The organism is Micromonospora sp. NPDC005979, assembly GCF_040614415.1.
Lineage (GTDB): Bacteria > Actinomycetota > Actinomycetes > Mycobacteriales > Micromonosporaceae > Micromonospora.
In genome coordinates this window covers 1-41,447 of record NZ_JBEXUR010000029.1, presented here as the reverse complement: position 1 = coordinate 41,447, position 41,447 = coordinate 1, and the positions used below count along the sequence as shown (strand labels likewise).

The window sequence follows — 41,447 nt, the reverse complement described above, 5'->3', positions numbered from 1 at the left end:
GAGCGACAACCGGCTCACCACGCTGCCCGACGCCGTCGCCGCCTGGACCACCCTCGAACAGCTCACCCTGAGCGACAACCGGCTCACCACGCTGCCCGACGCCGTCGCCGCCTGGACCACCCTCGAACAGCTCACCCTGAGCGACAACCGGCTCACCACGCTGCCGGACGCCGTCGCCGCCTGGGCCACCCTCGAACAGCTCGACCTGGACCGCAACCGGCTCACCACGCTGCCCGACGCCGTCGCGGGCTGGACCGCCCTGACGCACCTCAACATGAATCACAACGAACTCGGCGAGCTGCCGGACGCCGTCACCGCCTGGACCACCCTCGAACAGCTCACCCTGAGCGACAACCGGCTCACCACGCTGCCCGACGCCGTCGCCGCCTGGACCACCCTCGAACAGCTCGACCTGGACCGCAACCAGCTCACCACGCTGCCCGACGCCGTCGCGGGCTGGACCGCCCTGACGCACCTCAACATGGATCGGAACGAACTCGGCGAGCTGCCGGACGCCGTGGCGGGCTGGACCGCCCTGGAACGGCTCGACATGGACCACAGCCAGCTCACCACGCTGCCCGACGCCGTTGCCGCCTGGACCCGCCTTGAGATCCTGTTCCTGGACGGCAACCAGCTCTTCGCACTGCCCGACGCCGTCGCGGGCTGGACCGCCCTCACTCAGCTGCACCTGGACAACAACCAGCTCACCGCGCTACCCGACGCCGTCGCCGCCTGGACCCGCCTTGAGATCCTGTACCTGAACGGCAACCAGCTCTTCGCGCTACCCGACGCCGTCGCCGCCTGGACCGCCCTAGCCGACCTGCACATGAGAACCAATCGCCTCATCGCCCTGCCCGACGCCGTCGCGGGCTGGACCGCCCTCGTCAATCTGGACCTGTACGACAACAGGCTCACCGCCCTACCCAACGCCGTTGCCGCCTGGACCGCCCTCGTCGACCTTCACCTGGGCAGAAATCAGCTCACCACCTTGCCCGATGCCGTCCCGGCCTGGACCACCCTCACCGGCCTGTTCCTGCAGGACAATGAGTTCAGCGCCTTACCCGACGCCATCGGTCGGCTCGCAGAGCTCCGGACGCTCGTCGTGGGCGACAACCCACTGCCGCCCGAGGTGCTGGCCGCCGAGGCGGAGGGCATGGAGGCCCTACTGGCGTTTCTCCGGAATGTCGCCACCGACGGGATCCCGATCTCGGAGGCGAAGCTCCTGTTCGTGGGCGCCGGCGAGGCGGGGAAGAGTTCCCTGCTCGGGGCGTTGCGAGGCGAACCCTGGCGGGATCGTCACCAGACGCAGGGCATGGACATCAAGTCGCTGGTGGTGACCCACGCCGGTCGGGAGATCACCCTGAACGGGTGGGACTTCGGCGGCCAGCAGGCCTACCAGCCGGCGCACCAGTTGTTCTTCAGCGCCCCGGCCGTCTACGTCGTCGTCTGGAAACCCCGTCCGGGTGTCGTGGCCGGCATGGTGGAGTCCTGGATCGCCATGATCGCCCACCGGGCCCCGGATGCCCGGGTGCTCGTCGTCGCGTCGCACGGCGGGCCGACCTCGCGGGCGGACGCCATCGACGAACAGCACCTCAAGCAGCGCTTCGGCGATCTGATCATCGGCTTCCACGAGGTCGACAGCGCCGTCCCGGACGACCGGCTGGAGGCGCTGCGGGAGGCGATCTCCGTGGCCGCCGGCACGCTCCCGCACGTACACCGCAACTATCCGGCGAGCTGGCAGCGGACGATCGGGGTGGTCACCGCCGACGGTCAGCAGGTGATCGACTACCGCGACTTCGAGACGGTGGCCGAGGCGCAGGGGCTCACCGCCGCCCAGGCCCGGGCGTTGGCCAGCAACGCCCACCACCTGGGAAAGTGGATCTACTACGCGGACGACGACGCGTTGGCCGCGTTCGTGATCCTCCAACCGGACTGGCTCAACGTCGCGATCGCCGCCGTCCTCGACAGTCGGGACGCCGTCGACGCCCTCGGTCTCGTTCCACACCGCATGCTCGGCAGCCTCTGGGGTGCCGCGCAGGCGCCCGACGGAACGCGCTACACCAGGGAGCAGCAGCGACTGTTCCTGGCGCTCATGGGCCGCTTCGAGCTGACGTACCAGGTCTCACCGGACGCCTCGCGGGAGCCGGTGAGCCTCATCGCGCAGCTCGTCCCCGCCGCGCAGCCGGACCTGCGCGGAGCGTGGGTCGACTTCCGTCCCGGCGACCGCGAGTACCTGGAGGTGTGCCGGATCTCGGAGGGCCCGGCGGGTCCCGTGGTCATTCCCGAATCGCTGATGTACCGGCTCATCGTCCGGCTGCACCACCAGCGCTACACGGAGCCCGACTCGATGCAGGGCGTGCACTGGCAGCAGGGCGTGGTCCTGGAGAGCCGGTACGGCGCCCGCGCGCTGCTCACGGTGCGTGCAGGAGTCGGTGTCCAGGTCCAGGTCCGTGGCCCGGATGCCGTCACCTACCTGCGACAGGTCACCGACGAGATCCGCTACTGCATCGAACGGTTCTGGCCCGGCCTGACCACCGTCGCCCTCGTTGCCTGCCGTGACGGGTGCGGCCTGCCCACACCCGGCGCGGGCTTGTTCGACGTCGACAAGCTCGTCAAGCTGCGCGACGTGCACCGGCAGAGCGTGGCGCAGTGTCCCGTCTCCAGCTGCGACGCCTTCCCGGCCATCGACGCGCTGCTGGGAGGGTCGCACGCCGGCCACGACGCGCTCGCGGTGCTGCAGGACGGCGTGGCCCTGGTAGACCGGCACGTGCGTGGGCTGAGTCAGCGGGTCACCGAACTCAGCGACACCGTCAAGGCCAACCTCGCGGGCGTGAACGCCCGGCTGACGGCCCTGATGTGGCAGCTCAACGACGAGGCCGCGGACGGGCCGCGCCTCTTCACCCTCACTCCCGTCGAGTCCTCCCTACGCAATCCGCAGTGGACCTCCATCCGGATGCGGCTGACGTTGTACTGCGAGCACTCGCTTCAGCCCGTGCACGTCCTGGAGCCCACTCGAGGCGATGCCGGCGTCTACTCCATCGACGTCGCCCGGGAATGGTGGGTCCGGGCCGTCCCGCTCCTGCAGGCCACCACGATGCTCCTGAAGCCCCTGCTCGGCGTTGGCGTGGCCGAGCTCAAACTGGAGTTCAGCGACGAGCAGTGGAAGGCCGTGGAAGAGCAGGTCTCGCTGGCCAACGAGACACTGAACGCTGCGGCGGAGGCCGTCGACCACCTCACCGCCGACGACCACAGCGCAGGCCTGGCGGAGCAGACCCCGGGCGCACCGCCGGCGCCGATCATCGCCGAGGGCGCCACCCTCCGGACGCTGCACGCCGCGCTGCGTGCCCAGGACGTCACCATCGCCGATCTGCGCAAGGTCGTCCGCCCGGACGGCCGCATCCTCTGGGTTCACCGGCAGTTCGAGCACCTGTACCACAGCGGCCTGCCCGTCATCCCCTGACCGGGCCGGCTCAGGGCCGCCGGGGCGCGTCGGCGTCCGGGTGGATCCGGGTGAGGCTGTCGGCGAGCCCGGCGAGCCACCTGTCGACCTCCACCAGGTGCCGTACCGCAGCCGGGTCGGCGTCGCCGAGCAGTGGGCGGAGCCGGTCGACCTCGTCGACGCAGTCGATCGGTACGGGCATCGGCCCGGCCGGCTGCCCCTGCGTCACCTCGCCGGCCAGGTCGTCGTACGCCGACCGCAGGTGCCCGGCCGTGTCCCGCAGCAGTGCCCCGGCCGCCGGCCAGGCGGCCAGGCAGCCGGGCGGATTCCGGCGCAGCAGCGACTCGGCACCGGGTACCACGTGGTGTCCGGCGCTCAGGGCGGCGTCCCAGTTCAGCTGAGCGCGCCGTGGGTCGTGGCGCTCGGAGTGGTACTGGCAGTAGGACGAGTCGACGAGGACCATCCGTCGGCGGACCCGGTCGAAGTCGTGCTCGGGAGGCGGCGCGTCGCCGAGCACCGCCTCGACGGTCCGCTCGACCGCCTCCCCACTGGCCGTCAGGTAGCGGGCGGCGTTGTGCCGTAGGTCGTGGCCGGCGCCGCGCGGCCACATGGCCACACCGGCGAGCACGCCGATCACCGCGCCGAGCCCGACATCGACCAGCCGCGCCTCGGCGAGTCGCCACCCCTCGGGGCTGAGCTGGGTGAACACGACGGTCAGCAGCAGGGTGAACAGCGCCTGCTGCCACACCGGGCCGAGTAGGCGTCCGACACCGAACGCCAGCAGCAACGAGACCGGCAGTACGACGGCGTACACGACCGGCTCCTGCACGACGAGCACCAGCAGGCCGCTCGCGACCACGCCCGCGATGGTGCCGAGCACGGCGGGTCGCAGCGCGGTGCGGGTGTCGGCGGCCGAGGTGCGCAGGACGGTGAGAGTCGCCAGGAGTACCCAGAAGCCGTGGTTGAGGTGCAGCGCCCCGGCCGCCACCCGGGCGATCGCCAGCGCCACCGCCAGTCGTAGCGCGCTGTGCAGGTGCGCGGAGCGGGGCGCGAGGTGGGCGCGGAACTGCCGCCAGTACAGCGTCCACGCGCCGTGTCGCGCGTACTCGAAGAGCCGGGGGTAGGCGTCGACGTCGACGCGCGCCCCGGCGGCGATCCGGGTGCCGACGGCGAAGATCCGTACCTGGTCGGCGAGGGCCAGCGCGGTCGCGTCCCGGCACATCCGGGGTACGTCCGGCGGGCCCGATCCCACCGACGGCTCAGCCGCGTCGATCGCGGCGTCCAGGTCCCGCAGGTCCACCTGGGGCGCGTCGGAGAGCAGGCTACGGCTGGCGGCCCGGATCGCGTCGGCGCACGGGCGCAGCAGCCGCGTCGCCGCCAGGTCCGGAATCGGCGTCGATGGGGCGTCCGTCGCGAGCCGGTCCGCCGTGGCCAGCACCTCCCGCAGCGCCGCCGCGGCGATCCGCAGCGCCCGGTCCTGCGCTCCGGCCGCCGTGGGCGCCGACTCCGGGGAGTTGCGGCCCAGCCCGAGCAGTGCCACGAGGTCGTACGCCCGCTCGCGCCGCCCGTCCGGGGCCCCGTGGCCGGGGGCGGTCAGCACGTCGGCGGTGGCGTCGACGAAGGCCGCGACACTGTCCGCCGCTCGGGCGAGCAGGTGCCGGTAGGAGACGGGCACCGGGTCGGGCCAGAGCACCACCTCCGCCGCGGCGAGCAGCACGATCGCGAGGGTCACCCCGCCGAGGCGCTGCGGCAGGCTGCCCGGCTGGTACGGCGGGAACGACGCCAGGATGTAGAAGAGTTGGAACGCGCTTGCCAGACCCACTAGTCGCGGGTTGCCGACCCCGGCGAACGCCACGACGAACCCGATGACCAGCATCCCGCCGGCCGCCGCCCAGGTGCTCCATGCCAGGAGCGTGCCGGCGGCGATCAACGCCCAGACCGCCGGCAGCGACGTGACCAGGATCCGCGCCCGTTGTGACGCCGGGCCGGGCAGTTGCGCGAACGCCCCGGCGGCGATCGTGCCGAACAGCGCGTACGTGGCGAGCAGCGGGCTGTCCACGCCGTAGCGGCAGGCGTAGAAGAGGACGGACGCGACCAGGGTCAGCCGGGCCGCGCGTCGCAGCACGGCGCCGCTCGGGTCACGGCGACGAAGCCGGCCCAGGAGGCTCGGTCCGCGCACGCCTAACTCCCCCGAGTCGTCGCGGCGCCCCTCCCCGGCATCCCATTCTCCACGCCGCCTCTCTGGGACGGTGAGTTTCGCGTCGAATGAGCGGCGATGATCGACACAAGGTCGGCAATGTGGGGGTATCCCCGCGAGCGAGATGCCCCCACATCGCCGATCCGGAGTGGATCGAGGTCAGGCCGGCACGCTGGCCGTCTGCTCGTCGGACCGCCGCGGCTCGGACTCCTCGTCGTCGTGGTCGTCGAGCATGGTCGCCTCGTCGAACGGGTCGTCGCCGCGCAGGACCTCGGCCGCCCGCTCCCGGTCGAACTCGCCGGTCCAGGTGCCCACCAGCACGGTCGCCACCGCGTTGCCGGCGAAGTTGGTCAGCGCCCGCGCCTCGGACATGAAGCGGTCGATGCCGACGATCAGGCCGACCCCGTCGACGAGGTCCGGGCGGTGCGACTGGAGGCCACCGGCCAGCGTGGCCAGCCCGGCGCCGGTGACGCCGGCCGCGCCCTTGGACGCGATCACCATGAACAGCAGCAGCGAGATCTGCTCCCCGACCGCGAGGGGCTTGCCCAGCGCGTCGGCGATGAACAGCGACGCCATGGTCAGATAGATGGCCGTGCCGTCGAGGTTGAACGAGTAGCCGGTCGGCACGGTGATGCCGACGACCGGCTTGCTGACGCCGAAGTGCTCCATCTTCGCGATCAGCCGGGGCAGCGCCGACTCCGACGACGACGTCGACAGGATCAGCAGGAACTCCCGGCCCAGGTAGCGCAGCAGCGAGAAGATCGAGATCCGGGCGATGAACCAGAGCAGCGCGCCCAGCACCACCAGCACGAAGATCAGGCAGGTGACGTAGAAGCCGACCATGATCGCAGCGAGGCTCTTGAGGGCGTCCACGCCGGTCGCGCCGACCACGGCGGCCATCGCGCCGAACGCGCCGACCGGCGCCAGCCACATGATCATGGCAAGGACCTTGAAGACGACCCGTTGGATGACGGCGATCGCGCCGAGCACGGGCTCGCCGCGCCGGCCCAGCGCCTGCACGGCGAAGCCGACGAGCAGCGCCACCAGGAGCGTCTGGAGCACCTCGCCCTCGGTGAGCGCGGAGAGCAGCGTCGTCGGAATGATCCCGAGGAGGAACTCGGTCGTACCGCCGGCCTCGTCTCCGGCGGCGGCCTTGCCGGCGCCCGCGAGGTCCTGGCCCAGGTTGAGGCCGGAGCCGGGGTGGATGATGTTGCCGACGACCAGGCCGATGGCGAGCGCCACGGTCGACATGGTCAGGAAGTAGCCGAGGGCCAGGCCGCCGACCTTGCCGACCTTCGCGGCCTGCCGGACCGAACCGACGCCGAGCACGATGGTGCAGAAGATGACCGGGCTGATCATCATCTTGATGAGGTTGACGAAGCCCGTGCCGATGGGCTTGAGTTCCTTGCCGAAATCGGGGGCGACCAGGCCGACGACGATGCCGGCGAGCACGGCCACGATGACGGCCAGGTACAGGTAACGGGTACGGTCCCGGCGGGCCGACGGTTCCGCCGTGGTGGTGGATGCGGTGGTGTCCATGTCGACAATGTGAAGCGCGTCTCACCCATTGACAGCCTTGCGGTCATTCTGTTCACCGCTGACCGGAGAAGTCCGAGGAGGTGCCGGAGGTGGCCCGACGGCAGTGGAGCATCGCGGGGCAGCTCTTCGCCCTCCAGGCGGTGGTGGTCACCCTGCTCGTGCTGGCCGGGGCGGCGGGCGCCGTCTGGCTGGCCCGCGTCGACTCCCGCCAGGCCGCGCGGGAGGAGGTGCTCGCGGTCGCCCAGACCGTCGCCGGCTCCCCCGACGTCCGCGCGGCCCTCACGACCGCCGACCCCGCCCGCATCCTCCAGCCGTACGCCGATTCGACCCGCAAGGCCACGGGCACGGACTTCGTGGTCGTGATGGCCCCCGACCGCACCCGCTTCTCCCATCCCACGCTGGACCAGATCGGCGAGCCGTTCGTCGGCGAGATCGGGCCCGCCCTGGCGGGCCACGCGTTCACCACCACCAACGTCGGAACGCTGGGCGAGTCGGTGCGCGCGGTCGTCCCGGTGTACGACCAGCAGGGGCGCATCGTCGGCCTGGTCTCGGTGGGCATCACCACCCGCGCGATCAACCGGAAGCTGCTGCGCCAGCTCCCCGTGCTGCTCGGCGTCGCGGTACCGGCGCTCGCGTTCGCCGCGACCGGTTCGTGGCTGCTCAGCCGCCGCCTGCGTCGCCAGACCCACGGCCTGGGACCGACGCAGATGACCCGGATGTACGAGTACTACGACGCGGTCCTGCACTCGGTGCGCGAGGGTCTCGTGGTGCTGACCACCGACCGACGGGTGGCGTTGATCAACGACGAGGGCCGGCGACTGCTGGGCCTCGACGCCGACGAGCCGGTCACCGACCAGCCGGTGGCCGAGGTCGACCTGCCCCCGGCGGTGGCCGAGCTGCTCGCGGCCGGCCGCGACGCCCTCGACGAGCCTCTGCTGGCCGGTGACCGGGTGCTCGTGGCCAACCAGCGGACCGCCCGCTTCGAGGGGGCGGCGCTCGGCACCGTACTGACCCTGCGCGACCAGACCGAGCTACGGACCCTGGCCAGCGAGCTGGACTCGGTGCGCGCGCTCACCCAGGCGTTGCAGGCGCAGACGCACGAGTCGGCCAACCGGCTGCACACCGTCCTCACGCTGGTGGAGCTGGGCCGCGCCGACGAGGCGGTTCGACTCGGCACCCGGGACCTCGCCCTCGCCCAGCAACTGACCGACCGGGTGGTCGACGCGGTCACCGAGCCGGCCCTGGCCGCCCTGCTGCTCGGCAAGTCCGCGCAGGCCGGAGAGCGCGGCGTGGACCTGGTGATCGAACCGGACTGCCACCTCGACGACAGCCCGCTACCAACCAACGACCTGCTCACCGTCGTCGGCAACCTGGTCGACAACGCCCTGGAGGCCGTCGCCGGTACAGCCCCGCCGCGCAGCGTGCGGGTCTTCGTCGGCACCATCGACGACGAACTCGTAGTTCGGGTCGCCGACAGCGGACCCGGGCTGGCGAAGGAGCGGGTGGCGGACGCCTTCCGGCGCGGCTGGTCCACCAAGAGCACCGGGCGAGGGCTCGGGCTGGCGCTGATCGGGCAGGTGGTCCGCCGTCACGGCGGAAGCGCCGAGGTGACCCGCTCGGACGCCGGCGGCAGCCTGTTCACCGTCCGGCTCCCGGGGACACGGTCGTGAACGACATCCGGGTGCTCGTGGTCGAGGACGAGCCGCTGCTGGCCGAGGCGCACGCCGCGTACACCGAGCGGGTGCCCGGTTTCGCGGTGGTCGGCGTGGCACACACGGCACGGGCGGCGATGGCGGCCCTGCGCGCCAACGACGGCGGCGACGTGGACCTCGTACTCCTGGATTTTGGGCTGCCCGACCTGCACGGCCTGGACGTCTGCCGGGCGCTGCGCGCGGCCGGCAGCAGCGTCGACGTCCTCGCCGTGACGTCCGCGCGGGACCTGGCTGTGGTGCGCACCGCGGTGTCCCTCGGGGTGACGCACTACCTGCTCAAGCCGTTCACGTTCGCGGCGTTCCGCGACAAGCTGGACCGCTACGCGGACTACCGGGCACAGGCGCTCGCCGACGGCGAGGTGGCCGCCCAGCACGACGTGGACCGGATGTTCGCCACGCTGCGCGGCGCGACCGGGCACAGCCTGCCCAAGGGGCTCGACGTGCAGACCCTCACCCGGGTACGCGCCGCGCTGGCCGACGGGTCCACTCCCGGGGCGGGGCTCTCCGCGACCGAGGTGAGCGCGGCGACCGGCATCTCCCGGGTGACCGCCCGCCGCTACCTGGAGTACCTGGTGACGATCGACCGCGCTGTCCGCCACCCCCGCTACGGCACGCCCGGCCGCCCCGAGGTCGAGTACCGCCCCCGCTGAGGTCGCCAGCCTGAGCCTCGGCGATCTTGCACTTTCTGTGGGGATCAATACATGCGAAAGCGGCGTATCGGCAACCGAAAGTGCAAGATCGCGGCTAGTTGGGCGGCGTCGGGGCGGGAACTCCGTGGCGCGGTGGGGATGCGTTGTTAGACTCTCCTCGTTGGGTCAGCGGTACGACCAGGGAGACCAGACATGGCGGGTGACGACGACATCTCCGGGTGAGACCGGACGTGTTCGGCCATCGGTTCGGCGCGTGTGCGCGCGGCCGAGGTGGCCATTCGTCGCTCCACCGGTCCCGGTTCGTCGTCGGGCGGCTTACGCACGCCCAGCCCACCCTTGAGGTCACGCACCATGTCTGACGCTTTCATCGTCTGCTCGAACCTGTCCTTCTCCTGGCCGGACGACACCCCGGTCTTCTCGGATCTGTCCTTCAGCGTGCCCGGCGGTCGCACCGGCCTGGTCGCGCCCAACGGCGCCGGCAAGAGCACCCTGCTACGCCTGATCGCCGGGGAGCTGCGGCCCAGCGGCGGCAGCGTCACCGTCGACGGTCTGCTCGGGTACCTGCCGCAGACCCTGCCGCTGGCCGGGGACCTGGCCGTGGCGCAGGTGCTCGGCGTCGCCGAACGCATCGCGGCGCTGCACGCCATCGAGGCCGGGGACGCCAGCGAGACGCACTTCGCCACCATCGGCGACGACTGGGACATCGAGGAGCGCACCCGCTCCGAGCTGGATCGCCTCGGTCTGGGCGACCTGTCGCTCGACCGGCCGCTGCACACGCTCAGCGGCGGCCAGGTGGTCTCCCTCGGGCTGGCGGCGCAGCTGCTCCGACGCCCGGACGTGCTGCTGCTCGACGAGCCGACCAACAACCTCGACGTGGCGGCCCGGCACAAGCTCTACGACGTGCTCACCGACTGGTCCGGGTGCCTGCTGCTGGTCAGCCACGACCGGGAGCTGCTGGATCGGATGGACCGGATCGCCGAGCTGGAGCGCGGCGACATCCGGTGGTTCGGGGGCAACTTCACCGCGTACACCGAGGCGGTGCAGGCGGCGCGGGAGGTGGCCGAGAGCAACCTGCGCAACGCCGAGCAGGAGGTCAAGCGGGAGAAGCGGGAGATGCAGCAGGCCCGTGAACGCGCCGACCGGCGGGCCAGTAACGCCTCGAAGAACCTGAAGAACGCCGGGCTGGCCCGGATCGTCGCCGGTGGGCTGAAGCGCAGCGCGCAGGAGTCGGCGGGCAAGGCCCAGGACACCCACGCCAGCCGCCTCGGTCAGGCCAAGGCCCGACTGGACGAGGCCGGCCGGGCCGTCCGCGAGGAGGACCGCATCGTCGTCGACCTGCCGGACACCACCGTCCCGGCCGGACGGACGGTTTTCACGGGTACGGGGATGCGGGCCCGGTTCGACGACCGGGAGTTGTTCGGCGGAGACGGCGCCGACCTGGTGATCCGGGGTCCGGAGCGGATCGCGCTCACCGGGGCGAACGGCGTCGGCAAGTCGACCCTGCTGCGCCTCGTCAACGGCGACCTCGAACCGGCCGGCGGCGAGATCCGCCGGGCCGACGGGCGGATCGCGTACCTGTCGCAGCGCCTGGACCTGCTGGACCTCGACCGCACCGTGGCGGAGAACTTCGCCGCGTACGCGCCGAGCCTGCCGGACGCGCGCCGGATGAACCTGCTGGCCCGGTTCCTGTTCCGGGGCGCCCGGGTCAACCTGCCCGTCGGGGTGCTCTCCGGCGGTGAACGGCTGCGCGCGACGCTCGCCTGCGTGCTCTGCGCGGAGCCGGCGCCGCAACTGCTGCTGCTCGACGAGCCGACGAACAACCTGGACCTGGTCAGCGTCGCCCAGTTGGAGAGCGCGCTGACCGCGTACCAGGGGGCGTTCGTGGTGGTCAGCCACGACGAACGGTTCCTGGCCGAGATCGGCGTACAGCGGTGGCTGCGCCTGACCGACGGCCAGCTCCGCGAGATCGCGGCTCCCGACCGGGACTGAGCCCGACGGTCCGGCCGGCGCATGCCGGCCGGACCGCGGCCAGGTCAGCTCACGTTGGCGGGGCCGAGGACGCTCTTGAGGTCACCCATCAGCGCGGTCGTCGCCGCCACCCGGAACGGTCCCAGCCGCAGGGTGGTGGTACGGCCGCCGTTGAGCAGCTTCACGTGTACCTCGGTGTCGCCGGGGTGCAGCACCAGGGTCTCCTTGAGCCGTTCCACGAGCGGCGGCGTGCACCGGTGCACCGGGATGGTGAGGGTGACCGGCTTGTTGGTGGCGCTGGTGCTGACGTCCGGCATGGACATGTCCATCGCCATGATGCGCGGGGTGTCGTCGCGGCGGTCCACCCGGCCCTTGACCACCACGATGGCGTCCTCGGCGATGTACTGCCCGATCACCTCGTAGGTGTTCGGGAAGAACAGCGTCTCCACGCCGCCGGCCAGGTCCTCCAGGGTGGCCGAGGCCCAGGCCCGGCCCTGCTTGGTGACCCGCCGTTGCACCCCGGAGAGGATGCCGGCGAGGGTGACGACCGCCCCGTCGGGCACCGCGCCGTCCTCGGCGAGGGACGCGATCGTGGTGTCGGCCGCCGCGCCCAGGATGTGTTCCAGGCCGAACAGCGGGTGGTCCGAGACGTACAGGCCGAGCATCTCGCGCTCGAAGGCCAGCTTGTCGCGCTTCTCCCACTCGCTGTCGCCGATCACCGGCATCACCGTCGTGCTGCCGGTGTCCGCATCGCCGAAGCCGGCGCCGAACAGGTCGTACTGGCCGACGGCCTCCTTGCGCTTGACGTCGGCGTACGCGTCGATGGCGTCGGCGTGCACCGCGAGCAGACCCTTGCGGGGGTGCTCCATGGAGTCGAACGCGCCCGCCTTGATCAGCGATTCGATGGTCTTCTTGTTGCAGACCACCGCGTCCACCTTGGACAGGAAGTCGTAGAAGTCGGCGTACTCGCCCTTCTCCTCGCGGCACCGCATGATCGAGGCGACCACGTTCGCGCCAACGTTGCGGACCGCCGCCAGGCCGAAGCGGATGTCCTTGCCGACCGGGGTGAACGGCCCCGCCGAGGTGTTCACGTCCGGCGGCAGCACCTGGATGCGCATCCGGCGGCACTCGGACAGGTACAGCGCCATCTTGTCCTTGTCGTCACCGACCGACGTGAGCAGCCCGGCCATGTACTCGGCCGGGTAGTGCGCCTTGAGGTACGCCGTCCAGTAGGAGACCAGGCCGTACGCGGCGGAGTGCGCCTTGTTGAAGGCGTACCCGGCGAACGGCACCAGGACGTCCCACACGGCCTGGATCGCCTCGTCGGAGTAGCCGCGCTCACGGCAGCCGTCCCGGAACGGGATGAACTCCTTGTCGAGGATCTCCTTCTTCTTCTTACCCATCGCCCGGCGCAGCAGGTCCGCCTGGCCGAGCGTGTAGCCGGCGAGGATCTGGGCGGCGCGCTGCACCTGCTCCTGGTAGACGATCAGGCCGTGCGTCGGCGCCAGGATCTCCCGCAGCGGCTCCTCCAGCTCCGGATGGATCGGGGTGATCTCCTGGAGGTTGTTCTTGCGCAGCGCGTAGTTGGTGTGCGAGTCGACGCCCATCGGACCGGGCCGGTACAGCGCCAGGACGGCGGAGATGTCCTCGAAGTTGTCCGGCTTCATCAACCGCAGCAGCGAGCGCATCGGCCCGCCGTCGAGCTGGAACACGCCCAGGGTGTCGCCGCGGGCCAGCAGCTCGTACGCGGCCTTGTCGTCCAGTGGCAGGCCCAGCAGGTCGAGCTTGAGGCCGTGGTTCAGCTCGATGTTCTTGACCGCGTCGTCGATGATCGTCAGGTTGCGCAGGCCGAGGAAGTCCATCTTCAGCAGCCCGAGCGACTCGCAGGTCGGGTAGTCGAACTGCGTGATGATCGCCCCGTCGGCGTCCCGGCGCATCAGCGGGATGTGCTCGATGATGGGCTCGGCGGACATGATGACGCCGGCGGCGTGCACACCGGTCTGCCGGATCAGCCCCTCGATGCCCTTGGCCGTGTCGATCACCTTGCGGACGTCCGGGTCGGAGTCGTACAGGCCCCGGATCTCGCCCGCCTCGGCGTACCGGGGGTGCTTCGGGTCGAAGATGCCGGTGAGCGGAATGTCCTTGCCCATCACGGCCGGCGGCATCGCCTTGGTGATCCGGTCACCAACGGCGTACGGGAAGCCGAGCACCCGCGCCGAGTCCTTGATCGCGGCCTTCGCCTTGATCGTGCCGAACGTGGCGATCTGGGCGACCTTGTCCTCACCCCACTTGTCGGTGACGTACTTGATCACCTCGCCGCGCCGACGCTCGTCGAAGTCGATGTCGACATCCGGCATCGAGACCCGCTCGGGGTTGAGGAACCGCTCGAAGATCAGACCGTGCGGGATCGGGTCCAGGTCGGTGATGCCCAACGCGTACGCGACGAGCGAGCCGGCCGCCGAACCACGGCCCGGGCCCACCGCGATGCCCTGGTTCTTCGCCCACTGGATGAAGTCGGCGACCACGAGGAAGTACGACGGGAAGCCCATCTGGTTGATGACGCCCAGCTCGTACTCGGCCTGGACGACGTGCCCCTCCGGGATGCCGTTCGGGTAGCGGCGGGCCAGCCCGGCGAAGGTCTCCTTGCGGAACCAGGACTCCTCGGTCTCACCCTCGGGCACCGGGAAGCGTGGCATCAGGTTGTGGAACTCGAACATGCCCTTCGGGTCGACCTTCTCGGCGACCAGCAGGGTGTTGCGGCAGCCCTGCTGCCACAACTCGGACGAGTCGACCGCGCGCATCTGGTCGGCGCTCTTGACGAAGTAACCGCCGCCCTCGAAGCGGAACCGGTTGGGGTCGTCGATGTTGCTGCCGGTCTGCACACACAAGAGCACGTCGTGCGCCGTGGCCTGCGCCTCGTGCGTGTAGTGCGAGTCGTTGGTCACCACCGGCGGGATGTCCAGCTTGCGAGCGATCTCGGTGAGCCCCTCGCGGACCCGACTCTCGATGGAGAGGCCGTGATCCATGATCTCCAGGAAGTAGTTCTCCTTGCCGAAGATGTCCTGGTAGCTCGCCGCGACCTTGAGCGCCTCGTCGAACTGCCCCAGCCGCAGCCGGGTCTGCACCGCCCCCGACGGGCAGCCCGTCGTGGCCATGATCCCCTCGGCGTGCTCGGCGATCAGCTCCATGTCCATCCGGGGCCACTTGACGTAGTGCCCCTCCATGGAGGCGCGCGAGTTGAGGGTGAACAGGTTCTTCAGACCCTGCGCGTTCTTCGCCCACATGGTCTTGTGGGTGATCGCGCCGTTACCCGAGACGTCGTCGCTCTTCTGCTCCGGCCGACCCCACTTGACCCGCGCCTTGTGATAGCGCGACTCCGGCGCCACGTACGCCTCGACGCCCAGGATCGGGGTGATCCCGGCCGCCATCGCCTGGTTGTAGAAGTCGTTCGCGCCGTGCATGTTGCCGTGGTCGGTGATCGCCACCGCCGGCATGCCCAGCCGGTTGGCCTCGGCGAACAGGTCCTTCAACCGGGCCGCTCCGTCGAGCATCGAGTACTCGGTGTGCACGTGCAGATGCGCGAACGAATCAGCCATGCGTGGCGCCCCCCGGCGGTGTGGATCTAGGTGGTCGGAGCCGACCGGCACCTACCCTACCGAGGTGATCTCGGCGGCTCCACCGTCCGCGCCGAGGGTGGTGGCCCGCGTCTCGTCAGGTAGCTGATCACGCCCGAGCGACCCACCTGCCCATCAGCAGGAGCGCAATCACAGGGCCACCTGCGAGGCGCGAGGACTCGATATTGACCGTCGACCGGGAAGCCGGCCCTTGCCGTCACCCCTGAAGCCCCGCCAGTCACACTGACGGGGCTTCAGGTCTTCCTACTTAAGCAACACCGCGTGCGGCGGTAATACTCGACTTAGATTTCGGTTATTTCTCCAGCGATGCGGCTAGCCGCATCATCTATTGCCTCCTTCCACACCACCAGCCCTTCCGTGTTGAATCCCTCCTGAAGTGCCCGGCGAACTTCATCGGCCGGCCTGCCTCCGTGGGACCGACGTACAGTCGCAAAGACTCGCTCGAATTTGATTACGTACTCTTGAACGCGCGGCATGTCCGCGTCGTATTCGGCAGGATCACTCAACGCATCACCACCTACAGAAGTCAGAATTTTCGGTCATGGACCTTTTGCAGGAACGGCATTGCGCCAGGGCCAAAAATGTGCTCGACCCTACCGCTCACCTCGTCGGTGACACGGGTGGTGATATGCCCCTCCGCCCGTAGCCGTTCGTAGGTGCATCTACACATTCGGAAAACGAGGATAGCCGGGCGCTCGCCCGGACCTGCACGACTCGCTCCAAACGTTGCCGCTGCGCTCAAGGTATCCGAATCACCAGGCCTCACCTGGTAGGTGAAGAGGTTTCCAGGCTGCCCGACCGAGCCACCATGAGAATTCTGCATAGCCGCGTCACCACTCAGGCCGTTGGTCAGGATGTTGTCAGCATGAGAGGAAGTGGTGCCGTGCACGAAGTCCATTGAGTCATCGCAATTGTGGACCAGAACCGGCCTGGTGCCAGCCAACACGAAGTACGTGTGGACGTTCGCGACCGTGAGGTCACGCATCACCTTGGTGCCGCTGAAGTTGAGCACCTTGGCGACGGTTACGAGGTCGTCCGAGGTGCTCTTGAGCCGCTCCGTCGCCTGGAGGTCTGCGGCGTCGACCCACATCTGGCGGCTCTCGCTCCAGAACGGGTGGTGCTGGGTCGTCTTGAGGGTGGTGAACTTGCCATCCTCGGTCCGAACCGACAGGTCCGTCAGCGCTTCGTCCTGGTTGACGTGCAACGCCTCGACCGGTTCAGCGGAGGTGACCCCGGTTTCCGGGTCGTGGGCAAGAACCTCGTCGCCCTCCGCCACCTCAGCAATAGGCCGAGCGGTCCCGTCGGCCATGACGACCTCGGTCGACGGATCGAAGCTGTGGACGCAGCCTTCCTTATTGGTCGTCGTCCCGGTGCTGTTCTTGGCGGGCTTGCCCTTGGTGCCCGGGTCCGGCTTCTTGCCGGGCGGGGGCGGTGGCTTCGGCGTAGGCGACAGCTCCTTGGCGCGCGCCTCGGCCTTGATCTTGCTCATCTCTTCGGCTTCTTTGGCGGGGTTGATCTTTGGCTCGAAACGACCCTTGGTCGCCCGGCCGATCACCTTCTGCGCTTTGCCGAAGAGCTCCTTCTCCACCTTCTTGCAGATAGCGCGGAGTACTCGACAGACCGGAGGGCCGGGCGCCAGAGTCTCTGCGGCAGAAACATAATCCTTCTCATAAGCGTAGAAGGAGGCGTTCGCTATATCCGCTGCAGTTCCGATTACTGGAACCGCGGCAGTCCAATCCAAAGCCTCGTGAACGACCTCATTGTTGACGAGACCCGCTTCGACACGTGTATTGAGAGGCTTTCCACCATTCTCTATAATGTTTTGACACTTATAGGCGCTGATGCCGCGAGCGCAGTCGTAATCCCATTCCTGAGTAGTTGGGCGGTCGACTCCGGCATATTCCGCGATGACCCGTCCGCTGGGATCGCTGTACGTGGTCGGGTTGTTCGCGGCGTAGGTGTAGGCCGGCATCTGTTGCGGATTACCGGGGTCGTTGACCGGGTCGACGGAGATGAACCGCCCGATTGTCGGGTCGTACTCGCGCGCTCCCAGGTGCGTGAGACCCGTCGGATCCTGATAACCACCCAGGAAGCCCTGCTTGTTCGGCCAGGAGACCGCCGCTCCGCGTGGCGCCCCGTACGGCGTCTGCCGGCGTTGCGTGATCGTCTGGTTGGCGTCCGTTCCGACACTGACTTGCGACGTCCCCTGGTGGTCGCTGGCCAGCCAGGTGATGCCGGTGGTCTTCCGCTGGGCGATCATCTCGCCGTTGAAGGAGTAGTAGCGGGTGGCGTCGACCTGACCGGTGCTGGCGTTGCGACGGATCTCCTGGTCGCCGAGGAAGAGGGTGCTTCCCGTGGCGTCCTTGGCGATCAGGCGGCCGCCACCACTGTCATAGATGTAGGAATTCGCTCCGGCGCTGTCGGTCACCGATGCCAAGTGGCCCTCGACGTCCCAGGTCAACGCCTGCTGGCCGGCGGGTCCGGGCCGCGTCTTGGTGTTGCCGGCCTCGTCGTACGTGTACGACCCGGTGGTGGTTCCCGTGCTGTCGGCCCTGCTCCAGCCGTCCAGGCGGTGCGGCTGGGCGGCCTTGGCGGCGGGGTACGAGTAGTCGGTGGTCACCGTTCCGGTCGGGGTGCCCCGATCGGTCTGCCTCAGCCGGTTACCGATCCGGCCCTTGGAATCGTCCGGCGCTCCGAACGACCACTTCTGCCAGTACGGTGCCGGACCACCCAGTTCCGACTCGGCGGCAGGGGTGGTCTTGCAGTCCGAGGAGGAAGGAGTCCACGCCTCGGTCAGTCGCCGCTGGTGGTCATACGTGAAGCATTGGGTGTCGCGCGGCCGGGCACCCGAGTTGTCGTCGATCTTGAGAAGGTTGCCGCTCTCGTCGTAGTCGTAGAAGGTGTTGGCGATGTATGACGGGGACGTCGACCGCAAGATTGCGCTGCTCGCGACTCGTCCGGTGGCATCGTCGTACCGGTCCGTCGTCTGGACGAACTTGGCCCCGGTCAGTTCGGCCGCCCGGGTCAGGGTGCTCAGCTCGTACAGATTGGTGTACCCCGACTGAATGGCGTAGTAGCTGACGTCGCCGTAGTCCGTCGCCAGCTTGTCGGTCAACGCGTACGTCGAGTCGTACTTGTAGGTCAGGACCTCCTGGTTCAGGCCCCCGGCGGCCGGAAGGGTCACCGTGTTGGGTGACCCGTCGACCCGGTAGCTGGCCTTCGAGGTGAAGCTGCAGGTGGTGGCCCCGATCCCGCAGAAGCCTGCCTGCGAGGTCGGCAGGACGAGCCTGGTCTGCGTCGGTCGGTACAGCGCGTCCACCGTGACGGTTTCGGTGCGGTACTCGTCCGCTCCGACCCAGCGGGATGACGACTTCAGCAGTCCCTTGGCCGGCGAATCGTAGACGTTCTCGACACGCTTCTGGCCCGTCAGACTGGTCTCGCGAACCGTATTTGGGCGGCCCAGCCGGTCGTAGGTGTAATACAGGTCAGGGGTGTCCGGCCGCGAGTCACCGGTCGACTCCAGCTCGCCCAAGCTGTTGTAGCGGAGGGTCGTGGTGCCGGAGTCTGGGTCTGTCGACGACGTCAGTCGCCCCTGGATGTCGTAGGTGTAGGACCACGAGTTGCCGGAGGCGTCCTTCACCGATGCCAGCTGGCCCACCGGGTGGTAGGCGTAGCTGGTTTCGTCGTAGGTGCCGGTGGCGGTTCGGCCGTGGTACTGCCACTGCTTCTCCATCCGACCGTGCACGTCTGTCCAGGCAGTCGTCGCGGACTCACCGGCCGACGGCACGACGGTCGTGTGGTCGCCGTGGTAGGTGGTCGAGGTCCGCGCCTTCTCCACCTGCACGCTCGACTCCGACGCCAACAGCAGCGCGTGCGCCGGCCGTCCCGCCCCATCGAACAACGTTCGGTTCTGACTCGGGACGTCCTGGTCGAGTCCGGAGTAGAGGGTGGTGCCGGGAGCACCACTGTTGTAGTAAGCGGCGTTGGCCTTGTAGACCCGGCCGGCCGCGTCGTAGAACCTGTCGGTCAGAATCCGACCGCCACCGTAGGCGGCTTCCTGCGTCTGTCGCGGTCGGCCGAGTGCGTCCAGCAGCTCGTACCCGGTGTCGTACGTTCCATTGGCGTTCAGCGATTGGGAGGTGACCGACGAGGGTGCCGTCTTGGAGAGGTTGTACGTGAAGCGGGAGGACGGATCCAACGGGAAGGTCGCCCTGTCCCGTCCGGGAATCCATACAGCCGTGGTCCGCCCGATGGCGTCGTAGGCCATCTCAGTGACCCGGTTGTTGGGGTCGGTGGTCTTGATTGTCAGCCCTGATGCCGGATCGAGCTCTGTGGTATCGGTCCAGAGCAGCGGGTTGGTCGAGACCACCTTGGTGACCGGGCCACCAGTGGCCGGCGTGTAGGCCGTCAACGTCTTCTCACCGGCGATGTCGGTGGACTCGACCACACGACCGACTTCGTCGTACTTGGCGGTCGATGTCTGCTGGTAGCTGCGGACGCCGCCGGTAAAGCCGTTGATCGTCTCGATCGCGGTCACCAGGCCGTCGGTCGGCGCGGCACCGTAGGCAAGCGAGTCGAAGCTGAACCGCGTGTCGGCGGTGATCTGGTTCTCCGCCGTCGGCGCGGTGGCACAGGGCCCTGCCCATCCGTGCGTTCGCTTCACCGGCGTCAGCAACCAGTCGCTGGTGTTGCGGGCGTACTCGGTCTGTACGCACCCCTCGTCGCCGGTCGTGGCGTCATCGCCACCGTCCTGCGTACTCGTCGGCATGCCGTAACCGTCGAAGGTCGTGCTGGTGGTCGACCTCCGCATCCCGCTGTCGGTCTTGCCGCGGCTGCGCACCACCGCGACCCGCGCGTAACGGGCCTCTGCCGCGGGCGTGCCGGCGCGGGTGGCGGTCGGCGGGTCGGAGCGCCACATGTCGTTGACCGACGCGGCGAGGACCGTCGAACCGAGCCAAGTAATCTGCTCGCGGGGCGTGCCCGAGTAATGGTCGTAGTCGTTGACCGGGCCGCCTTCCAGACCCTGAACCTGGGTTGTGCGGGTGCCGCCGGCGGCGAGCTTGTCGCCGTACATGCCGCGGAAGTAGAGCGTCTCCGACTTGACCCGCTCCGCACCCTCGCCGACATAGGTGATGACGGTGGGATAGCCCCGCCACTGCGACCACGTCCTGCGGTCGTCGGGGGTGAGCCCGTCATCGTCGTCGTAGTGCCAGAGGGGCTGATTGTCGTTGTTGACGTACTCGTAGGCGGTCCGCAGCGGACGCGCGCCACCGGTGTGGTCGATCTGCTGGACCTCCTCCACCACGTACTTGTGGAAGTAGTCCGTGATCGGATCGACCTTGCCCGGTGGGATCCACCGCACCGGATAGCACCGCAGGTCGTTGCTATCGAGAGCGGCCGGCATCGTGCCGCCCTTGGCGCACTGCCGCGAGCTGTACGTCACGAAGATCTCGGCGCCGGTCTCCAAGCGGATCGAGTTGACCCGCCACCAGTTCATGGCGAGCGCCCAGTCGCTACCGGAGGCGTCGACCCGGTTCTGCATCTGCATGCCGGAGAAGGTGACCTCCGGCGCCGTCACGGTAGCGCCGATCAAGCCGCGGTGGGTGATGCCCTCCAACCAAAGGCCCGCCCGGGTACCGTCGCCAGGGTCAGGGAAGCTGTGCCGCAGCGTCCACGAATCAGCCGGCTGGTACGACGACGTGGCAGCCTTCCACGCCTTGGTGGTGATCACCGTGGTCCGCTTGGCCGACCAGAAGGTCGGCGCGCCGAGCAGGCAGGGGTTCGTCGTTGCGGTGCACTCCTGGTCCCAGGGGGTGTCGGGCCAGGTGGTGGCATTCTTCGTGCCGCAGTTCGACAGGCAGCGGTCGTCGTTCGTGAACTCGACCCGGCCCGGAGCGTTCTGGATGTACGGGCTGGTCGACGAGTACTCGGTGTTGTCCCGGTTGTCGGTGCCGTAGTCGATTCGAGTCAGGTAGCCCGCTCGGTCGTACGCCACCGGCGAGGTCGTGTTCCGGTTCTTGGCGTAGTAGTTGGTCTCCTTCGTCCACCAGAGCGACATGGTGTTGCCGTGCACGTCCTGGACGTAATCCAGGTTCCACCGCCACGCCTGCTTCTTGCCGCCGCAGTCCGACGCCGCGAAGGTCGAGGCGTGGCAGGGCTCACCGGAGTTGTTGCCGTAAACCGGGACGGTCAGGACGGAGTTGGTGACCGGCCGATCGGCGCTCCAGCCCGGCAGTTGGTGCCGTCCGAACCAGTACTGCGTCCCATCGACGGTAGTAACTTTCCAGTATTCGTTGTCGTTGTCGCCGTTGTTGTAGTCGGGCGACGTCCGCAACTCGATCTTGGAGCCGTCCTCCTTGCGAGGATGCCACTCCCCGTCGCTGCCCTTGAGCAGCTCCATCGACGAGCCGCCCAGGGAGAGAACCGCGTTTTCCGGCCCCCAACACAGGTCACCCGTCTCGACGGTGTTGTTGGCGTTATCGTCCATGTCGTCCGCGCAGGCTTTGTAGCGGCGCTCGACGAAGCCCGGGGAATAGTCGAAACCCTCACCGATGGCTCCCGGCTGGTTGTTCGTCGCGGCCTGCCGCCCGTCCACCGACTGCGACGAGTAGGAAAGGCCGAGACTCGGAGACGGACCACCCGGACCTGGTGGAACCCGCATCGGGTAGGACCACTGGAAGCTTCCTGTGGAGCCACTGTGCGTCCAGGACGAGGAGGGGGCGAGACTGGAGGCGGAGTAGTTGCCCGCCCCGCCGGAGCTGCCCGCGACGAGGGCGACCATGGTGCCGGTCATCGCGGCGGTCGCGCGCACGCCCAGCCGCTTCGCGTCCGTGGTCGACACCGCCGGCATGATCGCCGAGGCCGACACCGACGCGGACGTCGTCCGAGCGCCCACGTCGTTGCGCGACTCCAGCGGCGACGGCTCGCAGTCCTTGGCGCCCGGAGTGGTGAGGGCGCACTCCGGCACCTGGACCAGGCGCAGACGCGAGGACCAGTCCGCGCCGTACGCGGAGGCAAAGCCGGAGTAGTCCACGCCGACCTCGACCGGTCCAGCAACGGTCTGACCGTCCGTACGCCCGACGCGCAGCAACAGACCGCCACGGACACCGGCGGCCTCGGCCGTCGACTTCGGCAGGACTTCGACCCGCACCTTGCTCGGGTTGGGCGCGGTAGTCCGGGCGCTGGCCGTCGTCACCGGGCGTACCGTCACCGGGAGCGTTCCGGCCCGGACCGCTGCGCCCGCTCCGGCGGACCGAGCGCTCGTGGCGGCCGCGGGAAGGCTCACCTCGGCGGCGCCCGGGGCAGGCCAGGTGGGCGCCGGACGCGTGACCTTGGCGGCGGACTCTTCCGGCTCAGGGCCGGGCTTGGTGGCCTTGACGGGCTGGACGGGTACAGACTCGTAGCGCTGCGCCTCAAGTGGCTTGGTCTCGGCGGCCTGCTGGGCCTGGGCGGGGACCTGCCCACCGAGCGTGCTGACGAGCACCGCGAAGAGGCCTGCGGCAACGACTCGCCGTGCCCTCGTGTTCGCAGCGCCGAACGTCGACCGACGCCGCCAGGGGCGGTTCGGTCGACCGGGTTTGATGGTTCTCATCGTGTCCTCTCGGAGGGGTGACGACACGCCGCCGGGGGTCGTGCGGCGTGGTGGACGAAGGGTCGGTTCGGGGTGGGGACGACAGGCCGCTCCCCACCCCGAACGACCAGCGGCTACGCCTCCGCGAACACCGCCGCGATGTCGGCGCCGCTGAGGGCGCCCTGCCAGGCGCGCACCCGGTCGATGTCACCCGGGAAGTAGTCCGCCAATACGCCGTACTTCGAGCGCCCAACAGTGAAGGGTCCGTCCGCGCTCCACGGAGTCGGGGCACTGACGGTGCCCGCCAACTGACCGTTGACGTAGAGGCTCTGGCTCTGCGCATTCACGTCCTGAACCGCAGCCAGGTGGACCCACGCGTTGGCGATACAGTCGCTGCCGTAGACCGTCCGGGAGGTACTCGACGTCGCGTCGATGTTGCGGGTCATCAACGACCACTTGGGACGACCGGAGGGGTCGTTTCGGCAGGTCAGGAAGAATCCGGAGATCTGACTACCGTCCTGGGCAATGACCGTACGTGGTCCGGTTCCACCGTTCCAGCGGGCCCAGGCCGCAACGGTGTACGACTGGTCGGTGCGCAAGACCGGTGCATCGGTTGCCGCATTACCAGACAGCCCGTCCAGGGCGAGGCCGCTGGAGAAGTTGTAGCCCGCGTCAGGTGACCAATCGGCGGAAGGAGCGTCGGCGACGTTCAGCGGCCGTTGATATCCGGAACCGTCGGCCTCCTGACGTGGAGCGTCGTAGTCGTAGTCCTCCATCTCCCACTCCCCCACCAGCACAGGCTGTACCAGTGGTTGAAGGTCGATGTCAGGGTCGATGACGCGGTCCCACACCCGGACTTCACTGACAAGCCCGTTGAACCACCCGGTAAGGAACCCGGCACGGCCCGCGCCGAAGAGCAGCGGGCCCGTGGAGGGCCAGACGGGCGAGGTGGAGCCTGTGCCCTTGAGGGTCCCGTTGACATACAGGGCCAGCTGATTAGGGGCGCCGGCGTCGTATACGCCGGTGAGGTGCGTCCAGAGCCCGACCTGGACGGGGTCGGTCGCGCAGGCCGGCGCTGCTGTCGCGGCAGCGTTCGACAGGTCCGCCGCATACGTGACGAAGCACCAGCGTTGTTTCGTGGGGAAGTACTGCAGCTCGAAGGGGCTCTTGTTCGTACCCGGCTGTGAGACGACGACTCCACCGGCGGCATCGGCGCGAACCCAGGCGGAGACCGAGAAGCTGCGCGAGGTGTCGATCAGTGAGGTGGACGTGCTGGCATAGTCCGAAACACCGCGAAACTTGACGGCCCAGTCCTTGCCCTGGTTCTTGTGCGTACCGCGGACGCGGGATTCGGCCCAGGACGGATTGGACGTGAGGGTCGCAGACTGGCCCCCGCTGACGGTGTTCGTCAGCGTGGTGCCGGTCCCCTCATTGATCGCCCAGTGCGCCTTTGCCGCCGATGGGCTGTCGACGAGGAAGACGTAGTCGTACGCGCTGGTCGAGTTGCCGGCCTGGTCCCGGCTCTTGACGCTCAGCACGTTCTCACCGATCGAGTTCGGCGTGACCCACACCGTCGCGGAGCCGCCCAGCGTGGCAGCCTTCACCACCTGTTCCGCCCCACCCGCTACCTGGTAGACGTAGTCGTAGACGTCGGTGGCGCCGTTGGCGGAGAAGGTGAACCTGCCGGAGTAGCCGGCCGAGCCATGCACATCCTGGTTTGTACCCATCGGCGGGGACTCCAGGTAAAGCCCGTCCGCCGGGGTCACCTTCGGCGTCGCCGTGGGTGCGGCGTAGTCGACGTAGAACTCGCACCAAGGCGACCCGCCCGAAATCCCGCCGAGGGTGTCCTTGGCCTGCACCTGCCACCGGTACACGTCCCCGCTGGCGGTCTTGCTGTCCGACTGCATCTCGGCCTTGGCACCGGGTGCGACGCCGAGATCGGTCTTGGGCCAGCCCGCAGGGGTGGCCCAGGCTCCGTTGACGAGCTTCTGCAGCGTGAACACGCCGGAGAGGCTGCCGCCGTTGCTGCCGTCAGGGTCGGTGAGCGTGGCCTTGAACCATGGATAGTCCGAGCGCACCATCGGTCGGCTCGCGCCGGTCACGCACGCCTGTGCGGGACCCGTGTATCCGGCGTGCGTGGACAGCTGCGCCGCGGTTGGGGTGTTCGGGTTGGTGTTGTACTCGACCGTCAGCTTGGTCATCGCTGGGTCGAACTTCTTCCACCAGGTCGACTCCGACTCTGACGTGCCGTCGGACTGCCGGGCCGCCAGCGCGAGGGTGTACCTGTCCTCCCCCCGGTTGGCAGAGATGTCGTTCTTCAGGTTCGAGGCCGCGAACTCCATCGGCAGGTCGGGCTGGGGGTCGTTGTCACAGCTCGGTGTCGCGGGCGGCTTGTGGGCATGGCCCGACCGTTCCTCCAACCAGGTGATCAGGTTCGGGCCGTCCCAGCTCTGCTTGCCGGAGCTACCCAGCTCTTGGGTGCGATAGAGGTTCACGGGCGTGGAGCCGCACGACCAGGAGTGAGTCATCTCGGTCAGGAACTTCGCCGACCGGATCGTCTTACCCGACAGCGACGCGAGGTTGAACCGGAAGAACGAGCGGTAGTTCCCGGAGCCGTCCGGGTTCTTGCCCACCCGGGCCACACCGTCGTCACGGGTGGCGTTCTGCGTGCCGGTGTAACCCCAGATCGACTTGCCGATCGTCGTCCACGGGTCGATCGCCACCGGGTAGGTGGTCTCCTTACCCCGCAGCAACGCCAGGTCCGGACGGATGACGAGATCCCCGTCGCGTACCTCGGTCGTCAACTCCGACTTGCGGGCTCGATCCGGCACCGTGCGCAGCGCCTCCCGCTTCTCCTGCGCCGCGAACGTCGCGAGCGCTCTACTGCGGTTCGCCGTGGTGTTCGTGGTAAGGCCGGACGAGTCCCACATCAGCGCGTTGCCGGCGGCGAGCACCTCGCGGCCCGAGTCGTCGACGACCTGGAAGCCGCCGTCGGGGCGCTGCCGCTTGGACAGCCCTGGGGTGTCGAGGCGGAGCCGCAGGGTCTCCAACGCCGGGTTCATCGCCGCAGTGGCCGACTTGACCACGAGTACCCAGCTGAAGCCGTCGGCCAGGGCACGCATGCGCAGGTCGACGTCGGGCAGCACCGACTCGTAGACCGCGGTGTCGCCCTCGATCCGGGGTCGGGGCAGCGTGCCGGGCCAGGCGAGGGACACCGCACCGCCGCTCTCGATGGGCAGGCGCACGACGGGGACCGTCCCGCCCGCCGAGAACGACACGTCCGCCAACGTTGCCACCGGCGCGACCGAACCGTCGGGCGCCTGTCGCAGCGACGTGTCGATGGTGCGCCAACCCGCGCCGTCGCGACGGTTCACCCAGCGTGGGACCGGATACGACTCCAGGACCAGAGAACCCTTGGGAGAAGCCAGGACGCGCGAGTACTCCGACTTCAACGCCATGACCTCGACGGCATGACCGGACCTCTTCGCGGCGGCGAGAGCCTGGGGTTCGGTCAGTTCGGCGGCCGCCGACGCGCCGTTCGACACGGGCTCGACTGCCTCGGCTCGCACGCCCTGCGGCACTGCGGCGACGCTCGCCACGGCGACGGCCACCGCCACGAAGGCGCGTCCCCAGATTTTGGGGCGGACGCGGATGCGCGGGCCAAGAATTCTCACTACGTTCCCCATTTCATCAAATCTGGATTGACACGAAGGTTTGGCCCGAGGGCCGCAACGAATTTCATTGCGGACCCGGGCCGTATGTGGTCTGAAATTACTTAACCTGGCGGGGCAGGCCGAGAATTCGCCAGGGAACAGTAGCTACGAAGGCGCGGTGACATCAATCGACATGATCAAGAATGAATGCTCACCGCAGCGGTTGTGCGAAACCGGCCACCGCCAGCAGTATGGGTGCCGCCTGGACCACCGCTCCAACCGTCATCGCTCGTTGCGGCGCGATCGCGGCAGCGCGACGCTGCCGTCCTTCAAAGCAGATCTGCCTGGTCGTCGACACACACTTCTTCGCACAACGTGACCGTGCACGCCGCTCCTCCCCCGTGGCTCAAGTGGCATGAAGGTAAGGACCAGCAACCCTGCGTGTCAACATGCCCACCGAGGGCTACGTTGCGTGATCATGGAAAGGTGATGCGACCAGGAGGAATCGGGCCTGACGAGCACTTAACGTCACGACAATCCGAGTCAGGAGATAGGCGTCTCAGCCGACATCGATCGGCACAATCCATCCCCGATCGCTAGGCAACACCACCCATTACCTCAGTGATATCCGCGATAAGACCCATCTAACGCCCATTCCTCATCAGGAAAGTGCCGCGTCCGCTGCCCGACAGTGACAGCGGCTTCGGCCATTGATGCCGGCGGACGTGGACGGGTCGGGCGGCGTCGTGCAGTTATTGGATGAACGCTAGGCTCGACGGGTGGCGAGGTACTACGACGTACACCCGGAAAACCCGCAGCCCCGCGTGATCCGGCAGGTTGCCGACCTGGTCCGCGGCGGCGGCCTGGTCGCCTATCCGACGGACTCCTGCTACGCGCTGGGCTGCCAACTGGGCAACCGGGACGGGTTGGACCGCATCCGCGCGATCCGCCATCTCGACGAGCGGCACCACTTCACCCTGGTCTGCCGGGACTTCGCGCAGCTCGGTCAGTTCGTCCAGATCAACAATGCCGTGTTCCGGCTGGTCAAGGCGTCCACGCCGGGCAGCTACACGTTCATCCTGCCGGCCACCAAGGAGGTGCCCCGCCGGATGCTGCACCCGCGCAAGCGCACCGTCGGTGTCCGCGTACCCCGGCACACGGTGACCCAGGCGCTGCTGGCCGAGTTGGGCGAACCGCTGGTGTCCAGCACGCTGACGCTACCCGGCGAGGACGAGCCGATGACGCAGGGCTGGGAGATCAAGGAACAGCTCGACCACCAGCTCGACGCGGTGCTGGACGCCGGAGAGTGCGGCATGGAGCCGACGACAGTGATCGACCTTTCCGGGCCGGAGCCGGAGATCCTGCGCCGGGGCGCCGGAGACGTGTCCCGCTTCGAGTAGCCCGGGTCGGGTGCCGGACCGGACGGGGACGGACCAACGCCGACGGCCGTACGCTTGGGGATCGGCCACCGGCGAGCATTGGACACCCGGCATGCCCGACCCCGCTGACCTCGACGCCCTGGCCCGTCGCGCTGCGCGGGGCGACCCGGCGGCGCTGGACGCCCTGCTGGTCGCGGTGCGTCCGGAGGCGCTGCGGCTGTGCGCCCGATTCCTGCCCAACCGCCAGGACGCCGAGGAAGCCTGCCAGGACACGCTCCTGGCGCTGGCCGGCGGCATCACCCGGTTCGAGGGTCGCTCCTCGTTCCGTACCTGGCTGCACCGACTGGCCGCCAATCGGGCCCGCTCCACGTACCGCACGTTGCGTCGCCGCTGCCGACTGGAGGCCGGCGGTGTTCCGGTGCCCGATCAGGCCGATCCCCGGCGGACCAGCGTGGTCGCGGGCACCCGCCTCGATCTGCTCGACGCGTTCGACTCGGTCCACCCCGACCACGCCGAGGTGGTGGCCCTGCGTGACGTCCTCGGGCTGAGCTACCCCGAGATCGCCACCCTGCTCGACGTTCCGGTGGGCACGGTGAAGTCCCGGTTGCACCTGGCCCGGAGGCAGGTCCGGCAACGGCTCGGCGGCGGATGATCCCGGCATCGTTCCGCCGGCTCACCGTCGTCCTCGCGGCCACCGTGGCTGTCGCCGCCTGCGGCGCCGACGCCGTCTCGCCGCTGCCCGTCCAGCCGCCCGGCCCGACCCGTTCGACGCCGACACCCCCGGCGACCTCCGCGACCCCCGCGCCCAGCGCATCGCCGTCCCGACCGCCGCCGACCAGCGGGCGCCCGCCCGCACCACCCACACCAAGGGGTACGCCCCGAACGACTCCCCCGCCGACCGCCGCGACCCCGGCCTGTCAGGGCGCGGTCCGCTACGACCTGCCGCTCGCCGAGACCGAGATCGAGCTGCTGCGATCGCTCTGCTTCGCGACCGGTGCGGTGCTGCGGATCCAGGGCATCGGGCCCGGACTCGTCACCGTGGACCGGCCGGACCTGGTCTCCCAGCAGTACGAGGCGGGCGTGGTGGACGTCCGCTTCGTCCGCCCCGGCACCGTCGTCGTGACGATTCCCAAGGACGGCCGGGAGCACACCATCACCGTGGTGGTCCGCTGACCCGCGCCCGGCGACACGGTCTGCCCACGGGCGGGTCAGCGCACCCGTACACCGGCGAGCAGGGTGTCCACGAACTCGGGCCCGCTGCCCACCGGCGGGGCGATCTGCACGTACACCAGGGCGGACCCGCCGGGGTGCAGGCCGGCCGACTCGACGATCCACGGCCGGCCCTGGTCGCAGGCATAGAGCACCACCGTCCACTCCACGCCCGCCTGTCGGGTGGTGCGGGCCGGCGCGGGCGCGCAGTCCCCGTGCGTACGCTCGGCCAGGAATCCGGCCGGCGTGGTGCGGGCCGCCGTGGCGGCCGAGAGGCCGACGAACGCGCCGGGCAGTCGGGGGTCGGCGGCCCAGCGGCGGGGTCGCGGCGACATCACCAGGGCTGGTTCGGGCTCGCCGTCGGCGCCGTACTGGCCGGCCCAGGTCGCCCCCGTGGCGGACCAGCCGGGCGGCAACGACACGGTCAACGGCCCGGTCGTGTACGTGTCGCCGGCCGACCGGCCCGACCCGGTGCCGCCCGGCTCGGCGGCCACCTGGCTCACCGCGACGGCGACCACGACGGCCACCCCGGTCAGCAGTGACCGGCGTGGACGGCGCGGTGGCGGCCCCTGCCGCGCGCTCGTGGCAACCGGACCAGCCGGTCTGCGCGCCGGGCCACTCACGCGGGCCAACGCGGCGTGCAGGGCCGCGGCGTCGGGATAGCGGTCGTCCGGGTGGTATGCGGTGGCCCGGGCGAGCATCGCCGCGACTCCCGGCGGCACGCCGTCGCGGAGTCGGATCTGCGGGGCGGGTCGTGGCGGGTCGGGTCGGTGGGGATGCGCGCCCGTCGGGTCGGCGGCCAGCAGCCGGACGCCGAGCCGGCCGAGCCCGTACACGTCGGCGCGGGTGTCGACCACCGCTCCCGGATGGTCCTGCTCAGGGGCCATGTAACCGGGGGTGCCGGCCCGGGCGGTCAGCCCCGAGGCGGCGGCGAGCGCCTTGGCGAGCCCGAGGTCGGCGATCAGCACCTGCTCGGCGCCCTCGGGCCCGGCGGAGCGGAACAGGACGTTGCCCGGGGTGAGGTCACGGTGCACGACGCCGTTTCGGTGCAGCACGGCTACCCCGGCGCAGACCTCGCCCAGCAGCCGCAGCGCCGCTGTCGCCGGGATTTCGCCCGCGGCGAGGCGGTCCCGCAGGCTCCCCCGGTCCGCCCAGGCCAGGACGGCGTACGGCCTCCCGTCGGGCAACTCACCGACGGTGTGCACCCGGATCAGCCGCTCGTGCTCCAGACGGCGCAGCAGTCGGGCCTCGTCGAGGAAGCGTTCCCGGACCCGCAGGTCGTGGCTCCAGTTCTCGGCCAGCACCTTGATCGCCACCCGCGCGTCGAGCACCGCGTCGTAGCCCAACCAGACCGTCGCGAACGAGCCGACGCCCAGCAGTCGCTCGATGGCGTAGGGCCCGATCAGCTGCGGAGACGTCACCGTGTCACCCCCGGCCAGCACGGTCCCTTCCACAGTAGACCCGGTCCGGTCGGAAACCCGACGAACCGCTGCGGCCGGCGCGGTGACTAACAGGGCAGGAGACCCATCACCGAAGGAGCCCACCATGAACCGTCCGCTGACCCTTCTCACCACTGCCGCGCTCGCGCTCGGCACGCTCGTCCCGATGACCGTCGCCGGCCCGGCGGGGGCAGCGCTCCCGGCCGGCGGCGCCTCGGCGTACGCCCCGCTCGCCGCCGCCGGGCACACCCACCCGCAGGTACTCGGCGTCGGCGGCGCCGGCGCGTACCGGATCGGTGCCAGCCTGGCGGCGCTCACCGCGGCCGGCCGCATCGACTGGACCGCGCCGGGCTGCGGCACGGTGGTCCACGCCGGTGCGACCGGCTCCTGGGCCGGTGTCCTTCTACTGGCCTTCCGCGACGGACTACTGGTGGAGGTCGGTACGGCCACCGCGCCGCCGCAGTCGCCGGCCGGGGCCCGGGTCGGCATGTCCTTCGCGGAGTTGGAGGCGATCTACGGCCCGCGCGGGTCGCTGATCCGTAACGACGCGGGGGACGCCGAGGCGTACCTGGTTCGCGTCGGGTCGCGGGTGGAGCTGTTCACCGGGCACCCGATCCGGCCGGGCGTGGGCTACTTCCAGGTCGGCCCGGCCAACTTCGTCGAGCGGAACTTCCGCCAGGGCGTGTCCTGCTGAGTGTGACCAGGTGGCGGGGCGTCCGGTGCCGACCGGGCGCCCCGCGCGTCACGGCGCCCCGAGCAGGGGTTGGCAAACACGATGATGTCGCAGTGGACAACACTGTGTGGCACACAGTATGGTGTGACACATGGTTAGCGAGGACGTTCTACGGACGCATCTGCAGGAGTTGCGTCGAGGCACCGTCGTGGTGGCCAGCCTGGTCGCGCTCCGGCGACCGGACTACGGCTACGCACTGCTGCAACGGCTCACCGACCACGGCTTCCCGGTGGACGCCAACACGCTCTACCCGCTGCTGCGCCGCCTGGAGGACCAGGGCCTGCTGACCAGCGAGTGGAACACCGAGGAGAGCCGGCCGCGCAAGTTCTACCGGACCAGCGACGAGGGCGAGTCGATGCTGAACCGGCTCCTGGACGACCTCGCCGCCGTGCAGACCTCCATCAACGGCCTGATCCAAGGAGTCGACCGATGAACACCCTGACCGATCGCTACCTCGCCGCCACCCTGCGCTCGGTACCCGCCCCGCGACGTGAAGAGATCGCCACCGAGCTGCGGGCCTCCATCGAGGACATGATCGATGATCGGACGGGGGGCGGCGCGGACGCGGTAGTCGCCGAGCGGGAGGTGCTCACCGAACTGGGCAACCCCGATCGACTGGCCGCCCGTTACGCCGACCGCCGGCTCCAGCTCCTCGGCCCGACCTACTACCTGATCTGGCTGCGGCTGCTGAAGCTGCTGCTCAGCTTCATTCCGGCGCTCGCCGGCACGGTCGTCGCGGTCGTCGCGGCCGTCGAGGGCAAGGGCTTCGGGGCCATCGGGCCGGGCCTCGTCGTCGCCCTGCACGTGGCGGTGCACATCTGCTTCTGGCTCACCCTGGTCTTCGTCCTCATCGAGCGGTCTCAGCCCACCGTCGACCTGCCCGACTGGACGGTCGACCAGCTCCCCGACGTCCCCGCGCACCGGGACATCTCACTCGTCGACACCATCGCGACGGTGACGATGCTGGTGGTGTTCATCGGCTACCTGCCCTTGCAGCACTTCCAGTCCTGGGTACGCGACACCGACGGTGACAACATCCCGCTCCTCGACCCGGCTCTCTGGTCGTTCTGGCTGCCGGCGCTGATCGGCGTGCTGGCCCTCGACGTGGTGTTCGAGATCGTCAAGTACCGGATCGGGCGCTGGAACTGGCGGCTGTTCGCGACCAAGGCGCTGCTCAACCTGGCGTTCACGGTGCCGGTGGTCTGGCTGGCGCTCTCCGACCGACTGCTCAACCCGGCCCTCGGTGAGCGGCTCGACTGGCTGGCGGTCGCGGACAACCGCGAGATCCTCGCGGTCATCATCGCGCTGAGCACCGCCGGGATCGCGGTGTGGGAACTGATCGACACCGCCCTGAAGACCCGCCGCTCGCGCTGAGCGGCGTACGAGACGGCGGCCCGGCGCGGACATCCCGCGCCGGGCCGCCGTGCGTACGGCGCCGGACCGCTCGCCGTTCGGTGGCTCGGACCAGGGCGAAGGGCTTGGTGCATTGCGCGTGATCGACTCGGGTTCACGGAAAGCGGGGTGTCCACACGCGGCGGACACCCCGCTTTTCATGAAGTCGAGTCGATCAAAGGCCGGCCTCAGGCGTCGACGGCGGCCATCACGTCGTCGGAGACGTCGAAGTTGGCGTAGACGTTCTGCACGTCGTCGCAGTCTTCCAGGACGTCGATCAGCTTGAAGATCTTGCGGGCGCCCTCTTCGTCCAGCGGGACGTTCATGCTGGGGATCAGGGAGGATTCGGCCGACTCGTACTCGATGCCGGCGTCCTGCAACGCCGTGCGCACCGGGATCAGGTCGGTCGGCTCGGAGACCACCTCGAACGCCTCACCGAGGTCGTTGACCTCCTCGGCGCCGGCGTCGAGGACGGCCATCATCACGTCGTCCTCGCTGGTGCCCTCCTTGGGCACGATCACCACGCCCTTGCGGGAGAACATGTACGACACCGAGCCGGCGTCGGCGAGCGAGCCGCCGTTGCGGGTCAGCGCGGTGCGCACCTCGGTGGCCGCCCGGTTGCGGTTGTCGGTGAGGCACTCGATCAGCATCGCCACGCCGTTGGGGCCGTACCCCTCGTACATGATGGTCTGCCAGTCGGCGCCGCCGGCTTCCAGGCCCGAGCCGCGCTTGACGGCGCGGTCGATGTTGTCGTTGGGAACCGAGCTCTTCTTCGCCTTCTGGATGGCGTCGAACAGCGTCGGGTTACCGGCCGGGTCGCCGCCGCCGGTCCGGGCGGCCACCTCGACGTTCTTGATCAGCTTGGCGAACATCTTGCCGCGCTTGGCGTCGATGACGGCCTTCTTGTGCTTGGTGGTCGCCCACTTTGAGTGGCCGGACATCTTCTACCTCCGTCTGTCATTGCACGCCTGCGTCGACTGCCGCACCGATTCCGCGCCGCATCCGGCGATCCGGCGGCCGGTCGGCCCCGCGGGAAGTGCCGCGCCGGGCGACGGCCCTGCCGAACCGCGGCAATCTTACCGAGGTCACACCCCGCCATGTCACACCCGGGACCCGCCCGGGGCAGCGGCGCGGCGTCGGGGCCCGCTCAGACCAACGGCGCGGGAGCCCGATCCATGCCCGCGCGGGGGGGCGTCGGCCGCTCAGGCGGTGCGCGCCAGCTCGACGAAGTACGCGTGCAGGCGCAGATCGCCCGTCAGCTCGGGGTGAAAGGAGGTGGCCAGCAGGTTGCCCTGCCGGACGGCCACGATCCGCTCGGCGGCCGGGCCGCCGGTCACCGTGCCGATCACCTCGACGGCCGGGCCGACCCGCTCGACCCACGGCGCGCGGATGAACACGGCGTGAAACGGGTCGCCCGCCACGCCGGTGATCTCCACGGGCGCCTCGAACGAGTCGACCTGCCGCCCGAACGCGTTGCGCCGTACCGTCATGTCGATGCCGGCGAAACCGCGCTGGTCGGCGCGGCCGTCCAGCACCTCGGCGGCCAACATGATCATGCCGGCGCAGGAGCCGTAGACGGGCATGCCGTCGGCGATCCGCTTGTCGATCGGCTCGCGCATCTCGAAGATGTCGACGAGCTTGCTGATGGTGGTGGACTCGCCGCCGGGGATCACCAGCCCGTCGACGGCGTCCAGCTCGGCCGGACGTCGGACCGGACGGGCGTCCGCACCCGCCGCGGTCAGCGCCGCCAGGTGCTCTCGGACGTCCCCCTGCAGCGCGAGCACGCCGATCATTGGTGTCGCCACGTTCGCACCGTTCCTCTCGATCCCGCGCATGGAAGGTGCCCTTCCTATACATCAGGCGTTAATAAGGTGCCCTTCCTTGCGCTCACCAGCCGCGCTCGGCCAGGCGGTGCGGCTGAGGGATCTCGTCGACGTTGATGCCGACCATCGCCTCACCCAGACCACGGGAGACCTTCGCCAGCACGTCCGGGTCGTCGTGGAAGGTGGTGGCCTTGACGATCGCGGCGGCCCGCTGCGCCGGGTTACCGGCCTTGAAGATGCCGGAGCCGACGAACACGCCCTCCGCGCCGAGCTGCATCATCATCGCGGCGTCGGCCGGCGTGGCGATCCCACCGGCGGTGAACAGCACGACCGGCAGCTTGCCGCTCTCGGCGACCTCCTTGACCAGCTCGTACGGGGCCTGCAACTCCTTGGCCGCCACGTACAGCTCGTCGGCCGGCAGCGACGACAGCCGGCGGATCTCCTGGCGGATCTTGCGCATGTGGGTGGTGGCGTTCGAGACGTCACCGGTGCCCGCCTCGCCCTTGGAGCGGATCATGGCCGCGCCCTCGGTGATCCGGCGCAGCGCCTCGCCCAGGTTGGTCGCGCCGCACACGAAGGGCACCGTGAACGCCCACTTGTCGATGTGGTTCGCGTAGTCGGCCGGGGTCAGCACCTCGGACTCGTCGACGTAGTCCACGCCCAGCGACTGGAGGATCTGCGCCTCGACGAAGTGACCGATGCGGGCCTTGGCCATCACCGGGATCGAGACCGCCGAGATGATGCCGTCGATCATGTCGGGGTCGCTCATCCGGGACACCCCGCCCTGCGCACGGATGTCGGCGGGCACCCGCTCCAACGCCATCACCGCGACCGCGCCGGCGTCCTCGGCGATCTTGGCCTGCTCGGCGTTGACGACGTCCATGATCACGCCGCCCTTGAGCATCTCGGCCATGCCCCGCTTCACGCGGGCCGTGCCGACGACGGGGGCGGTACCGGTGGTCGCTGCGGTGGTGTCGGACACGGATCGGCGCTCCTAGAACGTGCGGCGGGCGGTGGCAGCGAAAATGCTACGCACGGCGCAACGCCGCTTCGACAGCCAATCAGGCCCCCGGTGGCCTGCTCTGTGGCCTCGCTCACGGTCCGCCGGCACCGCTTTCGACCTGGTCAGCCCGCCGGTACGTCCGCCGGCACGACGAGGGTCGGGTCGTCGATGTCGAAGTAGCGCGGCCACTGGCGACCCCGCCCCATCCGCAACAACCGCACCAGCGGACGACTACGCGCCGACCGGGCGTCCCGGACCAGGTCGGTGTGCACCTGCCGGGACAACGCGAGCCGCCGGCTCGCCGCGATGACCGCCGTGCAGTCCGCGTCGGCCGGGTCCAACCGCACCGTGCGGAGCTGCCGGGTCAGGTCGTTCTCCGCCGCCTCCCGCTCGTCCGGCGCGGCGTCGAGCGCGATCCGGGCCGCCGCGTACAGCTCGACGCCGAACCGCCGCTCCGCCAGCACCGCGGCGGCCGCCGCCCGGCGCAACAGGTGGGCGTCGAGGGCCCGCGCCGCAAGCTCCGCGCGGGACTGCAGCCGCTCGACCCGGCCGGCCGTCCAGATGAGGTACGCCGCAAGCACCCCCACGAGCACGCTCGCGGCCACCACCCACCACATGTGCGGCATCGTAGTGCTGCTCCGTTTCTCCTCCATCGCGCACGTCGCCGCTCGTCACCGGCGTCACCAGGCGCACCATCGGTCACTCCGGCTCAGCCCAGCCCCACCCATTCCTGGTCGATGACCCGTCCGTCGGTCGCCTCGATCGCCGCTGCGTATACCTCCAGAACACGGCGGGCAACCATGGGCCAGTCGAAATTCGCCACCACCTGATCACCGCAGGCCGTCAGCGCGGCCCGTGCTCCCGGATCGTCGAGCAACTCGGACAGGGCGTCGCGCAGCCCCACCGCGTCGCCGGTCGGGAACAACCGCCCCGCCCGCCCACCGTCGAGCACCCGGCGGAACGCGTCCAGGTCGCTCGCCACGACCGTGGTGCCGGCGGCCAACGCCTCGGTGAGGATCATCCCGAACGACTCGCCGCCGGTGTTCGGCGCCACGTACAGGTGCACGCTGCGCAGCATCCGCGCCTTGTCCGGCTCGGAGACCAGACCGAGGAACGTCACCCGCTCCCGCAGCTCGGCCGGGAACTGGTCGTACAGGTCGTCGGGGTCACCCGGGCCGGCGACCAGCAGCCGCAGGCCCGGACGGGTTGCCGCCAGCGCCACGAAGGCGTCCCGCAGCACCGGGAAGCCCTTGCGCGCCTCCGTGAACCGCCCCAGGAAGCCCAGCGTGCCGCCGGTGCCCGGCCCGCACTCCCCCGGCCACTCCGGCAGCGGCTCGGCGTCGGCGAACTTCGCCACCGCCACCCCGTTCGGGATCTCCACCGCGCCGCCGTCCATGTGCTCGACCTGCACCTTGCGGGCCAGCGCGCTCACCGCGATCCGGGCGGTGATCCGCTCCAACACGATCTGCAGCACGCCCTGGGCGGCCGCCAGCACCCGCGAGCGGGTCATCGCCGTGTGGAAGGTGGCCACCACCGGCCCGCGCGCCGACAGCACCGCCAGCAGCGACAGGCTCAACGTCAGCGGCTCGTGCACGTGCAGCACGTCGAAGTCACCGTTGGTGAGCCAACGCCGGACCCGGGCCGTGGAAACCGGGCCGAACGCGATGCGGGCCACCGACCCGTTGTACGGCAGCGGCACCGCCCGACCGGCGGACACCACGTACTCGGGCAGGTCGGCGTCCTCGTCGGCCGGCGCGAGCACGCTGACCTCGTGCCCGAGGGTGATCAGCGTCTCGGCGAGGTCGACGACGTGGTTCTGCACGCCGCCGGGCACGTCGAAGGAGTACGGGCAGACGATACCGATCCGCATGCGTCAGCCACCCCCTTCAGGACCGACCCGAGGTCGACGCCGGCAGTTCCGTGCCCCCCGCGCCGCGCTGGTCCAGCCACATCCGCTGCAACATGTGCCAGTCTTGCGGATGCCGGGCGATACCCGCCGCCAGACGGTCGGCGATCATCTGGGTCAGCGACCGGACCCGCGCGTCGAGCGGCCCCGCCTCCGGGCCGGGCACCGGCAACGGGCCGGCGAGCGACGCGCACGCCCGGTCCTTCTCGTACCACATCGAGGCCACGTAGAGCGGCGCACCGGTGTGTATCGCGAGCAGCGCGGGCCCGGCGGGCATACGCGTCTTCGCGCCGAAGAAGTCCACCTCGACGCCGCGGGCCGACAGGTCCCGGTCGGCCAGCAGCGGTACGACCGCGCCCGAGCGCAGCCGGTCCAGCAGCACGTCGAACGGCGGACGCGGGCCGCCGTGGGTGGGCAGGATCTCCATGCCCAGCTTCCCCCGGAACGCCAGGAAGCGCTTGTACACGCCCTCCGGCTTGAGCCGCTCCATGACCGTGCTGATCGGCCAGCCGGTGGCCGCCACCCAGGCGCCCGCCGCGTCCCAGTTGCCGGCGTGCGGCAACGCCACCACCGCGCCCCGGCCGGCGGCGACGTCGGCGGCCAGCAACTCCGCGCCGTCGAGCCGGAAACCGGACAGGATCTGCGACCGACTCAACGACGGCAGCCGGAACGCCTCCATCCAGTACCGGGCGTACGAGCGGAGGCCACGTCGTACGAGATCGTCCAGCTCGGCCTCGGACAGCTCCGGGCCGACCACCCGGCGCAGGTTGGCGCGCAGTCGATCCGTACCCCCGCCGCCCTTGCGGTACGCGCGGTCCGCGCCCGCCGCGAACGCCGCCGCCGCCAGCGGCCGGGGAAGCGCGCGGACCAGCCGCCAGCCAGCGAGGTAGCCCAGCTCGGTGAGGTTCACGCGGTCCGGCCGCCGGTCGCGCTCACGCCTGGCCGTCCGGCTGGAGCTGCTGGGCCTGGCGGTAGACGTGCGCCATCCGCTGCCCCACCGTGAAGATCGAGATCGCGGCCAGCAGCCAGAGCGCGATCTCCAGCGCCGGCTTCACGCCCACGCCGGTGAGGATTCCGCCGACGCCGACGATCAGCAGTCGCTCGGTGCGCTCGGCGATGCCCACGTTGCAGGTCATGCCCAGCCCCTCGGCACGCGCCTTCACGTACGAGACGAGCCCGCCGGCGGCCAGGCAGAGCAGCGCGGCGGCGACGCCCGAGTGGTCACCCCGGGTGGCCAGCCAGTACGCCACCGCGCCGAAGACGGCGCTGTCGGCGACCCGGTCCATGCTCGAGTCGAGGAACGCGCCGAACCGGGTGGAGCCGCCGCTCATCCGGGCCATCGTCCCGTCGAGCAGGTCGGTCAACGCGAACAGAGTCACGATCAACGCGCCCGCGACCAGATGGCCGCGGGCACCGAAGCCGAGCGCGCCGACGAGCACACCAACGGTGCCCGCGACGGTGACGACATTGGGGGTGACGCCCGCGCGCAGCAGGGCGCGGGCAATCGGCTCGACGACGCGGGTCATCCCCGCGCGGGCCGACACTTGGAAGATCTTCGCCATGGCGGTCCCCACGATAACGGTCCGCGCAGCTCCGGCCATAACGCCGGTCCCGACGACCCGCCCGGGGCAGGCTTGTGTGTGTCCGGCAACGGGTGTGAGATCGAGCCGGGAAGTGAGCCAGCTCACCCGTCCGCCCGTTGATTTCTCACCGGGCAGCAGACCACCGGAGGATATCGCCGCGCACTCGCCCCGGGCCGCTTCCACCTCGCGCGGCGGTCGCCACCCACCACCGGCTGAGGGAGGTGCGCCCCATGGCGCAGAAACATCAGGACAAGGGGGCCGCCGGCGGCACGCCGGTGGTGACCGAACCCGCGCGGGTTCGCAACGTGGCGCTCGTCGGGCACTCCGGGGCGGGCAAGACCACGCTCGTCGAGGCCCTGCTCGCCGCGACCGGCACGATCGGCCGGGCCGGCAGCGTCGTCGACGGCACGACCGTGGGCGACCACGACCCCGCAGCCGTACGCCAGCAGCGCTCGGTGAGCCTGTCGTGCGCGCCCCTGCTGCACGACGGCATCAAGGTCAACCTGCTGGACACGCCCGGGTACGCCGACTTCGTGGGCGAGCTGCGTGCCGGTCTGCGGGCCGCCGATGCCGCGCTGTTCGTGGTCTCCGCCGCCGGTGGCATGGACGCGGCCACCGTCGCCCTGTGGGAGGAGTGCGCTGCGGTCGACATGCCGCGTGCCGTCGCGGTGACCCGCCTGGACGCGCCCCGCGCCGACTTCGACGAGACGGTCGCGCTCTGCCAGCGGGTCTTCGGCGACAACGTGATGCCCCTCTACCTGCCGATGCTCGGCGACGACGGCATCTCCACCGAAGGGCTGCTCGGGCTGATCACCCGCCGGGTCTTCGACTACAGCGCCGGGCTGCCCGCCGACGTCCGCGACCCGGACCCGGAGCACCAGCGGGCCATCGACGAGTCCCGCGACGAGCTGATCGAGGGGATCATCGCCGAGAGCGAGGACGAGACCCTCATGGACCGCTACCTCGACGGCGAGGAGATCAGTACCGAGGTGCTCGTCGACGACCTGGAGAAGGCCGTCGCCCGGGGCCACTTCTACCCGGCGGTGCCGGTCTGCGCCGAGACCGGCGTCGGCCTGGACGCGCTGCTGGAGTTGCTGACCGCGGCGTTCCCGTCACCGCTGGAGCACGAGCTGCCGGCGGTCACCGGGGTGGACGGCTCGCCCCGCCCGCCGCTGACCTGCGATCCGAACGGCCCGCTCGTGGCCGAGGTCGTCAAGACCACCGTCGACCGGCACGTCGGCCGCGTCTCGCTGGTCCGGGTCTTCTCCGGCACGCTGCGTCCCGACGACACGGTGCACGTCTGCGGGCACGGCATGGCCGAGCGCGGGCACCCCGACCACGACGCCGACGAGCGGGTCGGGCACCTCTACACGCCGCTGGGCGCCACCCTGCGCGAGGTGCCGCACTGCGTGGCCGGCGACATCTGCGCGATCACCAAGTCGCCCAGCGCGGAGACCGGCGACACGGTGTCGGCCAAGGACGACCCGCTGCTGATCGCGCCGTGGGAGATGCCGGAGCCGCTGCTGCCGGTCGCGATCGCCGCCCGCAGCCGCGCCGACGAGGACGCCCTCGCCCGCAACCTCGCCCGGCTGGTCGCCGGCGACCCCACGCTGCGGCTGGACCGCAACCCGGAGACCCACCAACTGGTGCTCTGGTGCATGGGTGAGGCGCACGCGGACGTCCTGCTGGACCGGCTGCGCTCCGGGGGCGTCGAGCTGGACACCGAACCGGTGCGGGTGTCGCTGCGCGAGACGCTGACCGCCCCCGCGCGGGGTCACGGCCGGCACGTCAAGCAGTCCGGCGGCCACGGCCAGTACGCGGTCTGCGACATCGAGGTCGAGCCACTCCCCCGGGGGGCCGGCTTCGAGTTCGTCGACCGGGTCGTCGGCGGCGCCGTCCCGCACAACTACATCCCCTCGGTGGAGAAGGGCGTCCGCGCCCAGCTGGAACGCGGACTGGTCGCCGGCCACCCGGTGGTCGACCTGCGGGTCACCCTGGTCGACGGCAAGGCACACAGCGTCGACTCCTCCGACGCGGCCTTCCAGACCGCCGGAGCGCTGGCGCTGCGCGACGCGGCCGAGCGCGGCCAGCCGGCCCTCCTGGAGCCCATCGACGAGGTGACCATCCGGGTGCCGGACGGCTCGGTGGGCGCCGTACTGGGCGACCTGTCCGGCCGGCGCGGCCGGGTGCTCGGCACCGAGCCGGACCCGGACGCCGACGGCCGCACCCTGGTCCGCGCCGAGGTGCCGGCCCTGGAACTGCTGCGTTACGCCGTCGAGCTGCGCTCGATGACCGCTGGCACCGGCACCTTCCGCCGCCACTTCGTCCGCCACGACCCGATGCCCGCTCACCTGGCCGACCAGACCCGCAAAGAACAAACCCCGTAACCCTGCACCCCACCCCACCCCACCCCCGCCCCGGCCCTGCCCGCCCGGCCTCGCCCACGCGGCCCCGCCCACCCGGCCTCGCCGATCTTGCACTTTGTGTCGACGGTAAGTGGTTTATTGCGGCATTAGTCCCAGCAGAAAGTGCAAGACGCTTCTATGTCTGTGGTGATCGGTTCGGCTGGTTGCCGTTAGGTTCGGCGTCGATGATCGCTTGGGTGACTCATTGTCGA

24 protein-coding genes are annotated in these 41,447 nt (G+C 70.0%); 11 read left to right on the top strand and 13 right to left on the bottom strand.

From position 1 onward, the window contains the following. A partial coding sequence (locus tag ABZ272_RS30945; protein WP_355053477.1) for a COR domain-containing protein occupies window positions 1–3,460 on the top strand: 3,460 nt, incomplete at its 5' end. A 10-nt stretch (window positions 3,461–3,470) separates the two neighbouring features. Here ABZ272_RS30945 and ABZ272_RS30940 read toward each other — a convergent pair. Both ABZ272_RS30940 and ABZ272_RS30935 read right to left on the bottom strand, forming a co-directional pair. Continuing rightward, window positions 3,471–5,618, bottom strand: coding sequence for an FUSC family protein (locus tag ABZ272_RS30940; RefSeq protein ID WP_355053476.1), 2,148 nt, complete (start codon window positions 5,616–5,618; stop codon window positions 3,471–3,473). 177 nt (window positions 5,619–5,795) lie between these two features. After that, window positions 5,796–7,175, bottom strand: a complete 1,380-nt coding sequence (locus tag ABZ272_RS30935) for a cation:dicarboxylase symporter family transporter (RefSeq protein ID WP_355053475.1) — start codon at window positions 7,173–7,175, stop codon at window positions 5,796–5,798. A gap of 89 nt (window positions 7,176–7,264) precedes the next feature. Between ABZ272_RS30935 and ABZ272_RS30930 the strand changes: the two genes are divergently transcribed. The 3 genes from ABZ272_RS30930 (at window position 7,265) to abc-f (ending at window position 11,526) form a co-directional block, all read left to right on the top strand. After that, a complete protein-coding gene (locus ABZ272_RS30930) occupies window positions 7,265–8,845 on the top strand; it encodes a sensor histidine kinase (RefSeq protein ID WP_355053474.1) in 1,581 nt (526 codons plus the stop codon). Then, window positions 8,842–9,537, top strand: a complete 696-nt coding sequence (locus tag ABZ272_RS30925) for a response regulator (RefSeq protein ID WP_355053473.1) — start codon at window positions 8,842–8,844, stop codon at window positions 9,535–9,537. Before ABZ272_RS30930 ends, ABZ272_RS30925 begins: the two co-directional genes overlap by 4 nt. A gap of 351 nt (window positions 9,538–9,888) precedes the next feature. Continuing rightward, entirely contained in the window at window positions 9,889–11,526 is a 1,638-nt protein-coding gene (gene abc-f, locus ABZ272_RS30920; RefSeq protein WP_355053472.1) for a ribosomal protection-like ABC-F family protein, read from the top strand. 44 nt (window positions 11,527–11,570) lie between these two features. Here abc-f and dnaE read toward each other — a convergent pair whose 3' ends face one another. From dnaE to ABZ272_RS30905, 3 genes are all read right to left on the bottom strand, one after another. Then, a complete protein-coding gene (dnaE, locus tag ABZ272_RS30915; RefSeq protein ID WP_355053471.1) occupies window positions 11,571–15,101 on the bottom strand; it encodes a DNA polymerase III subunit alpha in 3,531 nt (1,176 codons plus the stop codon). A 565-nt stretch (window positions 15,102–15,666) separates the two neighbouring features. Beyond that, window positions 15,667–22,623, bottom strand: coding sequence for a polymorphic toxin-type HINT domain-containing protein (locus ABZ272_RS30910; protein ID WP_355053470.1), 6,957 nt, complete (start codon window positions 22,621–22,623; stop codon window positions 15,667–15,669). 221 nt (window positions 22,624–22,844) lie between these two features. Then, window positions 22,845–26,396: a LamG-like jellyroll fold domain-containing protein gene (locus tag ABZ272_RS30905; protein ID WP_355053469.1), complete on the bottom strand. Its 3,552-nt coding sequence runs from the start codon at window positions 26,394–26,396 to the stop codon at window positions 22,845–22,847. Window positions 26,397–27,142: 746 nt separating this feature from the next. Between ABZ272_RS30905 and ABZ272_RS30900 the strand changes: the two genes are divergently transcribed. From ABZ272_RS30900 to ABZ272_RS30890, 3 genes are all read left to right on the top strand, one after another. Beyond that, entirely contained in the window at window positions 27,143–27,763 is a 621-nt protein-coding gene (locus ABZ272_RS30900) for an L-threonylcarbamoyladenylate synthase (RefSeq protein WP_355053468.1), read from the top strand. Between the two features lie 91 nt (window positions 27,764–27,854). Continuing rightward, window positions 27,855–28,394 carry an RNA polymerase sigma factor gene (locus ABZ272_RS30895; RefSeq protein ID WP_355053467.1) on the top strand — a complete coding sequence of 180 codons (540 nt, stop codon included), beginning with the start codon at window positions 27,855–27,857 and terminating at the stop codon, window positions 28,392–28,394. After that, the gene (locus ABZ272_RS30890) at window positions 28,391–28,915 is read left to right on the top strand and encodes a hypothetical protein (protein ID WP_355053466.1); all 525 of its coding nucleotides are present in this window, start codon (window positions 28,391–28,393) and stop codon (window positions 28,913–28,915) included. The genes ABZ272_RS30895 and ABZ272_RS30890 overlap by 4 nt, the downstream gene beginning before the upstream one ends. A 35-nt stretch (window positions 28,916–28,950) precedes the next feature. On the opposite strand, the gene ABZ272_RS30885 is transcribed toward ABZ272_RS30890, so the two are convergent. Beyond that, entirely contained in the window at window positions 28,951–30,372 is a 1,422-nt protein-coding gene (locus tag ABZ272_RS30885; protein WP_355053465.1) for a serine/threonine-protein kinase, read from the bottom strand. A gap of 124 nt (window positions 30,373–30,496) precedes the next feature. Here ABZ272_RS30885 and ABZ272_RS30880 point away from each other — a divergent pair, with 124 nt between their 5' ends. The 3 genes from ABZ272_RS30880 (at window position 30,497) to ABZ272_RS30870 (ending at window position 32,497) form a co-directional block, all read left to right on the top strand. Continuing rightward, window positions 30,497–31,084 carry a hypothetical protein gene (locus tag ABZ272_RS30880; protein ID WP_355053464.1) on the top strand — a complete coding sequence of 196 codons (588 nt, stop codon included), beginning with the start codon at window positions 30,497–30,499 and terminating at the stop codon, window positions 31,082–31,084. A gap of 130 nt (window positions 31,085–31,214) precedes the next feature. Further along, entirely contained in the window at window positions 31,215–31,556 is a 342-nt protein-coding gene (locus tag ABZ272_RS30875; protein WP_355053463.1) for a PadR family transcriptional regulator, read from the top strand. Continuing rightward, a complete protein-coding gene (locus tag ABZ272_RS30870) occupies window positions 31,553–32,497 on the top strand; it encodes a permease prefix domain 1-containing protein (protein ID WP_355053462.1) in 945 nt (314 codons plus the stop codon). The genes ABZ272_RS30875 and ABZ272_RS30870 overlap by 4 nt, the downstream gene beginning before the upstream one ends. 206 nt (window positions 32,498–32,703) lie before the next feature. Here the strand turns inward: ABZ272_RS30870 and ABZ272_RS30865 are convergent, their stop codons facing one another. From ABZ272_RS30865 to pgsA, 7 genes are all read right to left on the bottom strand, one after another. Further along, window positions 32,704–33,456 carry a YebC/PmpR family DNA-binding transcriptional regulator gene (locus tag ABZ272_RS30865; protein WP_355053461.1) on the bottom strand — a complete coding sequence of 251 codons (753 nt, stop codon included), beginning with the start codon at window positions 33,454–33,456 and terminating at the stop codon, window positions 32,704–32,706. A 261-nt stretch (window positions 33,457–33,717) separates the two neighbouring features. Next, the gene (gene pdxT / locus ABZ272_RS30860; protein WP_355053460.1) at window positions 33,718–34,320 is read right to left on the bottom strand and encodes a pyridoxal 5'-phosphate synthase glutaminase subunit PdxT; all 603 of its coding nucleotides are present in this window, start codon (window positions 34,318–34,320) and stop codon (window positions 33,718–33,720) included. Between the two features lie 82 nt (window positions 34,321–34,402). Further along, on the bottom strand, window positions 34,403–35,320 hold the full coding sequence (pdxS, locus tag ABZ272_RS30855; RefSeq protein ID WP_355053459.1) for a pyridoxal 5'-phosphate synthase lyase subunit PdxS: 918 nt from the start codon (window positions 35,318–35,320) through the stop codon (window positions 34,403–34,405). Window positions 35,321–35,463: 143 nt separating this feature from the next. Then, window positions 35,464–35,967 (bottom strand): hypothetical protein, encoded by a 504-nt coding sequence (locus ABZ272_RS30850; RefSeq protein ID WP_355053458.1) that lies wholly within the window; start codon window positions 35,965–35,967, stop codon window positions 35,464–35,466. Between the two features lie 83 nt (window positions 35,968–36,050). Beyond that, on the bottom strand, window positions 36,051–37,211 hold the full coding sequence (locus ABZ272_RS30845) for a glycosyltransferase family 4 protein (protein ID WP_355053457.1): 1,161 nt from the start codon (window positions 37,209–37,211) through the stop codon (window positions 36,051–36,053). A gap of 16 nt (window positions 37,212–37,227) precedes the next feature. After that, complete coding sequence (locus tag ABZ272_RS30840; RefSeq protein WP_355053456.1) at window positions 37,228–38,157, bottom strand: phosphatidylinositol mannoside acyltransferase; 930 nt, start codon at window positions 38,155–38,157, stop codon at window positions 37,228–37,230. Between the two features lie 22 nt (window positions 38,158–38,179). Continuing rightward, complete coding sequence (pgsA, locus tag ABZ272_RS30835) at window positions 38,180–38,809, bottom strand: phosphatidylinositol phosphate synthase (protein WP_355053455.1); 630 nt, start codon at window positions 38,807–38,809, stop codon at window positions 38,180–38,182. Window positions 38,810–39,060: 251 nt separating this feature from the next. Here pgsA and ABZ272_RS30830 point away from each other — a divergent pair, with 251 nt between their 5' ends. Beyond that, window positions 39,061–41,217, top strand: a complete 2,157-nt coding sequence (locus ABZ272_RS30830) for an elongation factor G-like protein EF-G2 (RefSeq protein ID WP_355053454.1) — start codon at window positions 39,061–39,063, stop codon at window positions 41,215–41,217. The last annotated feature ends 230 nt before the right edge of the window (window positions 41,218–41,447 follow it).

Coding starts and splice junctions, on each gene's coding strand:
- ABZ272_RS30890 (WP_355053466.1), top strand. CDS start 28,391: ATGATCCCGGCATCGTTCCGCCGGCTCACCGTCGTCCTCGCGGCCACC.
- dnaE (WP_355053471.1), bottom strand. CDS start 15,101: ATGGCTGATTCGTTCGCGCATCTGCACGTGCACACCGAGTACTCGATG.
- ABZ272_RS30845 (WP_355053457.1), bottom strand. CDS start 37,211: ATGCGGATCGGTATCGTCTGCCCGTACTCCTTCGACGTGCCCGGCGGC.
- ABZ272_RS30895 (WP_355053467.1), top strand. CDS start 27,855: ATGCCCGACCCCGCTGACCTCGACGCCCTGGCCCGTCGCGCTGCGCGG.
- ABZ272_RS30830 (WP_355053454.1), top strand. CDS start 39,061: ATGGCGCAGAAACATCAGGACAAGGGGGCCGCCGGCGGCACGCCGGTG.
- ABZ272_RS30935 (WP_355053475.1), bottom strand. CDS start 7,175: ATGGACACCACCGCATCCACCACCACGGCGGAACCGTCGGCCCGCCGG.
- ABZ272_RS30875 (WP_355053463.1), top strand. CDS start 31,215: ATGGTTAGCGAGGACGTTCTACGGACGCATCTGCAGGAGTTGCGTCGA.
- pgsA (WP_355053455.1), bottom strand. CDS start 38,809: ATGGCGAAGATCTTCCAAGTGTCGGCCCGCGCGGGGATGACCCGCGTC.
- ABZ272_RS30880 (WP_355053464.1), top strand. CDS start 30,497: ATGAACCGTCCGCTGACCCTTCTCACCACTGCCGCGCTCGCGCTCGGC.
- ABZ272_RS30905 (WP_355053469.1), bottom strand. CDS start 26,396: ATGGGGAACGTAGTGAGAATTCTTGGCCCGCGCATCCGCGTCCGCCCC.
- ABZ272_RS30870 (WP_355053462.1), top strand. CDS start 31,553: ATGAACACCCTGACCGATCGCTACCTCGCCGCCACCCTGCGCTCGGTA.
- ABZ272_RS30865 (WP_355053461.1), bottom strand. CDS start 33,456: ATGTCCGGCCACTCAAAGTGGGCGACCACCAAGCACAAGAAGGCCGTC.
- ABZ272_RS30850 (WP_355053458.1), bottom strand. CDS start 35,967: ATGCCGCACATGTGGTGGGTGGTGGCCGCGAGCGTGCTCGTGGGGGTG.
- abc-f (WP_355053472.1), top strand. CDS start 9,889: ATGTCTGACGCTTTCATCGTCTGCTCGAACCTGTCCTTCTCCTGGCCG.